This is a genomic window from Paraeggerthella hominis (genome assembly GCF_021044775.1).
GTDB lineage: Bacteria > Actinomycetota > Coriobacteriia > Coriobacteriales > Eggerthellaceae > Paraeggerthella > Paraeggerthella hominis.
Window position 1 is genome coordinate 230,687 of the sequence record NZ_JAJNOQ010000004.1, and the last position, 51,073, is coordinate 281,759.

The 51,073-nt window shown below is 59.9% G+C and carries 45 protein-coding genes and 1 rRNA gene (1 of these 46 only partly in view); 12 read left to right on the forward strand and 34 right to left on the reverse strand.

Annotated elements, in window-relative coordinates:
• The 6 genes from LQE90_RS06445 to LQE90_RS06470 all read right to left on the reverse strand — a co-directional run.
• Positions 1-221, reverse strand: the start of a protein-coding gene (locus tag LQE90_RS06445) for an amidohydrolase (RefSeq protein WP_216528716.1). The gene continues 994 nt to the left of window position 1, outside the view; 221 of the gene's 1,215 nt are visible here — the first part of the coding sequence; the start codon lies at positions 219-221; the stop codon falls past the left edge of the window.
• A 106-nt stretch (positions 222-327) separates the two neighbouring features.
• A complete protein-coding gene (locus LQE90_RS06450; RefSeq protein WP_216528715.1) occupies positions 328-1,098 on the reverse strand; it encodes a zeta toxin family protein in 771 nt (256 codons plus the stop codon).
• A gap of 1 nt (position 1,099) precedes the next feature.
• Complete coding sequence (locus LQE90_RS06455) at positions 1,100-1,669, reverse strand: helix-turn-helix domain-containing protein (protein ID WP_216528714.1); 570 nt, start codon at positions 1,667-1,669, stop codon at positions 1,100-1,102.
• Between the two features lie 178 nt (positions 1,670-1,847).
• Positions 1,848-2,765 carry a thiamine pyrophosphate-dependent enzyme gene (locus LQE90_RS06460; RefSeq protein WP_216528713.1) on the reverse strand — a complete coding sequence of 306 codons (918 nt, stop codon included), beginning with the start codon at positions 2,763-2,765 and terminating at the stop codon, positions 1,848-1,850.
• Between the two features lie 2 nt (positions 2,766-2,767).
• Positions 2,768-4,042 carry a transketolase C-terminal domain-containing protein gene (locus LQE90_RS06465; RefSeq protein ID WP_216528712.1) on the reverse strand — a complete coding sequence of 425 codons (1,275 nt, stop codon included), beginning with the start codon at positions 4,040-4,042 and terminating at the stop codon, positions 2,768-2,770.
• A complete protein-coding gene (locus LQE90_RS06470; RefSeq protein ID WP_216528711.1) occupies positions 4,039-5,025 on the reverse strand; it encodes a 2-oxoacid:acceptor oxidoreductase family protein in 987 nt (328 codons plus the stop codon). Before LQE90_RS06470 ends, LQE90_RS06465 begins: the two co-directional genes overlap by 4 nt.
• Before the next feature lie 328 nt (positions 5,026-5,353).
• On the opposite strand from LQE90_RS06470, the gene LQE90_RS06475 reads away from it, so the two are divergent.
• Positions 5,354-7,069, forward strand: coding sequence for a lipopolysaccharide biosynthesis protein (locus LQE90_RS06475; protein WP_231088232.1), 1,716 nt, complete (start codon positions 5,354-5,356; stop codon positions 7,067-7,069).
• Positions 7,070-7,156: 87 nt separating this feature from the next.
• Here LQE90_RS06475 and LQE90_RS06480 read toward each other — a convergent pair whose 3' ends face one another.
• Both LQE90_RS06480 and LQE90_RS06485 read right to left on the reverse strand, forming a co-directional pair.
• A complete protein-coding gene (locus LQE90_RS06480; RefSeq protein WP_216528710.1) occupies positions 7,157-7,810 on the reverse strand; it encodes a LysR family transcriptional regulator substrate-binding protein in 654 nt (217 codons plus the stop codon).
• 15 nt (positions 7,811-7,825) lie between these two features.
• Positions 7,826-9,169 (reverse strand): phenylacetate--CoA ligase family protein, encoded by a 1,344-nt coding sequence (locus LQE90_RS06485; RefSeq protein WP_114566289.1) that lies wholly within the window; start codon positions 9,167-9,169, stop codon positions 7,826-7,828.
• A gap of 274 nt (positions 9,170-9,443) precedes the next feature.
• Between LQE90_RS06485 and LQE90_RS06490 the strand changes: the two genes are divergently transcribed.
• The gene (locus LQE90_RS06490) at positions 9,444-10,376 is read left to right on the forward strand and encodes a LysR family transcriptional regulator (RefSeq protein ID WP_114566171.1); all 933 of its coding nucleotides are present in this window, start codon (positions 9,444-9,446) and stop codon (positions 10,374-10,376) included.
• A gap of 140 nt (positions 10,377-10,516) precedes the next feature.
• On the opposite strand, the gene LQE90_RS06495 is transcribed toward LQE90_RS06490, so the two are convergent.
• From LQE90_RS06495 to LQE90_RS06505, 3 genes are all read right to left on the reverse strand, one after another.
• Positions 10,517-12,040: an IMP dehydrogenase gene (locus tag LQE90_RS06495; protein ID WP_216528709.1), complete on the reverse strand. Its 1,524-nt coding sequence runs from the start codon at positions 12,038-12,040 to the stop codon at positions 10,517-10,519.
• Between the two features lie 213 nt (positions 12,041-12,253).
• On the reverse strand, positions 12,254-13,645 hold the full coding sequence (locus LQE90_RS06500) for a sodium-dependent transporter (RefSeq protein WP_114566169.1): 1,392 nt from the start codon (positions 13,643-13,645) through the stop codon (positions 12,254-12,256).
• A 158-nt stretch (positions 13,646-13,803) separates the two neighbouring features.
• On the reverse strand, positions 13,804-15,255 hold the full coding sequence (locus LQE90_RS06505) for an aminopeptidase (RefSeq protein WP_216528708.1): 1,452 nt from the start codon (positions 15,253-15,255) through the stop codon (positions 13,804-13,806).
• A gap of 249 nt (positions 15,256-15,504) precedes the next feature.
• On the opposite strand from LQE90_RS06505, the gene LQE90_RS06510 reads away from it, so the two are divergent.
• Positions 15,505-18,618: an ABC transporter ATP-binding protein/permease gene (locus tag LQE90_RS06510; protein ID WP_216528707.1), complete on the forward strand. Its 3,114-nt coding sequence runs from the start codon at positions 15,505-15,507 to the stop codon at positions 18,616-18,618.
• Positions 18,619-18,804: 186 nt separating this feature from the next.
• Here the strand turns inward: LQE90_RS06510 and LQE90_RS12515 are convergent, their stop codons facing one another.
• Both LQE90_RS12515 and LQE90_RS06515 read right to left on the reverse strand, forming a co-directional pair.
• A complete protein-coding gene (locus tag LQE90_RS12515; protein ID WP_216528706.1) occupies positions 18,805-19,137 on the reverse strand; it encodes a type II toxin-antitoxin system RelE/ParE family toxin in 333 nt (110 codons plus the stop codon).
• Positions 19,121-19,486: a delta-aminolevulinic acid dehydratase gene (locus LQE90_RS06515; RefSeq protein ID WP_114566165.1), complete on the reverse strand. Its 366-nt coding sequence runs from the start codon at positions 19,484-19,486 to the stop codon at positions 19,121-19,123. The genes LQE90_RS12515 and LQE90_RS06515 overlap by 17 nt, the downstream gene beginning before the upstream one ends.
• A 217-nt stretch (positions 19,487-19,703) precedes the next feature.
• Here LQE90_RS06515 and ngr point away from each other — a divergent pair, with 217 nt between their 5' ends.
• A complete protein-coding gene (gene ngr, locus LQE90_RS06520) occupies positions 19,704-20,306 on the forward strand; it encodes a nigerythrin (protein WP_114566164.1) in 603 nt (200 codons plus the stop codon).
• A 154-nt stretch (positions 20,307-20,460) separates the two neighbouring features.
• The gene (locus tag LQE90_RS06525; RefSeq protein ID WP_114566163.1) at positions 20,461-21,036 is read left to right on the forward strand and encodes a beta-class carbonic anhydrase; all 576 of its coding nucleotides are present in this window, start codon (positions 20,461-20,463) and stop codon (positions 21,034-21,036) included.
• 145 nt (positions 21,037-21,181) lie between these two features.
• Here the strand turns inward: LQE90_RS06525 and LQE90_RS06530 are convergent, their stop codons facing one another.
• Positions 21,182-21,952 (reverse strand): thermonuclease family protein, encoded by a 771-nt coding sequence (locus tag LQE90_RS06530; RefSeq protein WP_216528705.1) that lies wholly within the window; start codon positions 21,950-21,952, stop codon positions 21,182-21,184.
• Entirely contained in the window at positions 21,949-22,479 is a 531-nt protein-coding gene (locus LQE90_RS06535) for a metallophosphoesterase family protein (protein ID WP_114566161.1), read from the reverse strand. Before LQE90_RS06535 ends, LQE90_RS06530 begins: the two co-directional genes overlap by 4 nt.
• Before the next feature lie 273 nt (positions 22,480-22,752).
• Between LQE90_RS06535 and LQE90_RS06540 the strand changes: the two genes are divergently transcribed.
• Together LQE90_RS06540 and LQE90_RS06545 are read left to right on the forward strand one after the other, a co-directional pair.
• The gene (locus LQE90_RS06540) at positions 22,753-23,217 is read left to right on the forward strand and encodes an Hsp20/alpha crystallin family protein (protein ID WP_114566288.1); all 465 of its coding nucleotides are present in this window, start codon (positions 22,753-22,755) and stop codon (positions 23,215-23,217) included.
• 168 nt (positions 23,218-23,385) lie between these two features.
• A complete protein-coding gene (locus LQE90_RS06545) occupies positions 23,386-24,000 on the forward strand; it encodes an NUDIX hydrolase (RefSeq protein ID WP_216528704.1) in 615 nt (204 codons plus the stop codon).
• 151 nt (positions 24,001-24,151) lie between these two features.
• On the opposite strand, the gene LQE90_RS06550 is transcribed toward LQE90_RS06545, so the two are convergent.
• From LQE90_RS06550 to LQE90_RS06600, 11 genes are all read right to left on the reverse strand, one after another.
• On the reverse strand, positions 24,152-26,866 hold the full coding sequence (locus LQE90_RS06550; protein ID WP_216528703.1) for a DUF6273 domain-containing protein: 2,715 nt from the start codon (positions 26,864-26,866) through the stop codon (positions 24,152-24,154).
• Positions 26,867-26,926: 60 nt separating this feature from the next.
• Positions 26,927-27,712 (reverse strand): ABC transporter ATP-binding protein, encoded by a 786-nt coding sequence (locus LQE90_RS06555; RefSeq protein WP_216528702.1) that lies wholly within the window; start codon positions 27,710-27,712, stop codon positions 26,927-26,929.
• Complete coding sequence (locus tag LQE90_RS06560; protein WP_216528701.1) at positions 27,702-28,694, reverse strand: FecCD family ABC transporter permease; 993 nt, start codon at positions 28,692-28,694, stop codon at positions 27,702-27,704. Before LQE90_RS06560 ends, LQE90_RS06555 begins: the two co-directional genes overlap by 11 nt.
• Before the next feature lie 11 nt (positions 28,695-28,705).
• Positions 28,706-29,608, reverse strand: a complete 903-nt coding sequence (isdE, locus tag LQE90_RS06565; RefSeq protein ID WP_123190987.1) for a heme ABC transporter substrate-binding protein IsdE — start codon at positions 29,606-29,608, stop codon at positions 28,706-28,708.
• 11 nt (positions 29,609-29,619) lie between these two features.
• Positions 29,620-30,510 carry a heme-binding Shp domain-containing protein gene (locus tag LQE90_RS06570; RefSeq protein ID WP_231088235.1) on the reverse strand — a complete coding sequence of 297 codons (891 nt, stop codon included), beginning with the start codon at positions 30,508-30,510 and terminating at the stop codon, positions 29,620-29,622.
• A 2-nt stretch (positions 30,511-30,512) separates the two neighbouring features.
• Positions 30,513-32,036: an NEAT domain-containing protein gene (locus LQE90_RS06575; protein ID WP_216528699.1), complete on the reverse strand. Its 1,524-nt coding sequence runs from the start codon at positions 32,034-32,036 to the stop codon at positions 30,513-30,515.
• A gap of 623 nt (positions 32,037-32,659) precedes the next feature.
• Complete coding sequence (locus LQE90_RS06580) at positions 32,660-33,130, reverse strand: VanZ family protein (RefSeq protein WP_216529997.1); 471 nt, start codon at positions 33,128-33,130, stop codon at positions 32,660-32,662.
• Complete coding sequence (locus LQE90_RS06585; RefSeq protein ID WP_231088233.1) at positions 33,130-33,693, reverse strand: cysteine hydrolase family protein; 564 nt, start codon at positions 33,691-33,693, stop codon at positions 33,130-33,132. The genes LQE90_RS06580 and LQE90_RS06585 overlap by 1 nt, the downstream gene beginning before the upstream one ends.
• A 23-nt stretch (positions 33,694-33,716) precedes the next feature.
• Positions 33,717-34,277 (reverse strand): NAD(P)H-dependent oxidoreductase, encoded by a 561-nt coding sequence (locus LQE90_RS06590; RefSeq protein ID WP_216529999.1) that lies wholly within the window; start codon positions 34,275-34,277, stop codon positions 33,717-33,719.
• A gap of 43 nt (positions 34,278-34,320) precedes the next feature.
• Complete coding sequence (locus LQE90_RS06595) at positions 34,321-34,872, reverse strand: TetR/AcrR family transcriptional regulator (protein ID WP_225749810.1); 552 nt, start codon at positions 34,870-34,872, stop codon at positions 34,321-34,323.
• 259 nt (positions 34,873-35,131) lie between these two features.
• Complete coding sequence (locus tag LQE90_RS06600) at positions 35,132-36,094, reverse strand: DUF5692 family protein (protein ID WP_114566150.1); 963 nt, start codon at positions 36,092-36,094, stop codon at positions 35,132-35,134.
• A gap of 229 nt (positions 36,095-36,323) precedes the next feature.
• Here LQE90_RS06600 and LQE90_RS06605 point away from each other — a divergent pair, with 229 nt between their 5' ends.
• Positions 36,324-37,238 carry a hypothetical protein gene (locus tag LQE90_RS06605; protein ID WP_114566149.1) on the forward strand — a complete coding sequence of 305 codons (915 nt, stop codon included), beginning with the start codon at positions 36,324-36,326 and terminating at the stop codon, positions 37,236-37,238.
• A gap of 407 nt (positions 37,239-37,645) precedes the next feature.
• On the opposite strand, the gene LQE90_RS06610 is transcribed toward LQE90_RS06605, so the two are convergent.
• The 4 genes from LQE90_RS06610 to LQE90_RS06625 form a co-directional block, all read right to left on the reverse strand.
• On the reverse strand, positions 37,646-37,945 hold the full coding sequence (locus LQE90_RS06610) for a YerC/YecD family TrpR-related protein (RefSeq protein ID WP_114566148.1): 300 nt from the start codon (positions 37,943-37,945) through the stop codon (positions 37,646-37,648).
• A 1-nt stretch (position 37,946) separates the two neighbouring features.
• On the reverse strand, positions 37,947-39,527 hold the full coding sequence (cimA, locus tag LQE90_RS06615; protein WP_216530000.1) for a citramalate synthase: 1,581 nt from the start codon (positions 39,525-39,527) through the stop codon (positions 37,947-37,949).
• 3 nt (positions 39,528-39,530) lie between these two features.
• Positions 39,531-40,454, reverse strand: a complete 924-nt coding sequence (locus LQE90_RS06620) for a branched-chain amino acid transaminase (RefSeq protein ID WP_114566146.1) — start codon at positions 40,452-40,454, stop codon at positions 39,531-39,533.
• A gap of 368 nt (positions 40,455-40,822) precedes the next feature.
• Complete coding sequence (locus LQE90_RS06625) at positions 40,823-41,659, reverse strand: MerR family transcriptional regulator (RefSeq protein ID WP_216530001.1); 837 nt, start codon at positions 41,657-41,659, stop codon at positions 40,823-40,825.
• Positions 41,660-41,763: 104 nt separating this feature from the next.
• Between LQE90_RS06625 and LQE90_RS06630 the strand changes: the two genes are divergently transcribed.
• Both LQE90_RS06630 and LQE90_RS06635 read left to right on the forward strand, forming a co-directional pair.
• Positions 41,764-42,081, forward strand: a complete 318-nt coding sequence (locus tag LQE90_RS06630) for a DMT family transporter (protein ID WP_114566144.1) — start codon at positions 41,764-41,766, stop codon at positions 42,079-42,081.
• Between the two features lie 2 nt (positions 42,082-42,083).
• Positions 42,084-42,458 (forward strand): DMT family transporter, encoded by a 375-nt coding sequence (locus LQE90_RS06635; protein WP_216530002.1) that lies wholly within the window; start codon positions 42,084-42,086, stop codon positions 42,456-42,458.
• An 85-nt stretch (positions 42,459-42,543) separates the two neighbouring features.
• On the opposite strand, the gene LQE90_RS06640 is transcribed toward LQE90_RS06635, so the two are convergent.
• Positions 42,544-44,634: a glutamine synthetase III family protein gene (locus tag LQE90_RS06640; RefSeq protein WP_114566142.1), complete on the reverse strand. Its 2,091-nt coding sequence runs from the start codon at positions 44,632-44,634 to the stop codon at positions 42,544-42,546.
• Between the two features lie 512 nt (positions 44,635-45,146).
• Here LQE90_RS06640 and LQE90_RS06645 point away from each other — a divergent pair.
• On the forward strand, positions 45,147-46,886 hold the full coding sequence (locus LQE90_RS06645) for a putative bifunctional diguanylate cyclase/phosphodiesterase (protein ID WP_231088234.1): 1,740 nt from the start codon (positions 45,147-45,149) through the stop codon (positions 46,884-46,886).
• Between the two features lie 8 nt (positions 46,887-46,894).
• Positions 46,895-47,248 carry an Hpt domain-containing protein gene (locus LQE90_RS06650; protein WP_114566141.1) on the forward strand — a complete coding sequence of 118 codons (354 nt, stop codon included), beginning with the start codon at positions 46,895-46,897 and terminating at the stop codon, positions 47,246-47,248.
• A 61-nt stretch (positions 47,249-47,309) separates the two neighbouring features.
• On the opposite strand, the gene LQE90_RS06655 is transcribed toward LQE90_RS06650, so the two are convergent.
• From LQE90_RS06655 to rrf, 3 genes are all read right to left on the reverse strand, one after another.
• A complete protein-coding gene (locus tag LQE90_RS06655) occupies positions 47,310-50,087 on the reverse strand; it encodes an ATP-binding protein (protein WP_216530003.1) in 2,778 nt (925 codons plus the stop codon).
• Between the two features lie 146 nt (positions 50,088-50,233).
• Positions 50,234-50,764, reverse strand: coding sequence for a GNAT family N-acetyltransferase (locus LQE90_RS06660; protein ID WP_114566139.1), 531 nt, complete (start codon positions 50,762-50,764; stop codon positions 50,234-50,236).
• A 207-nt stretch (positions 50,765-50,971) separates the two neighbouring features.
• Positions 50,972-51,073 (reverse strand): 5S ribosomal RNA (gene rrf, locus LQE90_RS06665); the annotation flags it as partial.

A 51,073-nucleotide genomic window follows, 5' to 3' on the forward strand; every position in this document is an offset into this window, starting at 1 on the left:
CCCTTCACTTCACCGCGAATAGTGGCGATTACGCCCGTCCCAGCTGCACGGCGATACTCCACGCCCAGCTTGCCCAACTCGATGCAAAGAGCTTCTTGCGTCCGCGTTTCCTTGCCGCTCAACTCGGGATGCTTGTGCAACTCGCGCCTGAGTGCGATGACCTCGGATTCGATATCCGCCCCGATTTCGCGGATGCGCTCAGTCGTGCTAGCCGTCCCCATATGGATCCCTTTCGCCGTTCCCTGTGTTCAGCAGGGTACCATATTCCAGCCCGCACGGGTTTGACCAGGATGGATCCCGCCAGTACAAACGCCGAAAGCAAGGCGATCAGCCAAGAGTTTTCAGCTCAGCCAGCTTTCGTTCCAGATACGCCAAGTGCAAGCGCTCTTCGTCGCTCCACTCACCAAACAAGATTCGCTCGAGCGCATCGCACGCATACCCGCCGTCATCTTCGCTGAAGAACAATCGACGCTCAGCGCGATCGTACAAGCTTACGGTATCGAACAACCCGGATTCCTCAAGCACTTTCAAGTTACTGACGATGCTTTCAACGATCAAAAGATGATGGTTCGGGTCGACCGCCCGAGGCTCTGTACCCGCAATACGCATCTGCTCGTATCGCAGCTGGCAACTTACCAGCGATAGTTCCGGCTTCACCGCCATCAGTGCCAGCGAAACGTCGTATCCCCGATCGCGCAAGAGCCTTGCCGTCTTGAGTGGGACCTCGGATGTCCGCAGCGTTCCTTCGATGATCAGGTTGTACCCCATCACGGAAAGAGCGTCGACAACCGCTTCGACCATCTGGCCCGCCCAGGCAGCCGTATAGGAAGGAGCATCAACACCGTATTGCTCGCTGATTCGCTCAAAAGACGGATGGGAAGAGCGGTATTCGTCGCCGTTGACAACAAGTATGTCGCCCGAAAAGGAGTCTTGAATCAATCGGTGCAACGTCGTCTTTCCGGCACCGCTTTGACCACCTAGCAACACTGCACTGGGACGCTCCGTAGGAACGCAGCGTTTGTTCGAAAGAAGCACACTGATGATCGTCTGCAGCCCTTCGCCAAACTCGTCATCCGAGTAATTCGCAAGATTCTTCATATTAGGCAACCTTTGCCTGGCGCGCTTCCGCAAGATTGCGCAAGCACTCTATCTGCCCCCTGATTTCGGAAAGCTTGACATCGTTCGAATTCTCTCGATAGGTGATGCTCGGTCGTATCAAAGCAAGCTGCTTGAGCACGTCCTCGAACACGGCTTCGGCCACCACATCCCCTCGCCGCTGGGCAGCGCCGCGCAAACGCGCCACCTTCCCCATCAGCTGCGCAGCCTGCTCGTTAAGAACCTCCTGCTGAAGCGTGATTTCGTACAGTTCGTTGATGTCCATGACGTCTCCATCCTCGTCGAAAGAAACCAGCGCATACACGATCTTCTCGGTTTTCTCACGCTGGCTGTCCGCAAGCAAAGCCCCGTCGCGCTCAAGGCAATCCGCAAGAAACCTCGGATCATCCGCAGCACGAATGAGGTTCGCATTCGCCTTGCTGGGAGTTTGTCCGTTTTCGTACCGAACCACGCTAGCCTCGCCAAGTCCCAACAAGCGCGCAAACCCTTGCTGCGTCAGCCCGTACTTTTCCCGAATCCTCTTAATATCCTGCGAAGTCAGATCATGCGACATGATTACCTCTCTTTTACTATCTTTTGATAGATTGCACTATATCATATGATTGCTTTACTGTATAGGGAGAGCGGGGCAAAAAACGAGACGGAGGGACAGAGCCAGCAGCCCGTCCCTCCGTCTCGAAAAAAAGACGCCGTTGTTCAAGCGGCGCCTTTTCGCATCCTTAAAACCCCAATCACGCCCAATCTCGGCGCATGGCCTCCCAAGCAGCGTCACGACCGGCCTCAACGCTGGCGATCTCGTCATTGGAAAGCGCCTTGAAGCGGCCCTGCCTGCGCAGGTACGCCTCAACGCTGGCGAACTCCTTCGGGTTCCTGTTCAGCTTGAAGCGGCCTCCGTACTGGCCGCACACCGCTTCACCTTCGTACTCGGCCAGGTACCACAAGCCCGTATCCACGATATCCTTCGCGATGTCCACCATCTCGTCCACGCCGCAGCCCCACCCTGTCGGGCACGGAGCCATCACGTGAATATAGCGCATGCCCTTGATGTCCCGGGCGCGCTCCACCTTGCGGACGAAGTCGTTCAGGTAGCCAACGCTTGCCGTGGCCGCATACGGAATGCCGTGCGCCGCCACGATTTCGAACATGTTCTTCTTCTGCGTCAGACAGCCGTGCACGTTGCGGCCGGCAGGCGTCGTGGTGGTCTTGGCGCCAAAAGGCGTCAGCGAGCTTTTCTGGATGCCCGTGTTCATGTACGCCTCGTTGTCGTAGCAAATGTACAGCACGTCGTCGTTGCGGTCGATCGCCCCGGACAGCGCCTGGATGCCGATGTCAGCCGTGCCGCCATCGCCCGCAAAGCCCACCACGGTGCAATCGTCGGGCTTCTTTCCCTGCGCGCGCAGCCCGGCCTCAATACCGGTCAGCACGCTTGCCGTAGCCGCAAAAGGCGTGATCATTGCGTTGTTGGCAAAGGAAAGCTGCGGAAAATTGAAGCCGACGGCGCTCATGCAGCCCGCCGGCAGCGCGGCCACAGCGTTCGGGCCCAGCACCTTAAGCGCAGCGCGCAGGGCAAGGGAACCGCCGCACCCCGCGCATGCCTTGTGACCGAAGAAAAACTCGTCGTTGGCTATGGTCTTCGCATTGAGAGCCATTCCTATCGCCCCCTTTCTTCGCAGCTCGCAGGTTCGCATGAATCAGCGACAGAAGCCGCAGCGTCGGCTGCTTCCGTCGGCTGGCAGGTCGGCGGAACGTCATCAACGCCCAAAAACGACACGCGCGGCAAGCTGCCGGACCCCGCGCCGTCGGCCACCTGCTGGAGAGCGCGAAACATACCGATCGTCTGCGCTTCGGAAATGTCGTCGCCGCCCAAACCTCCTACGAAGTTGTACGTGGGAACGCACACGCCCGCCTGCTGCAACGCCGAATTGACGTTCGTGAACACGGTTCCCTCCGAACCGAACGAGATATCCTTCTCCAGAACGCCCACCGCCTTCGCGCCTCGCAGCGCCTCGGCAATCAGCTCCGAGGGCATGGGGCGCAGGTAGCGAATGCGCAGCATGCCCGCGCGAACGCCCTCGGCGCGCAGTTGCTCCACCACGGAGCGCGCAAGGCCTGCAGCCGACCCCAGCGTGACCAGGACAACGTCGGCATCGTCGCAGTTCAGCGTTTCGATCATGCCGGTGTATTGGCGCCCGAACACCTCGGCGAAGCGCCGCTCGATCTGCTCCACCACGTCGGGAGCGTTCAGCATGTCGCGATGCTCCCAGTACTTGAAATAGCGGTTGTACTCAGGGCCTGCCGAAAACCCGATGTTCACGGGATGCTCGAAATCGAAGTGATTCCCAGCAGGCTCGTAGGGCGGCAGAAACGCGTCCGCTTGCTCCGCCGAAGGCACGTCCACGGTCTCGTACGTATGCGTGAGCGCGAAACCGTCCAGGTTCACCATCACCGGCGTCATAACCGCCGGGTCCTCCGCCAACGCATACGCCATAAGCGCAAGATCGAGCGCCTCTTGGTTGTCCTGCGCATACACCTGAATCCAACCGTGATCCAGCAAGGCGAGCGAATCTCGCTGGTCGCCGTAGATGTTCCACGGCAGCGCGGTTGCACGGTTCGCGTTCATCATGACAATAGGAAACCGCCCGCCCGATGCATAGGTCAGGCATTCTGCCATGTACAGCAAGCCCTGGCTCGACGTAGCCGTGAACGTGCGGGCGCCCGTAGCCGACGCGCCGATGGCGCACGACAGCGCCGAATGTTCGGACTCCACGTGCACGTACTCGGCGGCAAGCGTGCCTTCTTCCACCATCTCGCTCAAACGCTCGACCACCACCGTTTGCGGCGTAATGGGATACGCGCTGATGACCTGCGGACGCGCCAGGCGCACGCCCTCCGCCAGCGCTTCGTCGCCGGAAAGGAACCTCTTCATCGGGCATCCGCCTCGCTTTCGGGAATCATGGCAATCGCATCGAACTTGCAAGCCTTCGCGCACACGCCGCAGCCTTTGCAGAAGTCCAGATCGATGGCAACAGGAGCGCCGACGGACGCAGCCTGGTCAACCTTGAACACCGTGCCGTCCGGACACAGCCAATAGCATTGGAGGCATCCCGTGCACGCAGAAGCGTCGATCACGGGGCGCACGTTTCGCCAGCCAGCGTTCTTCGCGGTCAGATAACCTGCCTCGAAGCACGTGGTGCGCGCGAACACGGCGGGGTCCAAAGCGTCCCCGCTGCGCAAGGTGCAGATACGCGCGGGCGGACGAGCGGGCGATTCCGAGGGCGAGCCCTCCAAGCCTTCGGCCGCCTCGAAGTTTTCCGCGCGCAGATCGCTTTCGCCGGATTCAACCGCAATCCCCGCAACAGGCGGCCGATCGATTGCTTCGGCATCGGAAGCATCGGCCATCCGCCGGAGCGCTTCCTCCACAATTGCCAGGTTCTTACCGTGCAGTTTTTCCGGCATGTACTGGCGAATCGCCTCGTCCAGATCCTCGAGCGACACCCGATCGCACAGGCCCGCGATCGCCCCAAGAAACACCGTGTTAGGAATGGGGCGCCCCAAAAAAGAAGCGGAGATTCCGTCGGCATCGATGGCCACGATACGCTCGTCATCGAAGGTTGCAGCGCTGTTCACCAGCACGCGTCCTCCGGGTTTCAGCTCATGCTCCCAGCCAGGCCCCAGCAGCGTCTCGTCCAGATACACCACGTAATCGGCGCGCGCCACCGCGCTCCGATCGCCGATAGGCGCATCGTCCATCTTCGTGAACGCGCGCATCGGCGCGCCGCGTCGCTCGGGTCCGAACGACGGAAACGCCAACGCGTAGCGGCCCTCGGAAAGCGATGCGGCCGCACCCAGCAGTCGCGCCGCAGTGAACGCGCCTTGACCGCCGCGCCCATGCCACAGTACCTCGATCATGGAACTCTCCCATTCGTGTCACGTCTTGATCATGCCAGTATAGCGTTGCCCTCGCGCGTTCGCAGGCGCGCGCAGACGACCAGCCGTCAAACTCCCCCGATTGGGGAACAGGGGAACAGGGGGACAGTCTCGAACGGAGCCGCCCCGGCCCGTGTCGCAACAGGCGCGGAGCCTCCAACCGCGCCCAGCACGGCCAGACACAAGCGCGCAAGGACGCGCACGCCCTCGTTTGCTGCTGCTATGAATCTTAGGGGACCAACTGCGCACGACCCCTATAATGCTCAAGGAGAGACAACGACACACGCAGCGAAGGAGCTCGACGCAGCTTATGGACCGCATGCCGCGGAACAACTCCGAACAAGAACAGCGCAGCCAGCCCACCCGGGCGCTCCATCAACGCACCGCGCCCGAGCACGAGGCGACCGAGCGCGCGCCGCTGCACGCAACCAGGCGCAGCGCCCAAGATCCGAACCCGCAAACACAGCCCGACAGCGCCTCCGATCAGCGCGGGAACCGCGCACGTCGCGCGGCGAAAAAGCCTCGCAAGCCCAGCTTCATCACGCGCGCCGTCAACCACTGGTGCAACCGGCTTCTGGGGGCCGTATCCGAGCGCTCCCTTTCGGCGCAGCAAGAAGAATACGCCGCCGGACGCACCACGCGCGACTACGTGTGCAACACGCTGGGCATCGCTACGTGGGGCATGGTGTTTCCCTTCCTCACCATCGTGGTCACGCAACTGGTGGGCGTCGAGCAAGCCGGCATGTTCTCGCTGGCGTTCGTCACCGGCACGCTGCTCATGATCCTTGCCAACTACGGCGTGCGAACCTTTCAAGTGTCCGACCTGGCCGAAGAGCATTCGTTCGCGGACTACCAGGTAAACCGCTGGATCACGTGCGCGCTCATGGTGGTTGTCGGCGTGGCGTACTGCTCGATTCGCGGATACACCGATCACATGCTGACCATCAGCTTGGGCGTGTACCTCTACAAGATGATCGACGGCCTGGCCGACGTGTACGAGGGGCGCCTGCAGCAAGTGGACAAGCTCTACCTTGCCGGAATCTCCCAAGCGTTTCGCTCGGTCGCCGTGTTCATCGTGTTCTCGTTGGTGCTGCTGATCACCCGCAACCTCGGCGTTGCCTGCATCGCCATGGCCGTGGTGGCCGCCGCCACGTTCCTGTTCCTCACGTTTCCGCTGGCCCTGTTCGAAACGCCGAAATCGCGCCGCGTGAGCATGGGCAACGTGGGTGCGCTGTTCAAGCAGTGCTTCCCTCTGTTCGCAGCGCTGTTCATGTACGCGCTCATCGACAACATGCCGAAATTCGTGATGGAAGGCGTGCTCAGCTACGACAACCAGCTGTACTTCAACGCGCTGTACTTCCCCGCCCAGGCCATCCTGCTGACCATCGGCCTCATCTACAAGCCGATGCTCGTCCGCATGGCCGAAGCATGGGCCGACCCCGGCAAGCGGAAGCGGTTCGATCTGACCATCGTGGCCGTGCTGGCCGTCATCGTTGCCATCACGTTGGTGGTGGCAGGCGTTATGGCGACCATCGGCATTCCCCTGATGAGCTTCATGTACGGCCTTGACTTCGAGCAATTCCGCGGCCTGTGCTTCATCATGCTGGCCGCAGGCGGGGTAACGGCAGCCATCGATTTCCTGTACCAGGTGATCACCGTGCTGCGCCGCCAGAAGGCCGTCACGCGCCTGTACCTGATCACGTTCGGATTCTCGCTGTTCGTTCCCATCCTGCTGGTGAACTTCACGGGATTGCCCGGCGCGGTGATCGGCTACCTCATTGTGATGTGCATCCTGTTCGTGTTGCTGGTCAGCGAATACATCGGCATCCGCATGGGCTTCTCCAAAGCCGAAGCCCCGCGCGAAACCGCCCCGCAGCAAGCCGACCGCCCGCGCCCCAGCGAAGCACGCGCCGAACGAGCGCGGCGCGAACGCGTGCTGGAAAAACGCGGCGCGCACGCGGGACCCGTCGTGAGCGAAGAGGCTCGCGACCTGGCCGGCAGGCGCCATCCGAACGACAACGAGTAAACGACGAGGGGGACGAGCGCGGCATCGCCGCCCCCGTCCCCCTCGTTTCAAGAGCTGCCGTCTCGCCTGCATGCGGCGGCAACCTACTTAGAATCGAGCGTACTTGACCAGGTTCTTCTTCAGCGTGTCCACGAAACGCTGGGCGTTCTCGTCCAGCTGCTCGCCCTTGCGCACCACGTAGCCCAAGTGCAGCGACACATCGGTATCAAGCGGCACGGTGTTCAGCCCGGCGCCGTCGGAAATACCCACCAAAATGCCGCTCGTCACCGTATAGCCGTTCAGTGCCACGATCAGCTCCGAAAGCGACGCGCGGTCGGTGCAGGCAATGCTCTTGGCACGCGGCACGCCCGCAAGCGCCTCTTCAGCGAAGGCAACCGGAGAATCCTCGTCCTGCTCGAAATACAAGTAGGGATAATCCTCCATATCCTCCAGAGTAAGGCTGGCAGCGTTCACCATGGGGTGGCTGGCCGGCAGCGCAACGCGCGGGGCCGACTCGATAAGCTCCACGAATTCAAGACCCGCATCGTCAAGTGCAGCGTTCAGCGTTTCAGCGGAAGCCGACGTCTGAAACAGCACGCCCAGCTGGCTTTTCCCCGACGCAACATCATCGATGACGCCCTGCGTGCTGCGATCGCGCAGCGCATACGCGTACGCATCGCCGCCCAAAGCCAGAACCACATGGGCGAACGTCTGCACGTTGAACAGATAGTGCTGACCGGAAACTGCAAAGGTGTTAGCCATGGGTAGAATCCTTCCCTATCGAGTCTGGCAGCTGCGCTCGTCAACGAAGCGCGACGCCTTGTGCTCCGACGACGTTCCCAGCTTACCCGCATCATACACGATGACCTTCTGCGGACGCACGCCCACATGCGCCTTGATGGCCGCCATCGTGCGCTTCGCCACCTCGTCGTAAGGCTCGTCGCTACCCAGCGCACGCTCCACGGACACTTCGTACTTGCACGTGAAGTCCTGCTCGTACACGCGAATGGAATACTCGCCCGTCAGCCCTTCCAGGCCGCGCACCACGAACTCGATATCGCTCGGGAACACGTTGACGGCGCTCACGATGAACATCTCGTCCTTACGGCCCGTAATGTGAATGCGCGCAAGCGTGCGGCCACACTCGCACGTATCGGTGCTCACGTAGCCGATATCGCCCGTACGGAAGCGAATCATCGGGCGCGCCTTCTTGCTCAAAGTGGTGTACACCAGCTCGCCCGTCTCGCCCGGAGCCAGCACCTCGCCCGTGTTCGGGTTTACCGTCTCGACCAGAATCTGGTCCTCCACGATGTGCAGGCCGTCGTGAGCCTCGCACGCCGCAGCGCATGCGCCGTAAATGTCGGACAGACCGTAGAAGTCAACAACCTTCGCGCCCCACAAGTCCTCGATGCTTTCGCGCGTGGATTTGATGGAACCGCCCGCCTCGCCAGCAACGATGATGGTGTGGATGTTGAAGTCGGTGCGCGGGTCGTATCCCTTCTCCTTCGCCACCTCGCCCAAATGCCATGCATACGAAGGCGATGTCCAGATAACCGTCGGCTGGTACTGCTTCAGCACGAACAGCAGACGGTCGGACGGCACCGCGCCCACCCAGATGGCCAGCGCGCCCAGCCGCTGCGCGCCGATGACGTCGGGGCCGCCCACGTACAGCGCGAAGTTGAGCGCGTGCACGTAGCGATCGTTCGGGCGCATACCAGCCTGCCAGAACAGACGCGCCTCGGTGTCCTGCCACAGGTCGAAGTCCTCCTGCGTGAACGGGCTCACCGTGGGCACGCCCGTGGAACCCGAAGACGTGGCCATGAAGATGACCTCTTCCTCGGGCACCGAGCACATCTCGCCGAAGAAGCTTCCCACGTGCTGCGTTTCGCGCTCGGTCTTCTTGTCGATGAACGGGAACTTCGCAATGTCCTCAAGCGTTTCGATGTCGGAAGGCTTCACGCCGGCCTCGTCGAACGCGCGCTTGTAGTACACGGTATTCTCGTACGCGTAGGCCACCATATCCTGCAATCGCTGCAGCTGCAGCTCCTCCAGCTGGGGCCGCGGCATGCACTCGATCTCCGGATCGTAGTACTTCTGATCGTAGGGGATGTCCTTCGCCATGAGATGCTCCTTGTTCGTTTCGTCTTTCGCGCTGCCGCCGCGCACCGTCGACCGAAATCGCTCAAACGATTCGCCGAGTTGCGCGGCGCGCGCTTCCCTGAAGAAAGAAACGCCCGCATGCGCCGAATCGTTTTGCGCGCGAAGCAGCGTATTGCATGAAACCACGAACAGCCGCTCAATACAACCATATAAGTCATTCAATGTTTTGATGCTTTGCTATCGATATTGACGATAACCCGGTAGAATAGCGACCAGAACGAAGAAAGGGGTCCTTATGACGCTTCAACAGCTCCGCTACTTAATAGCCATCGCAGAATACGGATCCATCAACGCCGCCGCGCAAAACCTGTACGCCTCGCAGTCGAACCTGTCCACCGCCATAAAAGAACTGGAAAGCGAACTGGGCATCACCGTGTTCACGCGCAGCAACCGCGGCGTCACCCTCACCAATGACGGCACGGAGCTTTTGGGGTACGCCCGCCAAGTGGTCGAACAGGCCGACATGCTGGAGGCGCGCTACCAGAACAAGGGAGCCGCGCACCTGCGTCTTGCCGTGTCCACGCAGCATTACGCGTTCAGCGTGCAGGCGTTCGTGAACGTAGTGGAAGCATGCGACGCCTGCGACTACGAATTCATCCTACGAGAAAGCACCACGGCGGAGATCATCGACGACGTGCGGGCGTTTCGCAGCGAAGTAGGCATCCTCTACACCGACAGCTTCAACCGACGCGTCCTGCAAAAAGCCTTCGACGACGCCGATGTGGCGTACGCGCCCCTTTTCGACGCCGACGTTCACGTGTTCGTCGGCGAGCACCATCCGCTTGCGAAGCGCGACCGCATCGCGCCCGACGACCTGGCGCCCTTCCCACGTTACTCGTTCGAGCAGGGAACCACCAACTCGTTCTACTATTCCGAAGAGCCCCTGAGCTATCTTCCGCACGCGCGCAATATCCGCATTTCGGACCGCGGCACGCTCACTAACCTGCTGACCAGCCATAATGGCTACACACTGTCCACCGGCGTGCTTTCGGCCGAAATGCAATCCGGCATAGCCAGCATCCCCTTGGATACCGACGAAGGCGAGCGCATGCAAGTCGGCTACATCATGCACAACGAGCGACGCCCCAGCCCGCTGCTGCTGCGCTACATCGAAGAACTCCATGCCATCATTCACGCGAATCCCAGCGTGGAAGCCCGGGAAGACTGATCGAGCGATTCGCGCCCGGCTCCGAAACGCCCGCCCTGCCCGACGCGCCGAGCACTCCCTTTGCACCGTGCTCGGCGCGTCAAAAAAGCGGGGCAACCCGAAGGCCGCCCCGCTCGCGAATCCGTTTTTCCGACCGCGTCCTAGTGGCCCGTGTTGCTCACGTAGGGGGTCTTGTCCTTCAGCAGAACGTCGTGCGCGCCGCCTTCCACAATGGACGTGCTGGACACGATGGTCAGCTTCGCCTTGTCCTGCAGCTCGTCAATGGTGAGCGCGCCGCAGTTGCACATGGTAGAGCGCACCTTGGAAAGCGTAAGCGCCACGCCGTCCTTCAAAGCGCCGGCATACGGCACGTAGGAGTCGACGCCCTCTTCGAACGTCATACCCTTCTTGTCGCCGCCCAGGTCATAGCGCTGCCAGTTGCGAGCGCGCGCCGAGCCTTCGCCCCAGTACTCCTTCATGTACGAGCCGTTCACCATCACCTTGTTCGACGGGCTCTCGTCGAAGCGTGCGAAGTAGCGACCCAGCATGACGAAGTCGGAGCCCATGGCCAGCGCCAGCGAGATATGGTGGTCGTACACGATGCCGCCGTCGGAGCAGATGGGCACGTACACGCCCGTCTCCTTGAAGTACGCGTCGCGCGCAGCGGCAACCTCGATGGTGGCCGTGGCCTGGCCGCGGCCGATGCCCTTCGTCTCGCGCGTGATGCAGATTGAACCGCCGCCGATGCCAACTTTGATGAAGTCGGCACCTGCATCGGCCAAGAAGCGGAAGCCCTCGGCGTCAACCACGTTGCCCGCGCCGATCTTCACGGTGTTGCCGTAGTGCTCGCGCACCCATTCGATGGTGAACTTCTGCCAGTCGGAGTAGCCTTCGGAGCTGTCGATGCACAGCACGTCAACGCCGGCTTCCACCAACGCGGGAATGCGCTCGGCGTAGTCGCGCGTATTGATGCCGGCGCCCACCATGTAGCGCTTGTGGTCGTCCAGCATTTCGTTCGGGTTGGACTTATGGGAATCGTAGTCCTTGCGGAACACCAGGCTGACCAGGTGATCGTCCTCGTCAACGATAGGCAGCGAATTCAGCTTGTGATCCCAGATAATGTCGTTCGCCACTTTCAGGGACGTGCTGACCGGGGCCACGATCAGCTTCTCGCGCGGAGTCATGAAATCGGCGACCTTCTCGTCCAAGGACATGCGGGACAAGCGGTAGTCGCGCTCGGTTACCACGCCGAGCAGCTTGCCGGTAGCGGTGCCGTCCTCGGTCACGGGCATGGTGGAGTGGCCAAGCCTCTCCTTCAGCTCTACAACCTGGGCCAGCGTCATGTCGGGAGACAGGTTGGCGTCGCTCGTGACAAAACCAGCCTTGTAGTCCTTCACGCGCGACACCATCGCGGCCTGGCTCTCAATGGACTGAGAACCGTACACGAACGACATGCCGCCCTCGGTGGCAAGCGCCACGGCCATGCCGTCGTCGGACACGGCCTGCATGATAGCCGAAATCATGGGGATGTTCAGCGAAATGGGGCACTCTTCTTCGCCCTTGCGGTACCTGACCAGCGGCGTCTTCAGGCTGACGGCAGCCGGAACGCACGTAGACGGCGAGTAGCCGGGAACCAAAAGGTACTCGTTGAATGTACGGGACGGCTCGTCGAAATAATAGGCCATGAACTCCTCCATCTGCTGTCGGCATGTCGCTTCGCTCGCGCGGCCGGCGCGGGCGACGGTCGGCAAGGGGACGACGTGCGCGAACGCCCCGCATAGCAACCGTTACTCAAGTGTTATCCGCTATTATAGCCACGGGAAAGCCGGAAACGCGAGGTTCCGCCCGGGAAAACTCCGAATATGAAGAAATATTCGCGTCGCAGTTCGCGAAAGACGCTATCCAAGCCCCATCCACGTGCGAACGATAGGCACGTAGCCCATCACGAACACGGCCAGGATAAGAACGGGCAGCACGAACCGCATGTATCCTCGAGCCCACCGGGGAAAGCCAAGGCCCTTGCCGGTGTCGGCCTCGGCCACGAACGCCTTCCAACCCCATCCGCGCTTGCTCGTGCAGAACAAAAGGAACACGAGCGCGCCCAGCGGCAGCACGTTGTTCGACATGAGGAAGTCCTCGATGGCCTGGATATTACCGATGCCCGGCACCTCCACGCCAGCCCACACGTTGAAGCCCAGCACGCAAGGCAGCGAAAGCAGCGCCAGCGCAATGCCGTTCACCAGGCAGGACTTCTTACGGGACCAGCCCCATTGATCCATGCCGAAGCTCATAATGTTCTCGAACACCGCGATCACGGTCGACAGGGCGGCAAAACTCATGAACAGGAAGAACAAGGTGCCCCACAGCTGACCGAACGGCATTTGCTCGAACACGCTGGGCAACGTGATGAACACGAGGCCCGGGCCGCTTCCGGGCTCGACCCCGAAAGCGAAGCATGCCGGGAAGATAATCAGACCCGCCATAAGCGCAACCAGCGTGTCCAATCCCGCGATGCGCACGGCTTCGCCCGCCAGCCGATGACGCTTGTCAATATAGCTGCCGAAGATGGACATGGACCCTACGCCCACCGAAACCGTGAAGAACGCCTGACCCATGGCGGCAAACACCGCATCGGCAAACGTTCCCCACCCGCCTGCGAACAGCTTTCCGAAATCGGGCATGAGATAGAACTCGAGGCCAGCCTCGGCTCCCGGAAGCGTGATCGCGCGGACGCACAGCACGGCCAACACGGCGAACAGGGCAACCATCATGAGCTTCGTAACGCGCTCGACGCCGTTGCGCAATCCGGCGCGCGTCACCAGCACGCCAATGACGACCACCGCAAGCATGAACGCCGTCATCTCCAAGGGATTCGCCAACAGCCCGTTGAACACGCCTTCCACGCCGGAAGCGTCCATGCCGTTGAACGTGCCCATTGCAGTGAGCAGCATGAACGCCAGCATCCAGCCGGCCACGGTGGTGTAGAACATCATGAGCAGGTAGTTGCCCGCCAAAGCCGCCCACTTGAACCGGTGCCATTTGGACCCCTGCGGCTCCAGATCGTCGAAACTGCGCGCGACGCCTTTTTGGCTCGCGCGGCCGACGGCGAATTCCATGACCAAAATGGGCAACGCGAAAATAACCAGGAAAAGAAGGTACAGCAGCACGAATGCCGCGCCACCGTACTCGCCGGTAATGTAGGGGAAACGCCAAACGTTGCCCAACCCAATAGCGCATCCCGCACTGATGAGGATGAACCCCAACCTTGATCCAAACTGCTCCCGAGCCATAAGCGCCTCGCTATCTGAAAGCGCCCGAACCGGACAGCGGCTCGGGCGCGCACGTACAATGCGAGCAGTGTAGCGGAAAGGGGGCCGAAGCACCAGCAATATAATCGACTCGTGCGCACGCGATCGACCACGTGCGCACGAGTTTTGGAATCGACGCGCTACGCGTTCTTCAAAAACGCTTCGTAGCCCTTGAACGCCTCGTAGATGTCGGCTTTGCTCGTAACCTCCCACGGGGAGTGCATCGACAACACAGGCACGCCCGAGTCGATAACGTCCATGCCGTGCTCGGCGGGAATGTAGGCGATGGTCCCGCCACCGCCCGCATCCACGCGGCCCAGCTCGGCCGTCTGGAACGACACGCCGGCATCGCCCATGATGCGGCGGATGCGCGCCATGTATTCGGCGCTTGCGTCGTTCGAACCGCTCTTGCCGCGCGCGCCGGTGTACTTGTTGAACACCAGGCCACGACCTAAGAAAGCGGAATTCTTAGCCTCGAAAACACTCGCGTATGCAGGATCGAATCCTGCGGACACGTCGGAGGACAGCATGCTCGACGAAGCCAGCGCGCGAGCCAACGGCAAAGGACCGCCCTCGCCAGCAAGCTCCATGACCTCGGCTATCGTGTTCTCGAAGAATCGCGAGGCCATACCGGTAGCGCCCACGCTGCCAATCTCCTCTTTGTCCACCAGCACGCATACCGCGGCCTTGTCGAGCATCTGATCCGCCATGGCCAGCTGCGCGGCCAGGGACGTGAACGCGCATACGCGATCATCCTGCCCATAGCCGATGACCATGCTGCGGTCGAAGCCCAAGTCGCGCGCACGACCGGCCGGCACCACTTCCAGTTCAGCCGAAAGGAAGTCCTCTTCGGCGATGTCGTACTTCTCGGCCAGCAGCTTGAGCGCGAACGCCTTCACCGGCTCCTTTTCCGCCAGCTTTTCGAAAGCGGGCCTGTCGTCCGCCGCTTCAGACGTCGCTTCGCCTTTGCCTTCCCGCTCGATCAGAAGCGGACGGTTTCCCACCAGCAGGTCAAGAGCCTCCCCTTCAACGACTTCCGACGCCTTCTTGCCCATCTGCTGGCTCGCCAGGTGAATGAGCAAATCGGTCACGCAGAATACCGGGTCGCCCGGATCGTCGCCCACCTGCACGTCCACCACGGAACCGTCGGTCTTCGCCACCACGCCATGCAAAGCAAGCGGCAGCGTAACCCACTGGTAGTGCTTGATGCCGCCATAATAATGCGTGTCCAGAAGCGCGAAGTCGTTCGCCTCGTACAACGGATTCTGCTTGACGTCAAGGCGCGGCGAATCAATGTGCGCACCCAGAATGTTCAAACCGGCCGTCAGCGAACCGGCACCCAACTGCACTAAAATGAGCGCCTTGCCATGGGCGAGCGCCCATACCTTGTCGCCCGGCTTGAGCGTCCGACCTTCGCTCACAGCAGCCGCCAAAGGCCGGTAGCCAGCGGCCTCGGCCATGGTCACAGCAGTTGCCGCGCACGCACGCTCGGTTTTGTTTTCGGAAATGAAATCGATGTACTCGGCAGCTAGATGCTCAAGAGCTTCCAGGTCAGCTTCGTCGTACTTTTTCCAGGCTGTCTCGTGTTCCATACGCTTCCTTTCGCACGTCCGTTAGTTCAGGGTCATTATCGCTGCTGACGCCGTGTATGAAGGGCCTCGCAAGGAATTTCTTGAAGAAACCAAGGTAGGATGTTCAAGGTAACCGTTCGGTAACTCGGTGGAGATTGGGAATTCGCGGTTTATTCGAAGCGAGAAAATTTACTATAGAAACTAAACTAATTGCAAACGCACATTGCGCGCCGTGCACCCGGCAACGAGTCGCGCATTGAAAGGCGCCCCATGCTGCAACTTCTGAACATCTGCAAGTCCTACACTACAGCCGATTTCACCCAAACCGCCCTCGACAACGTATCGGTGTCCTTTCGCGATAACGAGTTCGTCGCCATTCTGGGTCCTTCCGGCTCGGGCAAAACAACCCTGCTGAACATTGTGGGCGGCCTGGATCACTACGACTCCGGCAACCTTATCATCGACGGCATATCCACCGAGCAGTACAAAGACCGCGATTGGGACGCCTATCGCAACAACCGCATCGGCTTCGTGTTCCAAAGCTACAATCTGATCCCGCATCAAACGGTGCTTGCCAACGTGGAATTGGCGCTTACGCTATCAGGCGTTTCTCGCGCAGAACGCCATGATCGGGCGGTCGAAGCGCTGCGCAAAGTAGGACTGGGAGATCACGTCAACAAAAAGCCCAGCCAACTGTCCGGCGGCCAGATGCAGCGCGTCGCCATCGCGCGCGCACTCATCAACGACCCCGAAATTCTTCTTGCCGACGAGCCTACCGGCGCGCTCGATTCGAAAACGTCGGTGCAGATCATGGACCTGCTGACTGAAATCGCGAACGACCGCCTTGTGGTCATGGTCACGCACAACCCCGAGCTGGCCGAAGAGTACGCTACCCGCATCGTCACCCTTGCCGACGGCGTTATCCGCGCGGACACCGATCCCTTCGACCCCAGTTCGGAGGATCTACGCGTCAGCGACAAGCCCGTACGCCGAACGAACATGTCGTTCCTGACCGCACTTGCACTGTCGTTCAAGAACCTCATGACGAAAAAGGGTCGCACGCTCATGACGGCGTTTGCGGGGTCGATCGGCATCATCGGCATTGCGGCCATCCTTTCGCTTGCCAACGGCGTGAACAACTACATTAAGAACGTCGAAGAAGAAACCTTGTCCGAATACCCGCTGCAAATCCAAAGCACCGGATTCGACATGACGTCGATGATGCTGGGAGCCGCCGGCGTTGAGAGTGACGTTTCAGCAGGTCAGGGAGCCGCAGAAAGCGACGGAGAAGACACTGTCCGCGTGGCTGAAATGATCACCAACATGGTTTCAAGCATTGGATCGAACGACCTGGCGTCGCTCAAGGCGTACTTCGACAGCGGCGAAAGCGATATCGATCAGTACACGAACGCAATCGAGTACACGTACAACGTCGCGCCGCAGATATACAGCTCGAACACCGAAAAGCTCCGCCAGGTGAACCCGGACAAATCGTTCTCGGCGCTGGGGCTGGGCTCGACCACCAGCTCGAACAGCCTCATGTCCATGTCCATGAGCACCGACACGTTCTACGAAATGCCCAGCGATCCCGACCTGTACGAAAGCCAATACGACGTGAAAGCGGGCAGATGGCCCAGCAACTACAACGAGGTCGTACTCGTGCTAACGGGGAACGGAGCCATCAGCGACCTCATGCTGTACACCATGGGCCTTCGCGACTCGGCCGAACTTGACGACATCGTGAAGAAGTTTGCCGCAGAAGAAGAGATAACGGCTCCTACCGACATCGAACAGCCCTCCTACGATCAAATTCTCGACGTGTCGTTCAAACTGGTGAACGCCACCGATTATTACGTCCGCGACAACGAGTTCGGCGTCTGGAAGGATAAAACCGATGACACCAACTACATGCTGGATCTGGCGTCGAAAGGCGAGGACGTCAAAATCGTAGGCATTGTCCAGCCGCGCGAAGACGCAACCGCCACTATGCTCAGTTCGGGCATCAACTACCCCGCGTCCCTCACCAACCACGTGATCGAGCAGGCAGCCAACAGCACCATCGTGAAAGACCAGTTGGCAAACCCCGGCACCAACGTGTTCACTGGAAAGCCCTTCGGCGAAGAGGATGAAAACGACGGCGGCTTCGCCATGGATTCGCTGTTCACCATTAACGGCGACGCCCTGCAAGCGGCATTCACCATCGACCAAAGCAAACTCTCGGTCGACATGTCCAATGCGCTCAACCTGTCGTCCGGGCTTCAGAACATGCCAGCGGTCCCCGAGCCGAACATGGACGAGATCGCCGGGAAGATCAAGTTCGAGGTCACGCCCGAGCAAACCCGCGACATCGTCGATAACGTCATGGCCGGATACAAAAAGTACCTGCTCACCCATCCGATCGACCCTAGCGATCCCGACGCGTTCAACAAGAGCTTCTCCGATTACATGGCGACGCCCGAAGCCCAAGCCATCATCGTCGCATCCGCAGCGGGCATTGCGACGGAAAGCGACCTGCAAGCTCAAATCGCCACCGCCCTGCAAGGCTATATGCAAACGACTATGACCACGTACATGGGAGCCATGGCAACCGAGCTGCAAACGCAGGTCACCGCCGCGCTGCAGCAATCGATGAACCAGATGGCCGCCAACATGGCCTCCGCCATGTCCATCGATCCCGACAAGTTCAAAGACGCGTTCCAGATGAACATGAGCGAAGAGGAATTGGGCGAGCTTATGATGTCGCTCATGAGCAGCGAAGACGCCTCGTATGACAACAACCTCAAGAAACTGGGCTACGCCGACCTCAACAAACCAGGCGCTATCGACATCTATCCTGTCGATTTCGAAAGCAAAGAAAAGGTCATCGAGATTCTGGACGCCTACAACGATCGCATGACCACCGAAGGCCAGGACGACAAGGTGATCACGTACACCGATTTCGTAGGAACGCTCATGTCCTCGGTTACCGACATCGTGAACATGATCAGCTACGTGCTGGTGGCGTTCGTGGCCATTTCGCTTGTGGTATCGTCCATCATGATCGGCGTCATCACCTACATTTCGGTTCTCGAACGCAAAAAGGAAATCGGCATCCTGCGCTCCATAGGCGCGAGCAAGGGCGATATCAGCCGCGTGTTCAACGCCGAGACCATCATCGTGGGCTTCACGGCCGGGCTTATCGGCATCGGCACCACCGCGCTTGCCTGCATCCCCGTCAACGCGATCGTGTATTCCCTGTTCAACGTAGCCGACGTAGCGTCGCTGCCGTGGCAAGCCGCCGTTATCCTGGTTGCCATCAGCGTGTTCCTCACGTTCCTGGCCGGCCTCATCCCCTCGAGCGCCGCAAGCCGCAAAGACCCCGTGGAAGCGCTAAGAAGCGAGTAGTACGACAGCCCTCGCCCACGAACGCTAACGCTTCGCACCGCCTTTTCGAGCGAGCGGCCCAAACAGGTCGCTCGCTTTTTTATGCGGAACGCAGCGCGGCGAAGGGGCAGAACAAGGGCATGCACCGCGGCCTTTCGTCCCCCTGCCGCAGCCCTCGCGCCGCGCCCGCGCTCCGCTCCTCGCCCCTTACTCCGAACCACCCCATTCCGTCACGAACCGTTCGTACAGTCGCGCCTGATGAAAGAGCCGCAAGAACCAAACCACCTCGCCGTCTATGCGATACACGATGACGTACTTGAGAACGTAGTGCTCCCTATAGGAACGACCGAGCCAACGAGGTCTGCTGGAAACAGCGTTTATAAACGGACTACATGCTAAAAGTTCCTTTGCGCGATCCACGGCACGCACCATACGTTCAGCAGCATTCGGCGAACCGCAATCAACCATCAGGTACGACAGGACATCTCGAAGATCATCATCGAATGCATCTGCTACGCAAATACTAAAATCCGTATTCATTCCGAATCCCAGCGCGCATATCTTCGTACGTCATATAGCGCCCCTCCTCGATATCGCGCTCAGCCTCCTCAACCCTTTCCCTCACCGAGACCACTTTCTTTTTCAAAGAGCAGTATTGCTCGATCAGCTCCTCGCCCTCGTAGCCTTCCGAGATCAAATGGCGCAGGATATCAACCGTCACGTCTTCGTCTTCCACCTCAAGCGGCTGAAGGAACATCCCTTTGTCGGTCCAAGTGCACAAGGCGTAATCCCCAAAGCCAGCCTTTTCGTATATTTTCGCCGGGATGGTGATCTGCCGCTTGCTCGATATTTTGATAGCTTGAGGCTTCTCCAAAACCGCAACGTTCATATCCTTCTCCTTACCAAGCGCTTGGTTCTTGGCGGTAGTATACCATAAGGGTACATCTGTTCGCAATATTAGAGCCGTATGAACTTTGTGCGAAGCCTTGTCATCCGTTTCGGTTATCCTCTTGCATGCACCTGGCGTTCAGGGTAGTATTTCAGTTAATGAGATTTGTTCTCATTAAGATGAGAAGACGAACTAAGACGAGAAGGAGCATGCATCCATGAAAGTGCGCGCGCAAATCCCCACCGCTGAGAATTCCACGAACATGAACGGCTTCGGCACGTGCGAAGTTGGCTCCACCCTCGACAACCTGAAGGCTGCCATCGGCGGCGAGACCGGCGCCTCCGCGAAGTACACCGCTTTCGCCAAGGCTGCCAAGGAACAGGGGTACGACCAGATCGCGCGTCTGTTCGAGGCAACCGCAGCCGCCGAGCAAATCCACATCGGCCTGGAGTACGCCTTGGTCGCCGACATGGAGCCCGGCTACGAGAAGCCCGCAGCTCCTGATTGCTCCGGCGCTCAGACCGACCTGAACCTGATCTCCGGCGCGCAGGGCGAGATCTTCGAGACCTCCGACATGTATCCGGCATTCATCAAGAAGGCTCAGGAAGAGGGCAACGCCAAGGCCGTGCAGGTGTTCACGCGCGCCAAGCTGGCTGAGTCCGTGCATGCCGAGCGTTACCTGGCCGCATACAACGACCTCGACGCTGCCGACGACGACGCTTTCTATCTGTGCCCCATCTGCGGTTATATCCACAAGGGCGAGGATTTTGAGAAGTGCCCCATCTGCTTCTGCCCGAAGGCTTCCTTCAAGGCGTTCTAAGCTAACTTTTTCACCTGCGCAAGAAACGGCCGCCCCATCGGGCGGTCGTTTCGCATTGTTTCATGCCGTTCGACCAACAACACGGACAACGCGAAAGCCCGGCAAACGCCCGTCGTTGCGCTATCATACTACCCTTCAAACAAGAGAGGGCACCATGAACCAACGTCAATGCATTACCGCATCCTCCACCGTCGAGGACATCCTCGCTCACAACCGCTCGTTCGTCGAGCAGCGCGAATTCGAGCGCTACGTCACCGACAAATACCCTGACAAAAAGCTCGCGATCGTCTCGTGTATGGATACGCGCCTGACCGAGCTGCTGGCCGCTGCGCTCGGCCTGAAAAACGGCGACGCGAAGATCATCAAGGTAGCAGGAGGCGAAGTTTCCCACCCGTTCGGCAGCGTGATGCGATCGCTCTTGATAGCCGTATGCGAGCTGGGCGTGGAAGACGTCATGGTGGTTGCGCACACGAACTGCGGAGCGCAACACATGAGCGGCGCGAGCATGGTGGAGAACATGAAACGGCTCGGGGTATCCTCTGAGCGCATCGATTTCGCACGCCATTGCGGTATCGACTTCGACCACTGGCTCGCCGGCTTCGGAGATACTGAGGAGGCCGTACGGAAGAGCGTCGACATGGTGCGCGCGCATCCCGTCATGCCTCCGCACGTGCGCGTCACGGGCTGCGTGATGGATTCGGAAACCGGAGAGCTCGCCATCATCTGCTAAGGGTAAGCCCCGCGCACAACGAAGAACGCATTGTCGCCCGAAACGTACGGTTTTGCCGCGAAAACCGTACGTTTCGGGCGACAATGTGCTTGCAGCAGTGTGCGCACGACGACGCGCGTACGATGACGTCGGCGACCTCGCAGCGCTACGCCCACAAGTACGTCACCCCGCGCCCTTCCGCGGCGGCCTCGATCCCCCACTGGGCGAACAAGCCGTCGTGATACGTGTCGGGACGATAAGTTTTCGGCTGACCGTAGCCGTCGATCACCTGAATGGCATTCAACATGTACTGCGCGATGACAGCGGGATCGTCGGCCTCGGCGGCACTGGCGGGCAGGGTTCGCCACACGTAGGCAAGCGGACGACCGTACTTGTCAACCTGGCTGGTATCGTACTGCAGCCACAACGTGTCGCCCTCGCCCACAAGCCCCTTCATATGGTCGGACGCCCATACGCCCTCTTCGCGATTACGCTCCTTTTGCGGCGCCACGCTTTCGGGCGTGTCTATGCCGATAAGCCTCACCGACGCTCGCTCGCCATCGGCAAAAAGCACCGCCAGCGTATCGCCGTCCACAACGTGCCGGACCGTCACCTGGTCGAACGCAGCAGGATCCGCGTTCGCACGCTGAACGTCGGTCGAGCGCTTCGCGTCCTGCTCGGCAGCGCGGCGCGCATCTTCCGTTACATGCGCGGCCTCCAACCCGGCAGACGCAGTCGGACGCGCACCCGACCCGTCAGGCGAACCCCCTCCCGACGAAGCAAGCTGCGGCCCCGCCCATGCGGCAACCGCCAGCGCAAGCAGCAGCAAACCGCTTGCGATCCTGCCCGCCGGACTCTTTCCCAGCCGCTTCGCCATGCGCCGCGCAGCTCGCCGAACGTCCCGCTCCTTCACCGGCGGAAAGCGCCCGTCGCTCACGCCCGCTCCCCTGCGCTCATGATCACGTCGCCGCTCAACGACATGATGCGCACACGCAACACGCGCCCGTTCTCAACCTCCATCCGCCCCGTGCAACGAGGAAACCCGCCGCGCGGGCGAAATGCAGCTCCCGGACACAGAAAATACTCCGCGGGACGAGCGTCTGCGCCGGTCAGCAATTCCGGAACGTGCGTGTGCCCGTGAACGCACACCTGCGGAATGGGATCGCCCGCAGCAAGCCCCGCGCACCCGTTGAACCCTATGCGAACATCGCGCGGGTAATGCGCGACCAGAAAACGTACGCCGTCGATAACCGGATGCGCGAACCGACCCACGCGCGATCCGTACTCATCGAAATCGTTGTTCCCCAATACTGCCGTTGTGGGGGCAAGCGCCTCCAGAGCACGCAAGATATCAGGGCTGCCGATGTCTCCCGCATGAATGATGTGGTCAACGTCGGCCATAGCCGCCAGCGCATCATCGGACAGATTCCCGTGAGTGTCGGATATAAGGCCAATTACCGTCATGTGCGCATCCTTTCCTCGAATGCGCACCAGTATAGGCCATCTGCCAAGAGCAAGCCCCTCCTTCAGCGAAGCGTCAAAACCGCAAAGGCATGCTGCAAACCCCCTAAGGTCAACGAGAATGTTACGTTTTAGCACTCTCGCTTGACGAGTGCTAAAACGCGTACTATAAATGAATCGTACAAACAAACGACGCAACCGAGGCTTGAGTCACGCCCATGCGACGACGTACCTGCATGACGTGCACGCAAGCCGCACGAAATGGAGATGATGAACATGGCAATGATGGTACCCATGCGCAGGAACCGCAACCTTCTCAGCGAGCTGATGACCGACCCCTTTGACGCATTCCTCAACACGGCAGCCGCGCCAATGCAGGCAATGCAGAAGATGTCGCCCGCCCTCATGCGCACCGACATCAAGGAAACCGACGAGGCATACCAGCTGACCATCGACCTTCCGGGCTTCAAGAAGGAAGACGTGCAGGCAGAGCTCAAGGACGGCTACCTTAGCATCACCGCGCAAACGCAATCCGAATCCGAGGACAAGGATGAAAAGGGCACGTACGTGCGCAAGGAGCGCTTCAGCGGAAAATGCAGCCGCACCTTCTACGTGGGAGACGATATCGAAGAAGACGACATCAAGGCTAAATTCGAAGACGGCGTGCTGAAGATCGCCGTGCCCAAGAAGCAAGAGCAGCCCAAGATCGAGGAGAAGAAGACCATCTCGATCGAAGGCTAGCACAGCATCGGACCGCACTGAAAACGCGGACGGCAGCAAAAGAAACGAGCAGGGCGGCCCCAAAGCTGCCCTGCTCTACGAATGAGGCGAGAGGGCGGAGTCGATGACTCCGCCCTCTCGCCTCATTGCTACACTATACAAAATGCAACAATCGCCTAAGGAGACCCCGTGACCGCAACCGCGCCCCGCCTCAAAGACATCCGACAGGTAGCAGACGGATGGATCAAGAAGTACGTGCTCACCTACACCATGCCGGACGGATCGCTGTACGAATACGAAAGCGCATCCAGAAAAGGAGAAGACGCCTACCGTCGCGCACTCGAAGCAAATGCCGCCGGGAACCCAACTCCTCCCGACGCCGTATCCATCGTGCCTCAAACCCCCGACGGAAAACTGCTCCTGATCAGGGAATTTCGCTATCCGCTGAACAGTTGGTGCATCGCGTTTCCGGCCGGCCTCATGGAGCCGGGAGAAAGCCTGGCGGAATGCGTCGATCGAGAGCTTCGCGAAGAAACAGGGTACGCGCTGCGAACCAACCTGGGCGCTCAAGCAATCGACCCGCTGCCGCAAGCCGGCTTCTCGTCCACGGGGCTAACCGACGAGACCGTGCACGTTGTGTTCGCCCAGGTCGAGAAAGCGGCGGACGCGCAACCGGAACCCGCCGAGTTCATCGAGCCGTTCCTGCTCGACATCGCCGACGTCCCGCGATTCCTCGCAGAAAACACCACCCCGTTGGGTACCCGCGTCCAGTTGGTGCTGGAAGCTTTCGCGCACAGACGGTAGCCGCCAGTACGAAGACGCCCCGCACCAGCGGCCCACGCGCCTTCGCGCCTTCGCACGCCGCAAGCAAACCAGCACGGGCCTCGCCTTCGGTTTTCAAACCAGGCGAGGCCCGCACGCATCACGGAAAAACGCACATCGCACGCTTCGGCTGCTAACCCTCCAACTTACGACGATAGGCGCGCACCGCAATCAGCGACAACGCTGCCGCCGCACCGGCAATGCCGGCAAATGCCGCAGCGGGAAAAACAGCGTCTCCTGTCTTGGAAATAGCTTGCGCCGCTGCACGGCTGTCCGTTTTTGCAGCAACGACCTTCGCCGCATCAGTCGACCCGGCGGCCTGGCCCTGGCCGCCAGACGGCGCAGGCGAGGACCCAGACGTCCCGGCATTTCCAGGATTCGATGGAACAGGCTTGTCAGACGCGTTGGAATTTCCCGGGGCGTCCCCGCCCGGAGTGCTGGGGTCGTTCGGCTCCGGAGCCGGAGGCTCCTCGGCATCGGGAACGCTCACTTCTACGGGCATCGTTGCGATATTGCTCTCGGCACCTTCGCCAATTCGCTCTGCGAACAGGTAAAGCCTGTCGGTTTCTTTATTGAAATCGGCGGGCAGCTCAAATGAAACCGAACCGCTTTCGCCCGAAACCTTGCCCACGGTGCCGTAGCCGACAGGGGTACCGGTCCTCCAATCGCCGCCGCGCACCACAAGGGCGGACACTACGCGATCATCCTGATCGAGGGCAGCGCTTCGCGACATTCGACCAGAAGGGGAGGCGTTGGCCGCATACTCTACGGAGATCTTTTCGCCGTCAACGCGAGGGCTGCTCGCATCGAACTTCCAAGCATCGTTGATCAGCGTGAGTTTCCAAGCGTTATCTTCGGTGGCCAAAGGCTTCTGAATGCCCGAAGGAGCCGCCGCAGACGCCGGCGTAGTCAACAAAACCTTGCTCGGATCAAGCGTGATACCGGGCTGAACTCCCAGATTGGGGGTATAGGGCATCATAGTGTTGAAGCCGCTTTCAAGGTCTCCGTCTGGCAGAACAATCAAGACCATCGTCATGAACGACGCGCTTTCGTCGGTCGTGCGAGTCAAAAGCGATATCTCCTTCGCCGCACGCGATTCATTGGAAACGAACCCGTAAGCCTTGTTCCGGTAATCCTGTATCGAAAGCGCGAAAACCTTGTCCTGCGTGGCAGGCGCCACCTCTTTCGATGCGTCCGCCAAAGACAACGACTTCACTTCCGTGGTCTTCACCGCTTCCTTGGACAGTGCGTCAAACGTCTTGTTGAACCACTCGTCGTTCAGGTACGTACGCAGCGTGGCGGTATTCCAGAACAACTCGCTGGCAGGAATGGACATATCGGTGTTCCATGCCTGACCGGTAACGGTGTGCTCCGAATTGAGCAGGACCCCATCCTTGGAAGTCTGCAGAACCCTCCAGGAAATCGGCTTCCCTTGGTCGTCCTTGCCGAAGTATACACGGCTGCCAGCCCAGGGCTTGCCCGGAGCGCTCTCGTCCGAAAACGGGGCGTTGAATCCGGAAATACCCAGGTTAACCGTATTGCCGCTACCCGCATTCTCCGCAATGGAAAGCTTATCCATCGCCTCGGTCAACGCCGCGAGCGCGTCGTTGACCGTCGTCTGCGCGTGAGAGGTGTCGGCAGCCACGTCCTTGGCTCGAGCAAGCGCCTCGGAAAGCACGGCGAAGCTCGACGCCGTGTAGGCCGGCGCGACAAGACCGGAGGCCTTCTCTATGGCCGCGGCAAGCTTGCGGAAGTCTGCCGTGGTGCGAATCGTGCTCCAGTCGAATGCCAGGGTATGTATTTTGTCGGGACTGGCCGAAGTTGCCGTCACCTTCGCCTTGTACAGACCGGTGCTTGCGAAGTAAGGCAGATCGAACGTCCAGGTTGCCCCGCCGTCGTCATGCTGCTCGATCGCATTGTTCGCAGCGGCCTCCCCTTCGCGATCGAGAAGCGTTGCCGCCGACACCTGATAGGCTCCTAGAAAATCAGAGTACGGGTTGAAACGCAGCGTCGCCTTGATGGTGCCGGCTTCGTCAACGTCGAACCGGGCTTCAAGGTCAAGCGCTCGACTTCCCGTGGGGTCCTGATCGGTCACGTCAACATAGTAGGTACGGCCCGCTTCAAAGGGGCTTTTCGCCGCAGCGTTCAGCCCCTGAACAGCGTTGTTGACGGCGTCGATCGACGCCTGGAATTGTTCGGGCGTCGAATCAGGATTGGCAAGAACCGCATCCGCATCCGCAATCGCGGCCTTCAACTTACCGAAAGAATCCTCGGTGTAGTCGTTCGCGGAGTACTTTTTGGCGCTTTCCACCAAACCGGTCAGCGTATCGCCCAAGCCGCCCGTCTTCTTCAACGTGGGCCATTTCACGTACAGCAGCGCGTCTCTGTTCATGATGTCAGAGCGCATCTCAACGCGATACAAGCCGTCATTGGGCACATACGGCAAGACGAACTGGCAGATAGCGGAGTTGTCTTCGCCCAACTTGAACGAAACCCCTTCGATGAAGTTGCTCTGGGAACCCTCTTCATACACGCCAAGGTCGCTCGCATGCACATCAAGGCCCATGATCTGGGCGGGCACGAAGTGCAGCGTGATGCGCGCCCGACCCGAACCGTCCACGTCGATCTCGGCGTTTTTAGCCAACATGCCGGCAGACATCGACGGCTCGGAAGGATTGCCGGCGTCATGGACGTCAACCGAAACCGCATAGCTTGACCCTGCATCGAGCGGCGGCGCGACGCCCTCCGCTCGAGCCACGCTCGGCGTAATGCTCAACCCCGTCAGCGCTATCATAAGCGCCAACGCAGCCGCGCATACCCGGCGAACCGGTTGCAACGTACTTGTCATATCGTTCGCTCCTTTCTCATGATTCTTTCGTATAGCTTGTCCTTTTGCAGAAAGCCGCTTTCATACCGCTAACACGTACGGCTTGCCCCGTACGCGCACCACGTCCAGGTCAACTCCGTACACCTGGCTTAGAAAACCGGGGGTCACCACATCGTGCGGCGCTCCCTGCGCAATAATCCGACCGTGCGCCAAGGCCACGATCTCATCGCTGTACTCGATGGCTTGATTCATATCGTGCAGTACCATGACCACGGTCATGCCGTGCTCTTCGTTGAGCATGCGCACCAACTTGAGTATTTCCAGCTGGTAGCGCACATCCAAAAACGTGGTAGGCTCGTCAAGCAGCAGCACATTCGCCCCCTGGGCAAGCGCCATGGCCATCCACACGCGCTGGCGCTGTCCACCCGAAAGCGACGAAATGACGCGATGCTCGACATCCTTCAAATCGCAGGTAGCAAGAGCCCACTCGATCATGCGAGCATCCTGCTCCCGATCGGGCAAAGACCGTCGCACCCCCAGCTTTCGATAGGGAGAACGCCCGTAGCCGACCAAAGTTCGCACCTCCGCGTCAGCCGGAGCCATATTGTGCTGATGCACAACCGACACCAACTTGGCGAAGTCCGCAGGACGCACGTCCGCAACGTTTCCGGCGCGCAAGAACACCCGGCCTTCCTGCGGCTTGAGGCGCTTGGTCATCACGTTGAACAGCGTTGTCTTTCCGGAACCGTTCGCTCCGAGCAGCGTGGTCACCGCCCCTTCGCGCACGACAAGATCCAGCCCCTTGAACACGCGGGTCGACCCGTACGAAAATCCAACGCCCTCAAGGGTGAACGCGTTACCCGCCATACGTATCACGCGCCCTTCTCAGCAGCAAAATGAACGCGGGACCGCCCACTACCGACATGACGACAGCGGCGCTAATCTCGTACGGTGCGGCAATGGTTCGTCCCACGGTGTCGGCCAACAGCAGACAAAACGCGCCGAGCACCATGGAATACGGAATAAGCAGCCGGTGTCCCGACCCCACCAAAATGCGCGCACAATGCGGGACCACCAAACCCAAAAAGCTGATCGGCCCCACGATAGCCGTGGCAACCGATGCCAGCAAAACGGCAAAAGCGGAAACCACCAGGCGGTTTTTCGTCACGTCCACGCCAAGCGAAGCAGCCGTCTCGTCGCTCAGCGACAAAAGATCGCAACGCCTGGCAACAAACAGAGCCGGAACCAACCCGGCAAGCGCATACCCCGCAAGCGTGAAGAAATCGCGCCACGTTTTAGCCGAGATGTTCGCATCAACCAAGCTGGCAACGCCCGTCAACACCCCGCCCGATCCCGTGCTGAACGCAGAAGACAGCCCGGCGAACAGAGCGCTCACCGCGATGCCGGTCAAGATGATGCGCACAGGCGCGAGCGCTCCCCCTTTCCACGACAACGCGTACACCAGCGCAAACGCAAGAAGGCCCCCTGCGCACGCGGCAATCGGCATGAAGAAGAACAGCGAGGGCGCAAACGCCGTCACCAAAATAGCAGCGAACGACGCGCCCGCATTGACGCCGATAATGCCCGGATCCGCCAAAGGATTGAGCACGGCCGCCTGCAGCAGCACGCCCGACACAGCCAAGGACGCGCCGGCCACAAGCGCAATGAATATACGGGGGAAGCGCAGGTCGAAAATGGTTGCAACCCGATCGTCGTAGGCCACAAACAAGCCCGCAAGCAGCTCGTCGACAGGCACCTTGAGCGTGCCTGCATTGACGGCGAACGCGAACAGCGCTGCCACGCCACCTACCGTAAGCGCGAATGCCGCGATATTTCTGGCTTTACGCATAGCTCCTTGTCCTAAACGGTTTCGCCGTTGCCGTACAGCAGCGGCTTAAGTTCTTCGAGCGCTTCCGGATAGGCAAACGTCGCGCTCATTCCGAATCGCTCATGCGAAAGGTCGTAGACGCGCCCCGCACGCACGGCACGGAAGTGCTTCCACGTGTCGTTCGAGGAAAACTCCTGAGCGAACATCTCCATGACCTGGTCGGGAAGAGCATGTGACGTACGCAAAATGACATCCGGGTCGCGATCGAGCATGTCCTCGACGCTCACGTTAACGAATGCGTCCGCAGCATCTGCGTACACGTTTTCGCCACCGGCCTGCTGCACAAGGCTGCCCGCGTAACTTCGCGGCGTCGCCACCAAATACGACCCGGGAACGCCCATGAGAACCAGAACGCGCGGGCGGACAAGCCCTTCTATTCCCTGCCGATACGCAGTCATGAACGCTTCGTATTCAGCGCGCGCCTTCAGCGCCTCGGCTTCGCGCCCGAAAGCGATGCCCAGGTAATCCATCGAGCGATGCAAGCCCTCCACGCTGTTCAGGTCAACGAACATGGAAGGCGCTCCTATCTGAGCGAACTTCGGCTGCAAGTCGTTCAGCAGCGATCCGGGCGCCACGATGCAATCGGGCCGCAACATCGACAATTTCTCCAGGTCGGGTCCCATAGGAGGGCCTACCACCTCCGCATCGCCGTATCGCTGCGGCAATGCGCGCGACGTAGCGGGAACGCCCACCAGGTCAAGGTCAAGCCGATCGCACATGCTTGCAACGGCCGGCGAAGTGGCCACGATGCGCTTTCCCGATCGCTCGTCCCCGCCGTCGCGCGCAGGATGCTGGTCCACGCACGAGGAAAGGGCGCACAGCACAGCCAGGCACAGCGCCGCAAGCCCAGCCCGGGCAAACGTCTTCCTGCTCATGCAACGAAGCCCTAAGCCTCGGGCGGCGCGCTGCCGCCATGCCCCGCTGCCGCTGCGGCAGCGTTATCGCTTCGCGCCTTGCGCTTGCGACCGTACGCCAGGTAGTACGTCGCAGCCACGGCCGCGACTGCCGCCGTAGCTGCAACCGCGGCAATCGCATACGTCTGGGGAGAAGCGAAGATCGGGGCGGCAGAGCCCGTCACCTCGCGACCCTCGCCGTCGAACTCCCTCACGCCCGAGCCTGCGGAATCGCCGGACACGGCAGTTGAAGCGGCAGAACCCTCCAACGCTTCGCTCGATCCCCGAGCCGTTCCACCGTCCGGCGCTTGGCCCTGCTCGGACCCTTGGCCAGCAACGATGCTTTCGACAAAACCTTCCGAGTTTCCGGGAGCCGCATCGGATAACTGCACGAAGTACACCACCGAGCGCCCCATGGGATGCACGTACATCGAAATGCGCAACGTAGCCTGCGCCGATGCCACCTGCGCACGATAGTCCGCCGTATTGAGCTCGGCATCGCGCTGCATTACCTCGGCCGCAACGTCCTCGGCATAAACGCCCGTACGATCGACGTCGGAGGCAATGCTGACCTCGCCGATCTGGTCAGCTTGGGAAAGCCTGATGGTCACGAACTCGCTTCCGTCCGCATCTTTCTCGACAAGCGCCGAGGATCCGGTAATGCCTTGGCTCATCGACGTCCCCAAAGCCTCGCTTGCCTGCCCGCCCGAATCCTCGATCACGCCGGTGTCGGGATTAGCGTAGCTCGCATGAACCGCAGCTGTCGAAACCGATGAAACTACCGCATGAGCAGGAGAACCGCCAACGGAAAGCGCAGCAGAGAACGCCAGGGCAACAACGGCGACAAACGCGCGCGAGGACTTCACGGCGAACGATGACCGCACGTTCAACGACCTTCCCCTCGCCCCTGCAGCGAAAAGCGTCGCGCTGCCGCGCCGACCGCAACCGCTCCCGCCGCAACCGCAGCGGCTCCCGCGGCAACAGACAAGCCGTCGTCACCGGTCTTCGGCAGATACGAACCTTGCGCACCGCCGGAAGCGGGACTATTGCCGGTCTTTCCGCTGGTCGGAACACCTGCGTCGCCCGACCCCAAATCCTTCACCTTTGCATCTCCCAAATACAGATGCAGGTCGGCAGACACGTCGCCGCCGCCCATTTCGCGCATGGGCTTGATGGTCATCGTGATGGGCAGCACCACGGTATCCTTCGAAGCTGCGATCACCACGCTGTACGTACGGCTTGCGCCGTTTTCGCTCACCACCGAGGCCGCGTATCCGCCGTACGAGAGTTTTTCGACGTAGTCCGACCTGTTCGTCGTGAAGCGCACTTCGAACATGCCATCGGAACGAGGAACCACGTAAGCGGTGTCGCCGAAATACTGATCGGCCATCGACAGCTCGCCGGAATTTGCCTTGTAAAACTTCATAGGCACGGCATACGTATGCCCGGCAACGTATTCGGCGCGAGAGGAAGCGGCGCTCGGCTGCTGAGGCTGCGAGGGAGTTGTCGTCGAGTTCCCGTTTCCGTTCGAGGCGTCGGTATCCGGCTTTTCAGGCGTCGGAGCAGGCTGTTCGGTTCCGGGACCCTCCGGAACAACGGGGTCGACCGCATCAGGCGAGCCGTTGAACGTCTCGATAGCCGACGCTAAATCCGCTTCGGCAGCCACGATCTCCTCCGGCGTTGCAGCGGCGCCCTTTTCGACAACGGCACGGGCGCGCGCGATAGCATCCTGCAAAGATCGATACGCCTCGTCGCTCTTGCCACCCTGCGCGATGGCGGCGGCTTCATCGACAAGGGTCTCCAAGGGTCGGCCCTCGCCGTCAAGGCTGTCAACCGTCAAGCCGCTCCAGTCGATCAGGACCGCAGCGGTCTGGCGATTGTCGCCCATGGCCTGCGCGCCAAGTCGCAACGCAACGTAACCGGAAGTCTTGGCAACCTCGCCCAAAGGAACATCCGCCACGAACGGCCTACCGGCTTCGCCGCCAAAGTCCACAACTGCAACATCGGATCCGTTGGTGGCAAGCGCGTTCCCATCCACGCGATACGACCCGAAATATCCCAGGTAGTTGCAGTACTGACCCAGAACCTGCCCGCTCATATTGAGGCTGAGCGTGTACGCCCCATGACGCACCGTCAGCAAACCAATCGGATCCAGCGCACTGCTTGCAATCGAACCCTGAGACGAACTCAAGTTGGAAGCCTGCAGCATGCGCACCGGAACCGCATAAGTTCCGTTCGCAAGATTATCCTTGTCCAAGGAGACAGAGCTTCCCGTCGCTGCCTCTGCAGTCGGCATCGGCGCTGCGCCAACAGCCATGGCCTGCGCCGGCACTGCGCCCGCCGCCAAAGCAAACGCCAGCGCAACAGCGGAGCCTCGCGCGACAACGCCCGCCTTCATCGAATGTTCCATGGATATCCTTTCGTGTCGAACCGCCCGCTTCAAAGGGCTTCCCCTGCATTACATGCATGCGAAATATATTATTAGCTTAGTAGTAATATGTTATCTAAGGCTAACTTTTTGACACGATACCACAGAACTTTACAAATTCCTATGCAAAAGTTTTTCCGAACTTTGCCGCTACGCCAAAATCGGCACGGATCGAAGACGCCGTTTTGCCACGCGCCTCGCTCGCTCAAAGCGGCAGTCTCATCAAATGGGTGACAGCGTTTCCTATGCGAAGAAGGCGCGCGCACGAAAAATCGCTTTCCGTGGCAGGTTTTGACGGTTTGAGGTTGTCGAAGCCGGCGAATCGCGCGCACCCGAAGACATCACGCAGCGACCCAACGCCGTGATCAGGTAAAACAGAATGCAAATCAGACGACGAGAGAAGCGGCGCCCCGTTCGACGACCTCAAACCGCAAGAACCTGCCAGCCATCAAGCTTTTACGAACCCCATGCGCAAAACAAGGCGGCCGAAGACGCGCGCAGCCGTCGCCGGGCGGCTGCGCGCGTCTTCGGCCGCCTCGCATTCCTCAGCCAAATCGTTTTCTCAACCTGGCACGCAATCTCTGCGGCGGAACAAGCAGGAAAGGCTACCGCGCGTCGTTCGGAACCCGCCCCTCAAGGCGCCGGCTCAGCAGGAAGAACGCAATCCCCGAGCCCAACGCGGCACCCGCGGTGTCAACCGCCCAATCCACGGGATCGCACATGCGACCAGGAACGAACAACTGATGGAACTCATCGGTCACGCCGTACAGACTGCCGCACGCAACAGCCAGCGCGCAAGCACGTCGAAGGGGCATGTGGCAACGCAGCGCATTCGCCCACAACGCACCGAACACGGTGTATTCGCAGAAATGCGCAATCGAGTTGATGGCATCGGCCTCGGGTCCCAAGATGTGCGCCTGCAGCTCCTTCAACGCCTGATACAGGTGCGAAAGGAGTCCCGTGCCTTGATTCAGATCGCTGCCCGTGTTCGCCGACATGCAAAAGATGAACACCGCCCAAGCAGCAACCGCCAACCAGCTCAGAATCGTGAATCGCTTGGATTTCAGGTGGCCCATCAGCGATTTGCCACCTTGATCTGCAGGCTTTCCATCGTATCGAGGGCAGCCTCGTTCAAGCGGACGTCGAACGAACCCGTGCATGCGGCATCAACCGTAACCGGCACATCGGGACATGCGGTCTTCACCAGCACCGCATTGGCCACCACGCATATATTGGACACCAACCCCACCAGCTCGATCTCCTCGAACGGCAGCGCTCCCGCTTCGTCGGCTGCACGCTGGGCCGACCTCAACCAATCGAACAACTCGACCGAGCCGAAAACGGGCTTGAAAAACACTTTGTCAGAGTCGAGCAGTTCCGAAGCAACCGCTCCGTACAGCTTGTGACCAGGCGTATTCTCGATGCAGTGTTCAACCGGAAGGTTGCGCCCTTCCTGGGTGCTCAGGTAGTCGGATCCGTGCGTATCGAACGTAAATACAACGTCGTCCCCCCGTTTCCGGTACTCCGAAATCTTGTTCGCAATAGGCTGCGCGAGCTTTTCCGCTCCCGCAAAGCCCAACGCGCCATCTACAAAGTCAACCTGATAGTCCACCACAATCAGCAAGCGACTCACGTGCATTCCTCCTCTGCCTTACCGCCAACTCACCCGAGCTTCGCCATCTGAGCGCGCGCCTTGTCCATCTGATCCTCAACGTCAATGCCCACGATGTCCAAGCCCTCCGCCGCCACGAAACGCGTTTCCGGTATTCCGAACATGCGCGCAATGCCGCACAGATAGTCGTATCCGAAGTTCGCATCCCCCACGAAGCCGCCGGACGTCGTAAGGTACGTGAGGGTCGCCGCCTTGCACAAGCCCTCGCACCGCGCATCCTCGGTAAAATGAAACGTGCTGTCGCACACGCTGACATGCTCCAGATACACCTTGAGCGAAGCCGGGAACGAGAGGTCCCAGTACGGCGCGCCAATTACAATGTCATCCGCCTCGGCGAACTGGCGCGACAGCGCGAATATCGGATCGTCCCACGCACCCGCAGTCTGCTTCTCCACGCGATCCGCCACCATATCGGCGTCAAAAGGCTTCAACGCGAGCGCCGCCAAGTCAACTTCGACGACGTCCTGCTTCCGCGCAAGGTACTCGCGGCACAACGTAAGTGTACGGGAATCATGCCCCCTCATGCAGGCATTCACGAACAATGTGGTCATTGCGGCTCCTATCGCCCTGAACGATTCATCGGCTTTCGTTCGCTCATGATACCGCAATTGGATCCATGTCCAGGCGCAATGCCTGCTCAACCACCTTCATAAGAGCTTCGTCGGATATGTCGGGATTGATTTTGACAAGGCCCACCAAGCCGAATATGACCACGCAGAACATCTCGTACACCAGGTCTATTTCAATATGGTGGTATTCCGCGTACTCCACTACGATGTGATCGTGAATGCAGTCCACCGTTTCGCGCACGGCGCGCACGTCGAACGAGTCGCGCATCCCCAGCTCTTCGAGCACGCGAATCATCGGACGCTGATTGCCCTCCGCGTCGTACAGCGCGCGCCGAAACGTGGCGATGCAGGTTTTAAGGGATCCGGGCGTATCGCCGAACGCGCGCGATTCGTTCCACACGACCACGCTTTCCACCAGGTCTTCTACGTAGTCGTCCAGCACCGCATCGATGACGGCTTGCTTGTTTTCGAAGTAATAGTAGACCAGTTCACGCGTGACGCCCGCCTCTGCCGCAATGTCCTTCACGGTAGTCGCGCGCACGCCTTGCCGCTCGAACAGCGAACGGGCCGCGGCCATGATATCCCCCGCCGGGCCATCGAGTCGCTTGCGCTCGATCAAAGAACGCCCGCAATCGCGCCGCGCCGGCTCGTATCTGGTCTGTCGGGTGCCCAACCGCATTGCATCTCCCCTCGCGCCGAAACGCGCATGGACGCGCACAGGGCGATCCTGTGCGCGTCCATTATACGAAAGATGACTCTGTTCAGTCATGGCGAAGATGCGTTGCGCGTCAAGCGGCTGCCGACGCGGGGCGCAGTCGCCCTCGCGCCGACGCATGCTAACGGTTTTCCTGGGCGACCCGCTGGTACGCCTTCGTATCGGCGTACAGCTCGTCCTTCACCGGGTTCAACTTGCAGCGGCGAATCTTGCGGAACTGGTAGACGGCAAGCGCCACGTTCGACGCAAGCGCCACCAAGCTCACCGCGAAGAACGCAGCCGGATTATGCGTGGTCGGAATTGGAGCCAACACATCGGCGAACTGGGGCACCGTCATAACGAACATGATCCACAAGCCCAGCGTTTGAGCACGATGCTGCAGCCAAGCGCCCTTCTTGATGAAGAACGTGGGAATCGTGCATGCCAGCAGCAGCGCCAAGCCGCAGTAGGCGGAGTGGTCGGAAATGCAGTTGTACGTGTAGGCGAAGTTCCACAGATCGTACGCGATGATCCATGCCCAAATCATGTCGGGCCAGATCATGTCCTTAGACGAGTCCTTCGAGATGAAGATGCCGAACCAACCGCAAATGGTAACGATATTCAAAATGCCCGCAATGCCGTTCATGATGTTCCACGGACCCGAAATCGTCCACAGGTTCTCGACGATACCGCCCTGCCATAGCCCGAAGCTGAACACCTGGAAATCGCGGATGACCGCTTCGGCAATATTGATCGCCAGAATAAGAGGCGGGAAGCACAAGGCCCACTTCTTTTCGTACAGATGGTGCACCTTGCCGTCCTTGCCGCGCCACTTCACGAAGCGCAGCGCGATGAATCCCAGGCAGCCGGCCAACGCCGAGTACGTTTTCACCCAGTTGAACCACGTGCCCGTACCGTACTCGTTGCCAGGCGCCGCCGTAGTCGGCCACACGAACACGGTCAAAACGATAGGCACCACGGCAAACAGCGCAATGCCCGCCCACAGCGACGTGCGGCCTAGCTCGTTGAACGCCATAAGCGCAAACAGGATGAACAGCCAAATGGCCCAGTACAGCGGATCGGCCGCTTGATACAGAATGCCCACGAGAATCGCCCCTTTGCAAACTCTCTTGCGGCGAACCCCTCCGTCGCCACCCATACGCCCCGCAGTATACGAGGGGCTTTCAAGGAAGTCTTTCACACAAGGGGTCCTTTTGTGAAAGAAGCCGAATCGCAGACGATGCTAGACTGGCGCCAAGCGCGCCACCTGGGAAAAGAGCGCGAATGCCGTCGCGAAAGACGGCCAGGTCGTTTCGGCAGAAAGGGGATTCGCCATGACCGTGCCCGTTTGGGTCACACCCGTCTCCATGGTTGTCTACACCGTGTTGCTCATGCTGCTCACCGAGTTCATGAGGCGACATTACCGCACGTCAATGTGGGTATGGGTAATTTCTCTGATTACCGTTCCGCTTTGGATCGCCAACATTCCGGGCGACGACTGGTTCCGCTGGGCCAAAAACCTGTCCGTCATTTTGCCGCTCATCTTCGCGGGGCTCGGACGCATCGCCGCCGTCGAGCAGAAAGACACTCCTTTCTGGCGGCTCATGCGCAAACGCTGGGTTCGATGGGTGCTGTACGGAATCGTGTTCTGCAACATTGCCGAAGCCACGCTGCGCGACGTGCAGATGGGCAATACGATGAACGCCCTAGCTGGATTCATCCTGTGCATTACCATGCCCTTCGGTGACAAATTCTGGAAATACGACACTTCCAGCCATGGCGAGATCCTGTCCTACACCGTACCCATGTGGAACTTCCTCTACACCACCTGGAACGCCTGCTTCGTGTACGCCGAGGGCCATGAGTTCTTCGCTTCCACCTGCTGCATCCTGGCAGCGGCCGAACTGTATCCCATCGTCATGCGAAGGCCGGAGCTCTACATCACCGGGCGTATTTACACGCTTGGCGCGCACCTTTTGCTGCGCAGCTGCTTCCCGCTTTTGTTCCCCACCATCATGAACAGCGCCTCCTGGTTCAACCCCGAAGTCATGTACTGGTGGGGCATGGTCAACGGCATCATCGGCATCCCATTCGTATTCTGGTACTGCTACCAGCTCAACAGCGGCAAGGCGCCGGTAACGTTTCGTCGCGGCGCAGCGCGTCAGAAGTACCTGGAAGGCCGCGCAAACGGCACTATCGACGAATACGGCGACCCGGTAGCGCCGCCCGCAACGGCAACCGGCGCATAGAGGTCGACACCAGCTGCTCAAGAAGGTTTCGTCCAGAACGCACGAAGGCCCGGTCGGACTCGCCCCGCGAGCCGTCCGGGCCTTCGGCGACAATGCCGAAAACGACGTGGAACGTGGCGCGGAATTGCGGGTCTGCGCTTCTGGATACGCGCCTTCGACAATCGTTGAGGGTACTGCACTTTGCTGGTCTGGACCGTTGATGCAAGCGCACAAAACAACCGCGCCCGACAAGCCGCGCAAGGAGCGCAGACCCGCGATTTCGCGCCACGTTCTGCGGCCGCCGCGCATCGACAACAGCTCAACGGCAGAATTGGACGCATCGGCGCCGCGGCAACAGGAGCGCACTGCGAGCAGAACTCAACTTGCAGGCCGCAACCCTTGGACCGCAAAGCCGTCCTCGTAAAACCCTACCCGCGCTTCGAGGTGTCGCCAAGCGCAGCAAGAGCGGCACCGTAGCCGCCGGATCCGTAACTCAAGCACTTCGACACGCGCGCGATGGTCGTGGCCGACGCACCGGTAGCTTCTTCAATGGCCGCGTACGACTTCCCCGCATCAAGCTGTCGAGCCACAGCCAATCGTTGCGAGGTATCCTTGATCTCTCGAATAGTGAACAGGTCTTCCAACAGGGCGAAAATGGTGTCTTCGTCGTCGAGCGCAGCGAACACGTGCAGCAGATCTTCAACTTCGGGCGTCCTGAGATCGCTCATGCTACTCTCCCATCTTCATGAGGCCGTACTCTATGGAATCCACGATGGCATTCCACGAAGCCTCGATAATGTTTTCCGACACGCCCACGGTTCCCCAACTGCCAGAGCCGTCGCTTGTGGTGATGACAACGCGGGTGATGGCGTCGGTGCCCACGTTCTCGTCCAGGATACGCACCTTGTAGTCCACCAACTCCATGTCTGCCACCTGGGGATAAAAGGCCACGATAGCCATGCGCAGCGCATTATCCAAAGCGCCAACGGGACCCGCGCCTTCGCCGGTAGCCACGAATCGCCGATCGCCTACGTGAATCTTGATCGTAGCTTCGGACATCGCGTCCTTCGCAAGAGCGCCCGTATCCTCGTGGTCGTCCACGATAACGCGAAAACTCTCCAGCGTGAAATGGGGGCGATACGCGCCCAAATGCCGCTGCAGCAGCAATGCCAGCGAACCGTCGGCGACCTCGTACGAGTACCCGCCCGCCTCGCGCTGCTTGATGTCGTCCAGAATACCCTGAACCTTGTCAAGATGGGGCGTTAGGTCAATGCCCAGCCCGCGCGCCTTCGCCATAAGAGACGCCTTGCCCGCAAGCTCGCTTACCAGCATGCGAGCATTGTTCCCCACGCTTTCCGGCGAAGCGTGCTCGTACGCTTCGGGGAATCGGGCGATAGCGCTGGCGTGCAAGCCGCCCTTGTGCGCGAACGCTGAAGCCCCCGTGTACGGATGATGGGTCGGCAGGGCCATGTTGCACGACTCGGCCACGAACTGCGCCACGCTGGTCAGCTGGCGCAGGTTGTCCCTCCCCACGCACGTCATGCCCATTTTGAGCTCAAGATCGGCAATGACCGTGAGCAGATCGGTGTTGCCCACGCGCTCGCCGAAGCCGTTCACCGTACCCTGAACCTGCACCGCTCCCGCACGAACCGCCGCAAGCGCGTTGGCCACCGCGCACCCGGAGTCATTGTGGCAGTGAATGCCCAGTTGCTGACCGGGAACGGCAGCAGCCGTCGCGCGCACGACCTCCTCCACCTGAAACGGCAGCGCGCCGCCGTTGGTCTCGCACAAATCCACGGAGTCGGCGCCGGCTTCGCTAGCAGCACGCACGCACGCAAGCGCGTACTCGGCGTTGGCAGCATAGCCGTCGAAGTAGTGCTCGGCATCGAACACCACCTGCAAGCCGCAACGCTTCAAAAACACTACGGAATCGCGAATCATTCGCAGGTTTTCCTCAAGCGTCGTCTGAAGCGCGCGCGTGACCTGGGCATCCCAGGTTTTTCCCACGATAGTGGCAACCGGAGCCCCGCTTGCCACCAAATCAGCAAGACCTTGGTCTTGCTCGGCGGCGACGCCTTTTTTGCATGTGGACCCAAACGCCGCTATGCGCGCGTGGCGAAGCGGGAGGGTTTGCACGCGCTGGAAAAACGCTATATCTTTAGGGTTGGACGCGGGGAAACCTCCTTCGATGAAGTCGATTCCCAGCGCGTCCAACCGCTCGACGATGCGCAGCTTGTCCTCAAGCGACAGCGTGATGCCTTCGCATTGCTCGCCGTCGCGCAACGTGCTGTCGTACGTGAGGATTTTCAATGGCTATACTTCCGCTACCCATTCGGCGTACTCTTCGATGTTGCCATAGACAACGTCGAAGAAGCGCTCCTGCAAAGCGCGCGTAACCTGCCCGGGCTTGCCCACGGTGCGGCCGTCCACAGATCCGATCGGCGTAAGCTCGGCGGCGGAGCCGGTCATGAACACCTCGTCGGCCACGTAGAGATCGGCGCGCGTCAGGCTCTCCTCGATAGCGGGAATCTCCAGGTCATCGGCCAAGCACAGCACCGTGTCGCGCGTGATGCCCTCCAGCAGGCCGTCGGACAGCGGCGGCGTCGACAGGATACCGTCGCGGACAATGAACAGGTTCTCGCCCGTTCCCTCGCACACCAAGCCCGCCTCGTTCAGCATGATGGCCTCGGCATAGCCGTGCTCCTTGGCCTCCAGCTTCGCCAGGATGGAGTTCATGTAGGAAGCGGTGCTCTTCACCGCAGGAGGAATGGCGTTGTTGGAGCGCTGGCGCCAAGACGACACGCCCACGGCCACGCCCTGCTCGAGCGCATCGGCGCCCAAGTAGCTGTCCCAAGGCCAGCAAGCGATGGCCACGTCGGTCGTCGATCCGGTCGGGTCGACGCCCATCACGCCGTAGCCACGATACACGATGGGGCGGATGTAGCACTTCTCAAGCTTGTTCGCGCGGATCACTTCAAGCGTAGCATCGCACAACTCGTCAACCGTGTACGGCAGATCGATGCAGGCAATTTTGCAGCTGCGATGCAGGCGCTCCATGTGGTCGCGCAGGCGGAATACGTAGCTCTTCTTGGTGTCGGGGTTCTGATAGCAGCGAATGCCCTCGAACACGCCGGAGCCGTAATGCAGCGAATGGGACAGGATGTGCGTCGTGGCATCCGCCCAGGGGACCAGCTCCCCGTTTTTCCAAATGTACTCGACTTCTGTGATGCCTGCCATATTCATCCCTTCTCGCTGACACCGGAACCGTTACCGTCTGCAATGGTCACACCGCTGCGGTTTGACCGCAATGGGCAAAAGGGCGAGTCCATACGGTTTGACGTGCAGATTTCGTCTAAGCTACCGCGTTTATTGTACTCCAATGCGCTAAAGCGAACGCACCGGTTCCGGCAAAGGGTCGCCGATTCGACGAAAGGGACAGAAAAGGCAAACCGAGCGCGTCGCCGCCCAAAGCAGCCGGGCGGCACCTCCGCGCTTTCCGCGCTCCCGCGCTGCGCCCAAGAGCATCAAGAGCACCTCCGAAGCGCGCCCAGCCCCCCCCTGAAACCGGAGGCAGAACGGAACCGGCCGCTGGCAACCGATAGGAACTAGCCTCTCAAAACCTCGACGATAGTGCGGTCGGTCCTCAACTCGGCATCCCAAATCTCGAACGCCAGCAGAGTGTCGATACCGGATGCAGTTCGCGCCTCCTTGAAAACCTCGCGATAGCACAATTCGAACGTTTCGCGCTCGACCCGCCGGCCGCAAAACGTGCCGCCCGGCAGCGCAAGCAGGCGCATGCCGCGCTCCTGCGGCGGCGCGGCCAGCTCTTCTCCCGGCAGTGCCTGCACCTCAAGCGCAACGTACCAGGACGGCTCCGGCGCCTCGGCCCCCTCCTTCCCGCCATCGCCCGGAAGGCAAATCATGCCCTGCAAGAACAACGGCGCCATGGATGCGCGCTTCGTTTCGCCGTACAGCCCGGACATAGCCCTCGTATAGCGCTTCGCATCGAACGCAGCGTGGCCCCAGGGCATCACCAAAAACGTGCGCTTTCCCAGCACGCGCTCGTACGGGGCCGGCGAGGTGCGCAACGCATGCTGCACGGCAATCTCGCGACGATACCCGTCCAATTCCAGCAGAATGGCCTGCGTGTCGCGCAGCTTTTCCTTTGCCAAAATGTACGCGCGCTCCAACAGGGACGATATATCCATCGCGCCGCAGTCGGACACGTAGTCGGCCAGCTCTTTCAGCGGCACGCCCAACTGCACGCACGACACGATCACGTCCAGTTCGTTCATCTGGCGCAGCGCATAGTAGCGATAGCCGGTATCGGGGTTCACGTACGCGGGGCGCAAAACGCCAATGCGCTCGTAATAGCGCAGCGCCTTCACCCCCACGCCCTTGAGGTGGGCCACTTCGCCGATAGACAGCAGGTCGTTTCTCATGGCGCTCCTCTGCATTCTGCATATAAAGCAATTGACTCTCCCCTTAGGGGATACTTTAGGATATCAGAACTTGGCCAATCGGAGCCAAGCGAATAGGAGGAATCATGTCGCCCTACGTGCTGCTCGGCATCGCCGTCATCTTCGAGGTGTTTGCCGACTCCATGATGAAGCTCTCGAACGGCTTCACGCGAAAAGCGCCCATTATTGGCATCGTCATTGGATACATCGTTGCGTTTTACCTGATCGCGCAAACACTCGAGCAGCTACCGCTCGGTTTCGCCTACGCAGTATGGACCGGCCTCGGCATTGCGCTCACTGCCGTGGTGGGCACCGTATTCTGGCATGAGGGCCTCAATGCGAAGAAGATCGTGGGCCTTATAGCCATCATCGCCGGCGTGGTCGTTTTGAAGATGGGAGTGTAATCATGGACCGTGTACATCCCTATGCGCTGCTCAGCGTGTCCATTATCCTCGAAGTGTTCGGCACTACCATGATGAAGCTGTCGGAAGGGTTTTCCGCACCGCTGTTCACCGCGCTGACCCTTGCGGGCTATCTCGTGTCGTTCACGCTGCTCACGTTCACGTTGAAGCACCTGCCGCTCGGCCTCGTGTACGGCATCTGGGGCGGCGTGGGCACCGTACTGACGGCCGCCATCGGCATTATCGCCTGGGGCGATCCCTTCAACGTAATCACGTGCGTGGGCATTGCGCTGGTCGTCGGCGGCGTGGTGCTGCTGAACCAAGGCACGCAAGAGCTGGAAGATGCGCGCGAAGCGGCGAAGGACGCGCAGCAAGCCTAAGCCGATGCAGAGCGCCAGCCCCCGAAAGTCGCAGGACAAAAAAGCGCCCCGATTCGTTTTGCGAATCGGGGCGCTGCTCGTTTCCTTACACGTAGAACAGAATGTCGTTGTACGTGGGAACTGGCCACATATCGCGATCCACCAGTATCTCCATGCTGTCCACAGCCGCGCGCAAAGCTTCCATGACGGGAACGATCTCGTGGGCGTACACGTTCGCCTTTTCCTGCTCGTTCTCCATCTTCTGTGCAGCGTGATGCATCGAGTCAAGCTTCTGCAGATGCGTGTCGATCTCCTTGATGCCGCCCAGCAACTTATGCAGCAACGTTTCCTGCTGGCTGGTCTCGGCGCCAGGAGCCGCCGTTTTGAACGCCGTGATGCTGTCGGCAATCTCGGCCGCATACGCGTTGATAGCTGGCAAGAATGCGCGGCGCACCATGCGCTTCATCGTACGCACCTCAATGTTCAGCAGCTTGGTGTACTTCTCCAGCTTCACCTCGTAGCGGCTACGAACCTCAATCTCCGACAGCACGCCGAACTCTTCGAACAACGCGATGCTCTTCGGATCGACGAAGCACGGAAGCGCGTCGACGGTGGTCTTGTAGTTCGCCAGCCCGCGACGCTCGGCCTCGACCTGCCATTCCTCGGAGTACCCGTTTCCGTTGAAGATAATGCGCTGGTGCTTCGCGAGCGTCTTCTTCACGTACGCGATGGCCGCCGCCTCGAACTCTTCGCCCGACTTGCCCTCCATGGCGTCGGCGAATTCCTTGAGGCTTTTCGCCATGGCCGTGTTGAGGATCATGTTGCAATCGGACAGGTTCACCGCAGAGCCGGGCATGCGGAACTCGAACTTGTTGCCCGTAAACGCGAAGGGGCTGGTGCGGTTGCGGTCGGTGTTGTCCTTGAGGAAGTTCGGCAGTACGGCAACGCCCAGATCCATGGCCACTTTTTCCGCATTCGTGTACTCATGCCCGTCAACGAGCGCATCCACGATGGCGTCCAGCTCGTCGCCCAAGAAAATGGAGATGATGGCCGGGGGAGCCTCGTCCGCCCCCAGGCGATGATCGTTGCCCGCCGACGCCACCGACATGCGCAGCAATTCCTGGTAATCGTCGACCGCCTGGATGACGCCCGTCAAAAACACCAGGAAGCGCAGGTTGTCCATGGGGCTTTCCCCGGGCTCGAGCAGGTTCGTCTTGCCCTTGGAAAGCGACCAGTTGTTGTGCTTGCCCGACCCGTTGATGCCCGCGAACGGCTTCTCGTGCTGCAGGCATACAAGACCGTAGTGGCTGGCCAGAAGGCGCATCTTCTCCATGGTCAGCAGGTTTTCGTCGATCGCCCGGTTCGCGTTGGTGAAGATGGGAGCCAGTTCATGCTGAGCGGGGGCCACCTCGTTGTGCTTCGTGCGCGCCGACACGCCCAAAGCCCACAGCTCGTTGTCGAGCTCTTTCATGAACTCGTTGACCGAAGGGCGAATGGCGCCGAAGTAATGCTCTTCCAGCTCCTGCCCCTTCAGCGGCGCATAGCCGAACAGCGTGCGCCCGCACATGATGAGGTCCTGGCGCTTCGCGTAGTCTTTCTCGGAAATAAGGAAGTACTCCTGCTCGGAACCCACGGTGGGCACCACGCGCTCGTGCGGCTCGCCGAACAGGGCCAGCACGCGATTCGCCTGCTCGTCGATGGCGCTCATCGAACGCAGCAGCGGGGTTTTCTTGTCAAGCGCCTCGCCCGTGTAGCTGCAAAACGCCGTGGGAATGCATAGAACCTCGTCCTTGATGAAGGCGTAGGACGTGGGATCCCAGGCCGTGTAGCCGCGCGCTTCGAACGTGGCGCGCAAACCGCCGGAAGGGAAGCTCGAGGCATCCGGCTCGCCTTGGATCAGCTCTTTTCCAGAAAAGCTCATGATGGCGCGCCCGTCGCTGCACGGGTCGAGGAAGCTGTCGTGCTTCTCCGACGTAATGCCCGAAAGAGGCTGGAACCAATGCGTGAAGTGCGTAGCGCCCTTCTCCATAGCCCATTCCTTCATGGCATGAGCCACGACGTTCGCAACCTCGATTTCGAGCGGCTTGCCCTCTTTGATGGTCTTGAGCAGGCTCTTGTACGTTGCGGAAGGCAATCGCTCCTGCATCGTATGCTCGTTGAACACCATCGAGCCATAGATATCCGAAATCATCGCCATCGGCGTGCGCTCCTAACTTGTCGCATTCAAGGCGTGGCCCTTCCCCTGCGCGCAATCCGCCACACCCCCGTTGAGTCATCCGCATACGATAGCACGGCCGCAGGGGAAAACGCGCCTTCATCTTGCCTTATTCAAATTAACGGCGAAATGTTTCAAGAAGTTTTCGAACCTCGGAATTACGGCCGAAGCCGTAGGTTTGGGCGCGAATCGGCACCTGTGACAATTTTCGGCGCGCCCGAACCCCCATGTTGGCTGCATCTTGAATTACGACCAGGCATTTTGTCCGTGGGCCACGCGCAAGCAAGCCCTCGAAACCCCTCCGCAGCGTCGTAGGTGCCAATTCGCGTCCACATGCCAAGCTCGGCCGCCCCTCCCCGCAGCCAAAAGCCGGAGTCTCCCCGCAACCATACGTCATTGCAAGCGCCGCCGCCGAGCAATACAATATGCTTGCGTTTTGCGCGCCGCGCAACGCAATCGCAAGCGGCGCCGCGCATTGGAAAGGAGCACGCTACATGGACGCCCTCTGCTCCATGCTCATTGTCGACGACTCCAGAATCGATCGCACGCTTTTGGCCAATATGTTCGCCGAATCGTACTCCATCCTGGAAGCAACCAGTGGGCAGGAAGCTCTCGCCGCCATGGCCGAACGCAAGGTCGACGTCGTCGTACTCGACATAGACATGAAAGGCATGAACGGATTTGCGCTCATCGACGCGATGAAGGCCGACCCGTCGCTTTCAGATATACCCATCATCGTGGAAACCGGCGAATCGGCTCACGAGGAGCCGGCGCTTTTGCGCGGCGCAGATGACTTCATAGCGAAGCCCTTCAACACGACCGTCGCCCGCCGACGCGTCGACAACATCGTCACGAAGCACGTGCTTGAACGGGAGCAGCTGCAAGCAGCGCTGCGCGAAACCGAGCTCCTTGCCGCCCATCGCGCGCAAGAACTCCTTTACGCGGCAGAACACGACGGCCTCACGGGCTTGTACAACCGTGCTGCGTTCTGCCGCAAAACCGCCGAACTGCTCAAGTCCCGTCCCCATGAAGCGTTCGCCATCGTGCAATTCGATATCGAACGTTTCAAGATATTCAACGAGCTGCACGGCAGCACCCGAGGCGACGAGGTTCTGAAGGTCATCGCGCAATGTCTCGACAAGACCATACGAGATCGCGGCGTATACGGACGCATGGAGGCGGATCATTTCGCGCTATGCCTGCCCAAAGATATGGCCCTGAGCGACAATCTGGCAACGCAGCTGGAACTTGCCCTCGCCAACGCGGAGGCGGAACATGAGATCGTGCTTTACTTCGGCATGTACGAAATAACGGACCGCACGATGCCGGTCGACATCATGTGCGACCGCGCGACGCTTGCGCTGCGTTCCATCAAAGGAAATTACAACACCCGATTCGCCCTGTACGACTCCAACATGCACCAGTCGCTCATCGTAAAGCACACAATGAAAGCCGAAGGGGAACGTGCGCTCGAAAAGAGGGAGTTCGAACCGTTCATCCAGCCCATTTTCAACCTTGCCTCGGGCGCTCTTGTCGGCGGCGAGGCCCTCGTCCGCTGGCGCCATCCCGACAAAGGTCTTATCCCGCCGGGACAGTTTCTTCCCTTTTTCGAGAACAGCGGCTTCATCGTCCGCCTCGATAGCCACATCCGAGAAGAAGTCTGCTGCTTTCTCGCTTCCATGGAAAGCAGCGGGATTGCCCCGGTCCCCCTGTCGGTCAACATATCGCGTCTGGAATTCTACGACCCGCACCTCTGCGACAATCTTGTCGACCTGGTAAAACGGTATAAACTTCCGCCCTCGCGATTGCGACTGGAAATCACCGAAAGCGCGTACGCCGACAACCTTCCGCAATTGCTGCAGGCAATGGGAAAACTGCAGCGATTCGGATTCACCGTGCTCATGGACGATTTCGGAACGGGGTATTCGTCGTTGAGCATGCTCCGCGACGTTCCTATCGACATGATCAAGCTCGATATGCGCTTCCTCGGCGGGGAAAGCAGGAACCGCGCCCGCGAAGAAAGCATCTTGCGAGCTATAGTTCCCATGGCAAAATCCCTCGGCCTCCCGGTTATCGCGGAAGGCGTGGAAACCCGCGACCAGGCATCGCTGCTCGAAAGCGTCGGATGCGACCTCGTGCAAGGATACCTGTACGCGCAACCCATACCGAAAGATGAATTCTTGGCACTCGCAGTGCGCGAAACCGCGAAAAACGCCCTGAAGCAGAAAGCCTGAGGCACTTTATGGATAATCGGCTTCAACAACTCGAAACACTGGGCATCGACGTCGAAACCACCCTCAAGCGGTTTTGCGGCAATGCGAACCTGCTCATGTCCATGCTTGAGGTGTTCGTTCGGGAGGACACCCTTGAGAAGCTTCCCGAAGCGATGCGCGCGAAAGACTACGAAGCTGCGGAAAGCATCGCTCACGCCGTGAAAGGAACGGCTGCGAACTTGGGGCTCGCATCCCTCAGCGCGCGATGCGATGCCCTGGTACAAGCAATACGGGCGAATCATCTGCACAATGTCGACGATCTGGCCCTGGCGGCGCTTGAAAGCTACCGGACGGCGCGAGCGAACATCAACGCGCTCTCTTAGCGCGGCCGCAGAATCGCGCAAGCAAGCCTGCGCTTGCACCCAGCCGCGCTCCTGCCGAAAGCTATCTTTTCAGCAAACGACCCAGCACGTCGAACACCTCGTCGATATCCAAAGGCTTGGTAACGAACTCGTTCATCCCCGCGTCACGCGCCGCGCCCTCGCTCTCTTTGAACGCATTTGCCGTCATCGCAACAATGGGGATTTCACGCGCATCGGACCGAGGCAGAAGCCGAATGGCACGCGTGGCTTCCACGCCGTCCATAACGGGCATCCTCATATCCATGAGCACGGCATCGAACTCGCCGAGCCGACTTGCAGCAAACAGGTCTACCGCCTGCCGGCCGTCAATCGCCCAGGTCACCCGAGCACCATGCAACTCCAGCACATTCGTCGTGATAGCTGCGTTTACCGACCCATCCTCCACAAGCAGAATATGGAACCCTTTGAATAGCTCCCGATCCACCGAACGATCCCGCCTGGGTTCAGGAGTTCCCATTGCAAAGACAAGGGAGAAGCTGAACTCGCTTCCTGAACCAAGTTCGCTGCGAACCTGCAGTTCACCGCCCATAAGACGCACTAAGCTCTGGCAAAGCGGCAGACCGAGACCAGTCCCTTGGCTCTTCGAAGCAGCTGAGCCCACTTGGGCGAAAGCGTTGAATATGCGCCTCTGATCTTCAGGGGAAATGCCCACGCCGCTGTCAGCAACGCCGAAAAAGAACGTCGCCCGCTCCCCGTCGAAACCCGTCTCCTCAACAACAAGCCTCACGACACCGCCCTCGGGCGTGAACTTGATGGCATTCGACAACAGGTTCGAAAGCACCTGCTTCAATCTCAGAGAATCGCCCACGACGCCTTCATGCGAAACCTTCGTTACCACCTGCAAATCGATGATCCGGGCATCGGCTTGCGCTTGCATCATATCCTGAAGTTCGGCAACGTTTTCCGTCAATGAAAAGGGCTCGTAGGCAATATCCATCATGCCGTTTTCCACACGACTGGTATCAAGAACGTCGTTGAGCAAACTCAGCAAATAGTCCGACGACGCTCGAAGTCGCGCTATGTTCTTGCGCAAGGCTTCCGGATCGTCTTTCTGCATATCCAGAACATCGGTGATGCCCACAACGGCATTCATAGGAGTTCGTATCTCGTGGCTCATTCGAGAAAGAAACTCGCTTTTTGCACGGCCCTCCGCAGCCACCCGCTCGGCCTCAACGCGCATATCGGCCGCACGCACCCTCGATCGCGTTACGCCAACGGCAATAGCCAGAATCAGAAGCACCGTCACAGCAGCCAGGCCGGCAACCAGCATTGGATTTGCGCTCAAGTAGTCAACCAGCGTAAGGGTACCGTACCCCGCAGTTATTCGATTCTCCTCAACCGCCGCCGCCTTTGCGTTGACGGACATGCTGTTAAGGCTCTTGTTCACGATAGTCAGAAGATCGGGATCTGCCGGACGCGGCAGTGCGAAGCAGATATCGGTCGCGCTGCCCGTTAAAGAGACCGGGACGACGTTGGAGTACACCCCCTGCTGCATCGCGCCCTCGATTTGAATGGACAAACCGAACACGACGTCAGCCTGACCCTTGTCCACCATATTAAGCGCTTCGTGCTCGCTCTTGACGTAGCGCACATCTCCCGTCGGCACATCGCTGGGAATCTGCGTACCCTCAAGCGCGACATAGCGCAAATTCTCAGAAGGATACGCAACAAGCTTGTTGCGAGCAACCAGATTGCTGAATGTCGCATACGAGGAGGACAGAGCCAAGCCGGCTTGCGCCGCATCGTCTTCGTCGCCCAAGAAAAAGCCCAGCATATCCACCTGGCCACTGCGCAGCGCGTCAAGGGCAGCACTGTACGATTCGACGTACAGGCAATCAACGTTCAAGCCGGAAAACGCCTCGATCCTATCGAGGAATCGATAGACCACGCCCCCAACCCGACCGTCCTCCGAGTTGCCGCCTACGCTCAAAGGGCTATAGTCGCAAGGAAGCGCCACTGTTATCGATTTCTTTTTCTCTACGTACAGGCGCTCTTGATGGTTAACGCGATACATGTTGATGTCTGCGTCGGGAAAGTTTCTAGCGTACGCCTCTTCCGCGAAGTTAGGATTCGCCTCCATAATATGCTCCAGGGCCCAGTTCAGACCATCTAGCACGTCTTGGTTTTCGGGGGTCGTCACCAAATAATGAGGCTGCCCATCAAAAATCGCAGCAGGGCGATAAGCACCCGTATTGTCAACGGCGTTTCCCAACAGCAAGTCGACCTCCCCGCTATCAAGCAGGTACTCCAGGGACCCGTCGACGAACTCATCAATCGTGTACTTCTTAATCGTACAGTCGATATTCTCCGTAGCCAGAAAGCCTTCTAACCGCCGTACGTTTTCTGTAGCTCGAGCCGACACGGCAATCGTTTTGCCGTTCAAATCGGCATAATCGTATCCGCGAATACTTCCGTCATCCCATCGCGAGAACAGCACCGATTTCGAAGGGCCGCAGCTGTATTCAGGATAGGCTATCCGCGACGCAGCCGCAGCAACGTAGTACGTGCCGCCTAAAAGATCGTACTCGCCCGACGTAAAGTTGCTTAATGCGAAATCGTCCGAAACGGTCACGTACTCGTATTCCCAGCCGGTGTACTTCGCGATTTCATTCAGATAGTCAACAACCAGCCCGCGATGAGAGCCGTCCTCGTCCGTCATGGAGAATCCTTCAACTTGAGGAAACAGCACGCGCAAAGGAGCACGATCGGGCGATTCATCCGCAAACGCAAGCCCTGCGCCCATCGCCGTCAATGCGCACGCAAAGGCGCATGCAAGAATGATCGACCCGAGTTTTTTCATCTCCGTTGCCTTCCGCGATCAGGCTGCGAGCCTAGCCGAGAGACGCCCTCCCACGCTTTCATGGTATACACGCAGACCATTCTCCCGCAAAGCCGGCCCCGCGGCAACAACGCGCAATTGGAGGTAGCAGAGTTCAATCGAGCGCACTACAGCGCAAGTTCGTACAGAACGAACCCTACCGTACCCAAGTCGTCATAGAAAAGGTCATGGATTCCCACTTTCTGAAACCCGCATGATTCGTACAGCCGATGAGATCGTTCGTTATCCGCAAACGTATCCAAGCGCAGGGCCTTCTTCCCGTGCGCCCGCGCGGCGGCTATACCGCCGTTCAGCAAAGCGCGGGCGCATCCTCGCCCATGGTACGCGGGCAGGGTAGCCAGCACATGGATTACCGAGACCTCGCTCAGGTCGGCGGATACGCGCCACGGAACGTTCTCGTAACCTGAAGCCCCGCTTCCGTTCAGCACCATGGCGGAAGCGATCGCGCCGTCTTCAGGAGCCTCAACAAGGTACACCTCGCCCGCATCGACCGATGCGCGCAAGAACGCGGGCGACGGATGCTCTCCGTGTTTCCAACGCACGTCGAAATCCGTGCCGCGCATCTCGTCGATCATTCTGGTGTAGAACGCCATGACGCGATCGAACTCGTCCGACCGAGCCGTCCTCGCTTGCAGCATGCGCACGCTCCTCCTTCTCACGTTCGCGGCCTTCCCGACGCGGTGCGCGCGGCCTCGCGCCCACCCGTCCGGGGCCCGCCCCCTCGAGCGGCGGACGGCCCCGCGCAGCTCTCGCGCGCGTCCCCCCAAGCGCAGAAAGGGCCCCGGAACCTGTTACGGCTCCGGGGCCCCTCCCCGCGATCGGCGGCAAACGCCGAGCGCCCTGCGCGAGCGCGACGTCCTATCCTCCCACAGCCTTGCGCTGCAGTACTTTCGGCGATGGCGGTCTTAACTTCCGGGTTCGGAATGGGACCGGGTGATCCCCGCCTC

What these genes read in the sequence shown, in the direction of transcription:
- LQE90_RS06460 (WP_216528713.1), bottom strand. Translation starts at nt 2,765, where the DNA reads ATGGCTCTCAATGCGAAGACCATAGCCAACGACGAGTTTTTCTTCGGT.
- LQE90_RS06505 (WP_216528708.1), bottom strand. Translation starts at nt 15,255, where the DNA reads ATGGAACACGAGACAGCCTGGAAAAAGTACGACGAAGCTGACCTGGAA.
- LQE90_RS06465 (WP_216528712.1), bottom strand. Translation starts at nt 4,042, where the DNA reads ATGAAGAGGTTCCTTTCCGGCGACGAAGCGCTGGCGGAGGGCGTGCGC.
- LQE90_RS06560 (WP_216528701.1), bottom strand. Translation starts at nt 28,694, where the DNA reads ATGCGTAAAGCCAGAAATATCGCGGCATTCGCGCTTACGGTAGGTGGC.
- LQE90_RS06515 (WP_114566165.1), bottom strand. Translation starts at nt 19,486, where the DNA reads ATGAACGTTGCGGTTTTGGAGAAGCCTCAAGCTATCAAAATATCGAGC.
- LQE90_RS06475 (WP_231088232.1), top strand. Translation starts at nt 5,354, where the DNA reads ATGGACCGCATGCCGCGGAACAACTCCGAACAAGAACAGCGCAGCCAG.
- LQE90_RS06495 (WP_216528709.1), bottom strand. Translation starts at nt 12,040, where the DNA reads ATGGCCTATTATTTCGACGAGCCGTCCCGTACATTCAACGAGTACCTT.
- LQE90_RS06500 (WP_114566169.1), bottom strand. Translation starts at nt 13,645, where the DNA reads ATGGCTCGGGAGCAGTTTGGATCAAGGTTGGGGTTCATCCTCATCAGT.
- LQE90_RS06640 (WP_114566142.1), bottom strand. Translation starts at nt 44,634, where the DNA reads ATGGCGATGATTTCGGATATCTATGGCTCGATGGTGTTCAACGAGCAT.
- LQE90_RS06620 (WP_114566146.1), bottom strand. Translation starts at nt 40,454, where the DNA reads ATGGCAGGCATCACAGAAGTCGAGTACATTTGGAAAAACGGGGAGCTG.
- LQE90_RS06585 (WP_231088233.1), bottom strand. Translation starts at nt 33,693, where the DNA reads ATGCACGTGAGTCGCTTGCTGATTGTGGTGGACTATCAGGTTGACTTT.
- LQE90_RS06540 (WP_114566288.1), top strand. Translation starts at nt 22,753, where the DNA reads ATGGCAATGATGGTACCCATGCGCAGGAACCGCAACCTTCTCAGCGAG.
- LQE90_RS06610 (WP_114566148.1), bottom strand. Translation starts at nt 37,945, where the DNA reads ATGAGCGATCTCAGGACGCCCGAAGTTGAAGATCTGCTGCACGTGTTC.
- LQE90_RS06550 (WP_216528703.1), bottom strand. Translation starts at nt 26,866, where the DNA reads ATGACAAGTACGTTGCAACCGGTTCGCCGGGTATGCGCGGCTGCGTTG.
- LQE90_RS06635 (WP_216530002.1), top strand. Translation starts at nt 42,084, where the DNA reads ATGGACCGTGTACATCCCTATGCGCTGCTCAGCGTGTCCATTATCCTC.
- LQE90_RS06645 (WP_231088234.1), top strand. Translation starts at nt 45,147, where the DNA reads ATGGACGCCCTCTGCTCCATGCTCATTGTCGACGACTCCAGAATCGAT.
- LQE90_RS06625 (WP_216530001.1), bottom strand. Translation starts at nt 41,659, where the DNA reads ATGAGAAACGACCTGCTGTCTATCGGCGAAGTGGCCCACCTCAAGGGC.
- LQE90_RS06575 (WP_216528699.1), bottom strand. Translation starts at nt 32,036, where the DNA reads ATGGAACATTCGATGAAGGCGGGCGTTGTCGCGCGAGGCTCCGCTGTT.
- LQE90_RS06455 (WP_216528714.1), bottom strand. Translation starts at nt 1,669, where the DNA reads ATGTCGCATGATCTGACTTCGCAGGATATTAAGAGGATTCGGGAAAAG.
- LQE90_RS06450 (WP_216528715.1), bottom strand. Translation starts at nt 1,098, where the DNA reads ATGAAGAATCTTGCGAATTACTCGGATGACGAGTTTGGCGAAGGGCTG.
- isdE (WP_123190987.1), bottom strand. Translation starts at nt 29,608, where the DNA reads ATGAGCAGGAAGACGTTTGCCCGGGCTGGGCTTGCGGCGCTGTGCCTG.
- LQE90_RS06660 (WP_114566139.1), bottom strand. Translation starts at nt 50,764, where the DNA reads ATGCTGCAAGCGAGGACGGCTCGGTCGGACGAGTTCGATCGCGTCATG.
- LQE90_RS06595 (WP_225749810.1), bottom strand. Translation starts at nt 34,872, where the DNA reads ATGGCCGCGGCCCGTTCGCTGTTCGAGCGGCAAGGCGTGCGCGCGACT.
- LQE90_RS06650 (WP_114566141.1), top strand. Translation starts at nt 46,895, where the DNA reads ATGGATAATCGGCTTCAACAACTCGAAACACTGGGCATCGACGTCGAA.
- LQE90_RS12515 (WP_216528706.1), bottom strand. Translation starts at nt 19,137, where the DNA reads ATGAATACGGATTTTAGTATTTGCGTAGCAGATGCATTCGATGATGAT.
- LQE90_RS06535 (WP_114566161.1), bottom strand. Translation starts at nt 22,479, where the DNA reads ATGACGGTAATTGGCCTTATATCCGACACTCACGGGAATCTGTCCGAT.
- LQE90_RS06655 (WP_216530003.1), bottom strand. Translation starts at nt 50,087, where the DNA reads ATGAAAAAACTCGGGTCGATCATTCTTGCATGCGCCTTTGCGTGCGCA.
- LQE90_RS06630 (WP_114566144.1), top strand. Translation starts at nt 41,764, where the DNA reads ATGTCGCCCTACGTGCTGCTCGGCATCGCCGTCATCTTCGAGGTGTTT.
- LQE90_RS06525 (WP_114566163.1), top strand. Translation starts at nt 20,461, where the DNA reads ATGAACCAACGTCAATGCATTACCGCATCCTCCACCGTCGAGGACATC.
- LQE90_RS06555 (WP_216528702.1), bottom strand. Translation starts at nt 27,712, where the DNA reads ATGGCGGGTAACGCGTTCACCCTTGAGGGCGTTGGATTTTCGTACGGG.
- LQE90_RS06470 (WP_216528711.1), bottom strand. Translation starts at nt 5,025, where the DNA reads ATGATCGAGGTACTGTGGCATGGGCGCGGCGGTCAAGGCGCGTTCACT.
- ngr (WP_114566164.1), top strand. Translation starts at nt 19,704, where the DNA reads ATGAAAGTGCGCGCGCAAATCCCCACCGCTGAGAATTCCACGAACATG.
- LQE90_RS06605 (WP_114566149.1), top strand. Translation starts at nt 36,324, where the DNA reads ATGACCGTGCCCGTTTGGGTCACACCCGTCTCCATGGTTGTCTACACC.
- LQE90_RS06590 (WP_216529999.1), bottom strand. Translation starts at nt 34,277, where the DNA reads ATGACCACATTGTTCGTGAATGCCTGCATGAGGGGGCATGATTCCCGT.
- LQE90_RS06490 (WP_114566171.1), top strand. Translation starts at nt 9,444, where the DNA reads ATGACGCTTCAACAGCTCCGCTACTTAATAGCCATCGCAGAATACGGA.
- LQE90_RS06480 (WP_216528710.1), bottom strand. Translation starts at nt 7,810, where the DNA reads ATGGCTAACACCTTTGCAGTTTCCGGTCAGCACTATCTGTTCAACGTG.
- LQE90_RS06510 (WP_216528707.1), top strand. Translation starts at nt 15,505, where the DNA reads ATGCTGCAACTTCTGAACATCTGCAAGTCCTACACTACAGCCGATTTC.
- LQE90_RS06485 (WP_114566289.1), bottom strand. Translation starts at nt 9,169, where the DNA reads ATGGCGAAGGACATCCCCTACGATCAGAAGTACTACGATCCGGAGATC.
- LQE90_RS06580 (WP_216529997.1), bottom strand. Translation starts at nt 33,130, where the DNA reads ATGGGCCACCTGAAATCCAAGCGATTCACGATTCTGAGCTGGTTGGCG.